At 60.7% G+C, this 57,671-nt stretch carries 47 protein-coding genes, 1 tRNA gene and 1 riboswitch (2 of these 49 running past the window's edge); of the genes, 19 read left to right on the top strand and 29 right to left on the bottom strand.

Annotation, left to right across the window (positions count from 1 at the left end; translation table 11 throughout):
• The 3 genes from BM036_RS06430 to BM036_RS06420 all read left to right on the top strand — a co-directional run.
• A protein-coding gene (locus tag BM036_RS06430; protein ID WP_091849637.1) for an aldehyde dehydrogenase family protein crosses the window boundary here: on the top strand, positions 1–1,251 show its 3' portion. Its footprint begins 216 nt before the window's first position; the window shows 1,251 of its 1,467 coding nt (coding positions 217–1,467); its start codon lies off the left edge, out of view; it ends in the stop codon at positions 1,249–1,251.
• Positions 1,252–1,588: 337 nt separating this feature from the next.
• Positions 1,589–3,427, top strand: coding sequence for a flagellin N-terminal helical domain-containing protein (locus BM036_RS06425; protein WP_091849635.1), 1,839 nt, complete (start codon positions 1,589–1,591; stop codon positions 3,425–3,427).
• Positions 3,428–3,599: 172 nt separating this feature from the next.
• Positions 3,600–5,600, top strand: a complete 2,001-nt coding sequence (locus BM036_RS06420; RefSeq protein WP_091849633.1) for a tetratricopeptide repeat protein — start codon at positions 3,600–3,602, stop codon at positions 5,598–5,600.
• 170 nt (positions 5,601–5,770) lie between these two features.
• On the opposite strand, the gene sbcB is transcribed toward BM036_RS06420, so the two are convergent.
• Positions 5,771–7,216 (bottom strand): exodeoxyribonuclease I, encoded by a 1,446-nt coding sequence (gene sbcB / locus BM036_RS06415; protein ID WP_091849631.1) that lies wholly within the window; start codon positions 7,214–7,216, stop codon positions 5,771–5,773.
• Between the two features lie 156 nt (positions 7,217–7,372).
• Here sbcB and BM036_RS06410 point away from each other — a divergent pair, with 156 nt between their 5' ends.
• Positions 7,373–8,479, top strand: coding sequence for a response regulator (locus tag BM036_RS06410; protein WP_342714393.1), 1,107 nt, complete (start codon positions 7,373–7,375; stop codon positions 8,477–8,479).
• Positions 8,480–8,499: 20 nt separating this feature from the next.
• Complete coding sequence (locus tag BM036_RS06405) at positions 8,500–9,459, top strand: sensor domain-containing diguanylate cyclase (RefSeq protein ID WP_091849627.1); 960 nt, start codon at positions 8,500–8,502, stop codon at positions 9,457–9,459.
• Here the strand turns inward: BM036_RS06405 and BM036_RS06400 are convergent.
• From BM036_RS06400 to BM036_RS06380, 5 genes are all read right to left on the bottom strand, one after another.
• Positions 9,451–10,551, bottom strand: a complete 1,101-nt coding sequence (locus tag BM036_RS06400) for a tRNA-queuosine alpha-mannosyltransferase domain-containing protein (protein ID WP_091849625.1) — start codon at positions 10,549–10,551, stop codon at positions 9,451–9,453. The genes BM036_RS06405 and BM036_RS06400 overlap by 9 nt on opposite strands.
• 113 nt (positions 10,552–10,664) lie before the next feature.
• The gene (locus tag BM036_RS06395; protein WP_091849623.1) at positions 10,665–12,392 is read right to left on the bottom strand and encodes an alpha-amylase family glycosyl hydrolase; all 1,728 of its coding nucleotides are present in this window, start codon (positions 12,390–12,392) and stop codon (positions 10,665–10,667) included.
• The gene (locus BM036_RS06390) at positions 12,389–13,612 is read right to left on the bottom strand and encodes a glycosyltransferase family protein (RefSeq protein WP_091849621.1); all 1,224 of its coding nucleotides are present in this window, start codon (positions 13,610–13,612) and stop codon (positions 12,389–12,391) included. The genes BM036_RS06395 and BM036_RS06390 overlap by 4 nt, the downstream gene beginning before the upstream one ends.
• Positions 13,613–13,667: 55 nt before the next feature.
• The gene (locus BM036_RS06385) at positions 13,668–14,474 is read right to left on the bottom strand and encodes an HAD-IIB family hydrolase (RefSeq protein WP_091849619.1); all 807 of its coding nucleotides are present in this window, start codon (positions 14,472–14,474) and stop codon (positions 13,668–13,670) included.
• Between the two features lie 4 nt (positions 14,475–14,478).
• Positions 14,479–15,405: a hypothetical protein gene (locus BM036_RS06380; RefSeq protein WP_091849617.1), complete on the bottom strand. Its 927-nt coding sequence runs from the start codon at positions 15,403–15,405 to the stop codon at positions 14,479–14,481.
• A 147-nt stretch (positions 15,406–15,552) separates the two neighbouring features.
• Between BM036_RS06380 and BM036_RS06375 the strand changes: the two genes are divergently transcribed.
• Positions 15,553–17,013 (top strand): protein adenylyltransferase SelO, encoded by a 1,461-nt coding sequence (locus BM036_RS06375; RefSeq protein ID WP_091849768.1) that lies wholly within the window; start codon positions 15,553–15,555, stop codon positions 17,011–17,013.
• Positions 17,014–17,210: 197 nt separating this feature from the next.
• On the opposite strand, the gene BM036_RS06370 is transcribed toward BM036_RS06375, so the two are convergent.
• Positions 17,211–18,725, bottom strand: coding sequence for a fumarate hydratase (locus BM036_RS06370; RefSeq protein ID WP_091849615.1), 1,515 nt, complete (start codon positions 18,723–18,725; stop codon positions 17,211–17,213).
• Between the two features lie 222 nt (positions 18,726–18,947).
• Between BM036_RS06370 and BM036_RS06365 the strand changes: the two genes are divergently transcribed.
• The gene (locus BM036_RS06365) at positions 18,948–19,721 is read left to right on the top strand and encodes an enoyl-CoA hydratase (RefSeq protein WP_091849613.1); all 774 of its coding nucleotides are present in this window, start codon (positions 18,948–18,950) and stop codon (positions 19,719–19,721) included.
• A 9-nt stretch (positions 19,722–19,730) separates the two neighbouring features.
• Here BM036_RS06365 and BM036_RS06360 read toward each other — a convergent pair whose 3' ends face one another.
• Together BM036_RS06360 and BM036_RS06355 are read right to left on the bottom strand one after the other, a co-directional pair.
• Entirely contained in the window at positions 19,731–20,588 is an 858-nt protein-coding gene (locus BM036_RS06360; protein ID WP_143066573.1) for a hypothetical protein, read from the bottom strand.
• On the bottom strand, positions 20,572–22,149 hold the full coding sequence (locus BM036_RS06355) for a DNA recombination protein RmuC (protein ID WP_177186016.1): 1,578 nt from the start codon (positions 22,147–22,149) through the stop codon (positions 20,572–20,574). Before BM036_RS06355 ends, BM036_RS06360 begins: the two co-directional genes overlap by 17 nt.
• A 310-nt stretch (positions 22,150–22,459) precedes the next feature.
• Between BM036_RS06355 and BM036_RS06350 the strand changes: the two genes are divergently transcribed.
• From BM036_RS06350 to BM036_RS06340, 3 genes are read left to right on the top strand one after another with little or no spacing between them, the layout of a single operon-like run.
• The gene (locus BM036_RS06350; protein ID WP_245742506.1) at positions 22,460–23,284 is read left to right on the top strand and encodes an ATP-dependent zinc protease family protein; all 825 of its coding nucleotides are present in this window, start codon (positions 22,460–22,462) and stop codon (positions 23,282–23,284) included.
• 10 nt (positions 23,285–23,294) lie between these two features.
• Positions 23,295–24,812 (top strand): inactive transglutaminase family protein, encoded by a 1,518-nt coding sequence (locus tag BM036_RS06345; protein ID WP_091849609.1) that lies wholly within the window; start codon positions 23,295–23,297, stop codon positions 24,810–24,812.
• On the top strand, positions 24,809–25,756 hold the full coding sequence (locus BM036_RS06340) for an alpha-L-glutamate ligase-like protein (protein ID WP_091849607.1): 948 nt from the start codon (positions 24,809–24,811) through the stop codon (positions 25,754–25,756). Before BM036_RS06345 ends, BM036_RS06340 begins: the two co-directional genes overlap by 4 nt.
• A gap of 124 nt (positions 25,757–25,880) precedes the next feature.
• Here BM036_RS06340 and BM036_RS06335 read toward each other — a convergent pair whose 3' ends face one another.
• Complete coding sequence (locus BM036_RS06335) at positions 25,881–27,470, bottom strand: BCCT family transporter (protein WP_091849762.1); 1,590 nt, start codon at positions 27,468–27,470, stop codon at positions 25,881–25,883.
• A gap of 288 nt (positions 27,471–27,758) precedes the next feature.
• A riboswitch (TPP riboswitch) is annotated at positions 27,759–27,853 on the top strand.
• 73 nt (positions 27,854–27,926) lie between these two features.
• On the opposite strand from BM036_RS06335, the gene thiB reads away from it, so the two are divergent.
• Genes thiB through BM036_RS06320 form a run of 3 tightly spaced genes read left to right on the top strand, consistent with a single transcriptional unit; the run spans position 27,927 to position 31,243 of the window.
• Positions 27,927–28,937, top strand: a complete 1,011-nt coding sequence (gene thiB, locus BM036_RS06330; protein ID WP_091849605.1) for a thiamine ABC transporter substrate binding subunit — start codon at positions 27,927–27,929, stop codon at positions 28,935–28,937.
• Between the two features lies 1 nt (position 28,938).
• On the top strand, positions 28,939–30,612 hold the full coding sequence (thiP, locus tag BM036_RS06325) for a thiamine/thiamine pyrophosphate ABC transporter permease (protein ID WP_091849603.1): 1,674 nt from the start codon (positions 28,939–28,941) through the stop codon (positions 30,610–30,612).
• A complete protein-coding gene (locus tag BM036_RS06320) occupies positions 30,605–31,243 on the top strand; it encodes an ATP-binding cassette domain-containing protein (protein ID WP_091849601.1) in 639 nt (212 codons plus the stop codon). The genes thiP and BM036_RS06320 overlap by 8 nt, the downstream gene beginning before the upstream one ends.
• A 36-nt stretch (positions 31,244–31,279) precedes the next feature.
• On the opposite strand, the gene BM036_RS06315 is transcribed toward BM036_RS06320, so the two are convergent.
• Entirely contained in the window at positions 31,280–32,908 is a 1,629-nt protein-coding gene (locus BM036_RS06315) for an FMN-binding glutamate synthase family protein (protein ID WP_091849760.1), read from the bottom strand.
• A 283-nt stretch (positions 32,909–33,191) separates the two neighbouring features.
• On the opposite strand from BM036_RS06315, the gene BM036_RS06310 reads away from it, so the two are divergent.
• Positions 33,192–33,268 (top strand) — tRNA-Pro (locus tag BM036_RS06310).
• A gap of 104 nt (positions 33,269–33,372) precedes the next feature.
• Here the strand turns inward: BM036_RS06310 and BM036_RS06305 are convergent.
• From BM036_RS06305 to BM036_RS06270, 8 genes are all read right to left on the bottom strand, one after another.
• Positions 33,373–34,176, bottom strand: coding sequence for an ABC transporter permease (locus BM036_RS06305; RefSeq protein ID WP_091849599.1), 804 nt, complete (start codon positions 34,174–34,176; stop codon positions 33,373–33,375).
• Positions 34,173–35,051 (bottom strand): ABC transporter ATP-binding protein, encoded by an 879-nt coding sequence (locus BM036_RS06300; protein WP_218144783.1) that lies wholly within the window; start codon positions 35,049–35,051, stop codon positions 34,173–34,175. Before BM036_RS06300 ends, BM036_RS06305 begins: the two co-directional genes overlap by 4 nt.
• Before the next feature lie 50 nt (positions 35,052–35,101).
• Entirely contained in the window at positions 35,102–36,097 is a 996-nt protein-coding gene (locus BM036_RS06295; protein ID WP_091849595.1) for an ABC transporter substrate-binding protein, read from the bottom strand.
• 298 nt (positions 36,098–36,395) lie between these two features.
• Positions 36,396–37,052 (bottom strand): NAD(P)H:quinone oxidoreductase, encoded by a 657-nt coding sequence (wrbA, locus tag BM036_RS06290; protein WP_091849593.1) that lies wholly within the window; start codon positions 37,050–37,052, stop codon positions 36,396–36,398.
• Between the two features lie 13 nt (positions 37,053–37,065).
• On the bottom strand, positions 37,066–37,581 hold the full coding sequence (locus BM036_RS06285) for a nucleoside deaminase (RefSeq protein ID WP_091849591.1): 516 nt from the start codon (positions 37,579–37,581) through the stop codon (positions 37,066–37,068).
• 2 nt (positions 37,582–37,583) lie between these two features.
• Positions 37,584–38,378: an ABC transporter permease gene (locus BM036_RS06280; RefSeq protein WP_091849589.1), complete on the bottom strand. Its 795-nt coding sequence runs from the start codon at positions 38,376–38,378 to the stop codon at positions 37,584–37,586.
• Complete coding sequence (locus BM036_RS06275) at positions 38,359–39,147, bottom strand: ABC transporter ATP-binding protein (RefSeq protein ID WP_091849587.1); 789 nt, start codon at positions 39,145–39,147, stop codon at positions 38,359–38,361. Before BM036_RS06275 ends, BM036_RS06280 begins: the two co-directional genes overlap by 20 nt.
• A 2-nt stretch (positions 39,148–39,149) precedes the next feature.
• On the bottom strand, positions 39,150–40,154 hold the full coding sequence (locus BM036_RS06270; protein ID WP_091849585.1) for an ABC transporter substrate-binding protein: 1,005 nt from the start codon (positions 40,152–40,154) through the stop codon (positions 39,150–39,152).
• Positions 40,155–40,585: 431 nt separating this feature from the next.
• On the opposite strand from BM036_RS06270, the gene BM036_RS06265 reads away from it, so the two are divergent.
• Together BM036_RS06265 and BM036_RS06260 are read left to right on the top strand one after the other, a co-directional pair.
• Positions 40,586–41,554: an isopenicillin N synthase family dioxygenase gene (locus BM036_RS06265; protein ID WP_245742503.1), complete on the top strand. Its 969-nt coding sequence runs from the start codon at positions 40,586–40,588 to the stop codon at positions 41,552–41,554.
• Positions 41,547–42,311, top strand: a complete 765-nt coding sequence (locus BM036_RS06260) for an alpha/beta fold hydrolase (protein ID WP_091849583.1) — start codon at positions 41,547–41,549, stop codon at positions 42,309–42,311. The genes BM036_RS06265 and BM036_RS06260 overlap by 8 nt, the downstream gene beginning before the upstream one ends.
• A gap of 243 nt (positions 42,312–42,554) precedes the next feature.
• Here the strand turns inward: BM036_RS06260 and BM036_RS06255 are convergent, their stop codons facing one another.
• Positions 42,555–43,502: an isopenicillin N synthase family dioxygenase gene (locus BM036_RS06255; RefSeq protein WP_091849581.1), complete on the bottom strand. Its 948-nt coding sequence runs from the start codon at positions 43,500–43,502 to the stop codon at positions 42,555–42,557.
• Positions 43,503–43,744: 242 nt separating this feature from the next.
• Between BM036_RS06255 and BM036_RS06250 the strand changes: the two genes are divergently transcribed.
• Complete coding sequence (locus tag BM036_RS06250) at positions 43,745–45,106, top strand: 8-oxoguanine deaminase (RefSeq protein ID WP_091849579.1); 1,362 nt, start codon at positions 43,745–43,747, stop codon at positions 45,104–45,106.
• Positions 45,107–45,152: 46 nt separating this feature from the next.
• Here BM036_RS06250 and BM036_RS06245 read toward each other — a convergent pair whose 3' ends face one another.
• Positions 45,153–46,499, bottom strand: a complete 1,347-nt coding sequence (locus BM036_RS06245) for an amidohydrolase family protein (protein ID WP_091849577.1) — start codon at positions 46,497–46,499, stop codon at positions 45,153–45,155.
• 374 nt (positions 46,500–46,873) lie between these two features.
• Between BM036_RS06245 and BM036_RS06240 the strand changes: the two genes are divergently transcribed.
• The gene (locus BM036_RS06240; protein ID WP_091849575.1) at positions 46,874–48,079 is read left to right on the top strand and encodes an amidohydrolase family protein; all 1,206 of its coding nucleotides are present in this window, start codon (positions 46,874–46,876) and stop codon (positions 48,077–48,079) included.
• Positions 48,076–48,969 carry a rubredoxin gene (locus tag BM036_RS20475; RefSeq protein ID WP_342714392.1) on the top strand — a complete coding sequence of 298 codons (894 nt, stop codon included), beginning with the start codon at positions 48,076–48,078 and terminating at the stop codon, positions 48,967–48,969. Before BM036_RS06240 ends, BM036_RS20475 begins: the two co-directional genes overlap by 4 nt.
• Positions 48,970–49,030: 61 nt before the next feature.
• Here BM036_RS20475 and BM036_RS06230 read toward each other — a convergent pair whose 3' ends face one another.
• From BM036_RS06230 to puuE, 8 genes are all read right to left on the bottom strand, one after another.
• A complete protein-coding gene (locus BM036_RS06230; RefSeq protein ID WP_091849573.1) occupies positions 49,031–50,419 on the bottom strand; it encodes an amidohydrolase family protein in 1,389 nt (462 codons plus the stop codon).
• On the bottom strand, positions 50,416–50,958 hold the full coding sequence (locus tag BM036_RS06225; protein WP_218144782.1) for a (2Fe-2S)-binding protein: 543 nt from the start codon (positions 50,956–50,958) through the stop codon (positions 50,416–50,418). The genes BM036_RS06230 and BM036_RS06225 overlap by 4 nt, the downstream gene beginning before the upstream one ends.
• Complete coding sequence (locus BM036_RS06220) at positions 50,955–53,228, bottom strand: xanthine dehydrogenase family protein molybdopterin-binding subunit (RefSeq protein WP_177186012.1); 2,274 nt, start codon at positions 53,226–53,228, stop codon at positions 50,955–50,957. Before BM036_RS06220 ends, BM036_RS06225 begins: the two co-directional genes overlap by 4 nt.
• Positions 53,218–54,033, bottom strand: coding sequence for an FAD binding domain-containing protein (locus BM036_RS06215; protein ID WP_091849569.1), 816 nt, complete (start codon positions 54,031–54,033; stop codon positions 53,218–53,220). The genes BM036_RS06220 and BM036_RS06215 overlap by 11 nt, the downstream gene beginning before the upstream one ends.
• Before the next feature lie 8 nt (positions 54,034–54,041).
• Positions 54,042–55,112, bottom strand: a complete 1,071-nt coding sequence (locus tag BM036_RS06210; protein ID WP_091849566.1) for an ABC transporter substrate-binding protein — start codon at positions 55,110–55,112, stop codon at positions 54,042–54,044.
• A 111-nt stretch (positions 55,113–55,223) separates the two neighbouring features.
• Positions 55,224–55,727 carry an ureidoglycolate lyase gene (locus tag BM036_RS06205; protein ID WP_091849564.1) on the bottom strand — a complete coding sequence of 168 codons (504 nt, stop codon included), beginning with the start codon at positions 55,725–55,727 and terminating at the stop codon, positions 55,224–55,226.
• Positions 55,724–56,752 carry an allantoicase gene (alc, locus tag BM036_RS06200; RefSeq protein WP_091849562.1) on the bottom strand — a complete coding sequence of 343 codons (1,029 nt, stop codon included), beginning with the start codon at positions 56,750–56,752 and terminating at the stop codon, positions 55,724–55,726. Before alc ends, BM036_RS06205 begins: the two co-directional genes overlap by 4 nt.
• Before the next feature lie 16 nt (positions 56,753–56,768).
• Positions 56,769–57,671 carry the 3' portion of an allantoinase PuuE gene (gene puuE, locus BM036_RS06195; protein WP_091849560.1) on the bottom strand. Its footprint extends 30 nt past the window's final position, so only the last 903 of its 933 coding nucleotides appear in the window; its start codon lies beyond the right edge, outside the window — the gene reads right to left on this strand; it ends in the stop codon at positions 56,769–56,771.

Below are 57,671 nucleotides of genomic sequence, written 5' to 3'. Positions count from 1 at the left end.
GTGCTGCTTCGGGCCGTGTCGATCTTCGATGAGCGTAAAGAGGAGATCATCGACTGGCTGATTCGCGAATCCGGCAGCACCCGGCTGAAAGCGATGATTGAGTGGGGCAGCGCCAGGGCGATTACCCTGGAAGCGGCAAGTATGCCGGCAAGGGCGCACGGTTACACCATAGCCAGCGACATCCCAGGCAAGGACAATCTGGTTTACCGGCGCCCGTTGGGTGTGGTGGGTGTTATCAGCCCCTGGAATTTTCCGCTGCACCTGTCCCAGCGTTCGGTTGCACCAGCACTGGCCCTTGGTAACGCAGTGGTCATCAAACCTGCCAGTGATACGCCGGTAACCGGCGGGCTGCTACTGGCTCGCGTCTTCGAAGAGGCCGGGCTTCCATCGGGTGTGCTAAGTGTTGTGGTGGGTGCCGGGTCCGAGATTGGTGATGACTTCGTCGCCCACCCGGTGCCTGCGCTGATTTCCTTTACTGGCTCTACGCCCGTTGGCAAGAACATCGGTCGGATCGCCACCGGCGGTGACCATATAAAGAAGGTAGCGCTGGAGCTGGGCGGCAACAGTCCCTTTGTTGTTCTCGATGATGCTGATGTGGAGCAGGCCGCAAAGGCCGCGGTGTTCGGCAAGTTCCTGCATCAGGGCCAGATCTGCATGGCCATCAACCGCATCATTGTGGACCAGGGCCGCTACGACGAGTTCGTGGATGCCTTCGTAGCCCACGTCAAAACACTCAAAGTCGGTGATCCCTCAGACATTGAAACCGCCATCGGCCCGATCATCAATCAATCCCAGCTTGAGGGTCTGCAGCGCAAGATTGCAAGCGCGAAGGCGGAAGGGGCCACGGTGTTGCTGGAAGGCGAGGTCAGCGGGCAGATGCTCTCACCCCACGTATTCGGTGATGTCACACCCGAGATGGAACTGAGCGCCGAAGAGATCTTCGGGCCCATCGCTGGCATCCAGAAGGCCCGGGATGAACAGCATGCCCTGGAGCTTGCCAACGGCACCGAGTTCGGACTGTCCAGTGCGGTGTTCAGCGGCGACCCGGAACGCGGTCTGAACTTTGCCCGCCAGGTGCGGGCCGGGATGACCCATGTGAATGACATGCCGGTGAACGATGAGGCCGCCCTGCCCTTTGGTGGCGAGAAGAACTCGGGACTGGGACGCTTCAATGGCGACTGGGCCATCGAGGAGTTCTCAACGGTGCAGTGGGTCAGCGTGCAGCGAACACCCAGACAGTATCCGTTCTGAGGTAATGCCTGGCCTGCAAGCCCATCCGGAATCCCGGGTGGGTGCCCGGGTCTCGCGTCTCACTATTCGTTGATGCCTGAGGATCCCATCCGGGATTCTTGGCTGAAAAAGCGGCAATTCGTTTCCCTTCCTGGCGCCAGCATTCTGGCGCACCCCTCGATCTCGCTCGCACCCTGACCAAACTTTTTCTCTTATAAACAATATATTAAGCCTCCATCCATAAAACTGGCACACCCTTCGCTAGATACCCGGCAAAACGGCAATTCAACGAATTTGCGCCGGCACGGTTTCCACTCTCGGGATCACAGTCCGGCATCTCTGAGCAGGGAGAAGGGTTATGCCCCAGATCATCAATACCAACATTGCGTCGCTGAACGCACAGCGCAATCTGAATGCGTCACAGGGCGATGCCAACGTCGCGCTGGAACGGCTGTCATCCGGTCTGCGGATCAACTCTGCGAAAGACGATGCCGCCGGCCTGGCGATTTCAACACGCTTCGAATCCCAGATTACCGGTCTGAACATGGCCCAACGAAATGCCAACGACGGTATTTCCCTCGCCCAGACCGCTGAAGGCGCGTTGGACGAAGTCACCGCTAACCTTCAACGCATCCGCGAGCTCGCTGTCCAGTCAGCTAACGCAACGAACAGCCTCTCCGACCGCCAGGCACTCAACCAGGAGGTCCAGCAGCGGATTGCGGAGATTGACCGAATTGCCGCGCAGACTAGCTTTAACGGACTCAAGGTTCTGGATGGGACTTTAGGTACCCAAACTTTCCAGGTTGGCGCAAATTCCGGTGAAACCATCGGGGTGTCAGGCCTGGATGCAAAAGGGAACATGCTAGGCGGGATTCTGGCTTACACATCAGGCTTTAGCGGATACCCCGTAGCGGCCGGCGAAGAATCATCTGATCTTTCGGGCCTTACGTTTACCGGCGCAACGCCAAATGTCGGGTTCCAGGGCTCAGTTAATGGCGTCCCCATTTCGGTAACAGCAAACGACTTCTCTGGAGCTTTACCCGCACCTATCAATGGCCTTGCTGATAGCCTGAATACCCAACTGGCCGCCCAGGCAGAGCTGGAGGGCATCTCTGTTCGTGTCGAAGGGAACTCCATTGTATGGGAGAACAACACTTCTGAACCTTTGGATATTCAGGGATCGTTTTATGACGAAACGGCTCCAGCTCCCGTCAATGCGACCAACAATCCTTCTGGTCTAGTCGGAGGCTCATCTGCAGACCTTGGAATAGATATTAATTCCCTAAGCAACCTTGAAGCGGGTGTTGAGATAACCTTTGACGCAACGGTCAATACTACAACCCAATCTTTAACTGTCACACTGCCAGCGGGAGATAATTCGCCTGAAGACATTGCGGCAGCGGTTCAGCAAGAATTACGGGATAACCTTTTCGCTGATATCGACTTCCAGGTTGCTGATAACGACTTCATACTAACCAACAATACATCTGGCAGCGCGACGATTGGAATTTCCGGGTTTCAGGTAGCGCCTCAGGGTGTGGCGGTAGTCGCGCCGGACTCAGTCGAAGCAGCTACAAGTATTACCGATCGTTTCGAATCGGGAAGCGCTGACGACGCAATGGATTTCACAGCTACAGTAAATGACACTGACATCTCGATCGAAGGAGCCACTTCACTGAATGACATCATCGCCAAGATCAATGCCCAGTCAGGCGAAACTGGTGTTAAAGCCAACCTCAACTCCGATAACGACGAACTGATTTTCTCCTCCCAGTTTGGCGAGCCGTTCGAGGTATCTATAACGTCACCGCAAATACTCGATGACGTGACAGGTGACCCGGCTAATCTTGTCGACATTACGACGACCGAAGACAATGTCGTCACCATGCGACAAATCGATATTTCCAACCGTGATGGCGCTGAAGAAGCCCTGGTAGCCGTCGACTACGCTTTCGACAAGATCAACGGCTTCCGGGCAGAACTGGGTGCGGTGCAAAATCGCTTTGAGTCCACCATCGCCAACCTGAGCACCACCTCGGAGAACCTCTCGGCCTCCAACAGCCGTATCCGCGATGCAGACTTCGCGGCGGAAACAGCCGAACTGGCCCGGACCCAGGTACTGCAATCCGCCGGCCTGTCGGTACTGGCCCAGGCCAATGCCCGACCGCAGCAGGTATTGCAGTTGCTGCAGGGCTAATAGCCAACCTACTGCAGGAAAACGGCCGGCCTATGCCGGCCGTTTTCGTTTCAGACGAATAATCACCAAAACTGGCACACCCTTCGCAACATCTCCCTCAACTACCGCAATAAGCGTCAAATAACTGCAGACTATTGCCGCCCTTGCCGCGGCCGGGTCCATGAGGTGTTCCATGCAAGCACAATACAACGTCCAGCTGTCTGATTCACAAAAGGCCCAGGTGGCGCGGCTGGTGCTGAAGGCCAATGCGGCCTACGGCGAGTCCAATAACGCCCAGCGCCGTTACCTGGAGCGGGTGCAGGCCCGGCATGGTTGCCGGCAGCTTCTGGACCAGGCATTGGCGCTGGAGCCGGACCATGCCGCCGCAGTTGGCCTGCTCGGCCGGGTAGCGATGGACGAAGGTGACCTGGACCGGGCAGCCGAATTGTTCGAACAAAGCCTGGCACTGCAGCCGGAGCAGCCCCAGCAATACTGCAACCTCGGCTACTGGGCCCTGAAGGCTGAACGGCCGGTAAAGGCGGAGAACTACTTCCTGCAGGCCCTGGAGCTCGACCGGCAATCCGCCGCCGCTTTTTGCGGTGTGGCCCATGCCAGGCGGGAGCAGGGTCAGTTTGATGTCGCCTACCTGCATTACCGCAAGCTGATTCAGCTTGGGCTGGACTGGCCCAGCGTCTACAGCGGCATGCTGCAATGTGCAGCGCAGATCGAGGTACACAAGGCGGACACGGAGCTGGCGCTGGACGCCATTGCCCTGTTGCGACGGGACGAGCTGCCCCACCAGGAAATCGGTCGCTTTTGTGCAGCCATTCTGCGGCAACAATACGATCTGGATAACCCCAGTGCCGAGGTGTTCCTGGACGCTGCCGCCGACGACGAACTGCTAATCCTGGCCCTGGACAGAACCCTCATGCCAGACCCGGCCATTGAGGAGCTGGTCACGCTGCTGCGCCGGGCCATCATCGCGGAAGTGGCCCAGACCGTCTCCCTGCGGGACGAGCTGCAACCCCTGACCCTGGCCATCGCACGTTACGTGGACCGCACCGGTTACGCCTTGGTGGCTGTGGATGACGAAGAGAACCTGGTTCAGACCATCAACGACAGCATTGCCGCCCAACTGGCCATGAACGAGACGGTGGAAGCCCTGGTCGGCAGTGTGATGATCAGCGCCATGTACGGAGCCCTGTTCCATCAGCACTTTGCCACCCAGCTCGGGCAATGGTCACTGACGGACTGGCCGGCCGCACTGCAGCCGGTGATGGCCGCCAGCTATTACGACCGCGCCATGGACGAGGCCATCAAGCAGAACTTCGACGAGAAGGCCGAAGAACTCACCCTGGCCCGTACCGACGTACCCCAAGCGTGGCCCAGCTGGCAGCGCCTGGCTTATCACGCCGGTAGCAGCCTGAAGACCATTATGGCCCAGGAACTGAGACTGGACGCCTCTGCACTGCCCGGCACACTGCGCATGATGATCTGCGGCGCGCAGTCTGGCCAGCGGGCCCTGGAGCTGGCCCGTTACCTGGATGACGTGGAAGTGATCGCCGTGGACGAGTCCCTGGCCAATGTCGCCACGGCCGCCCGCCGCGCAGACGAGATGGGCCTGACCAATATCGTCTTCTGGCCCTGGTCCGTGGCCCGTCGATTTGTGGCGGATGGGCACCAGGTTCACTGGGTGGAGGTCGGCCGTCTGCCCTCTCCCGCCATGTCGGAGCTGTCTCTGGCTGCGCTGGTCAGCGATGCCACCACCGGTGGCGCAGTGGTGCATATGCACACAGCGGTGGCGGAACAGACCAAAGGCGACGAGCAGATTCGTCAGCTGATTGCCGCCCACAACCTGCAACCCACCCGGGAGACGCTGCGCCGCCTGCGTCGTATGGCGCTGAATAATGCCAATGATCCCCAGTGGCAGGACCTGTTGAAGGAGGAGGATTTCTACGGCCTCGGCGGTTGCCGCGACCGCTGGTTCCGCCCCCAGGACATCCGCCAGCTGCAAGACCTGATGGGCCTGGTGAGCAACGAGGTGGACTGGAAGCTGGTGAAGGCCCGGGACAGCGACGGCCACAGCCTGGCACTGGCGCCGGTGGCACGGCAGGTGCGCGCCGAGGCGCTGGGCAGCCAGGTGCAGAGCCTGGTGGGGCAGCCGCTGTCGGTTTATTTTCTGCGGCGTCGGTAAACGGTTTTTTGTGCGACGGAATTATTGACCCTTCGACAGGCTCAGGGCGAACGGATCCACTCCAAAGCTCCCCTTGGCTCCCGTTCGCCCTGAGCCTGTCGAAGGGCCGTGGATTGCGTAGCTAAACCTTCTCAAGAGCCCGGTTTCCGGGCCCTATCCCCACCCGGTCCCTAGAAATACGGCACAATCGACTCACCCCAAAGGTGCAATTCTTCCAGGATGTGCATCTGCTCCGGCGTAATATCCGGATTGCCCGCCAATCGCTGCAGCTCACGGCCGTAGGCCTCCATCGACAGCCACCCCTTCTTCGGCTCCATCAGGCGTTTGCGGCGGAAATCCTCCCAGCGTTCCCGCTCACCATCAATCAGGGTGCCCGGGTAATTGCGAGCGCGGTAGCGGAAAAGCAACTCCGGCAGGCGTGGGTCTTCAAAGCGAATATCCAGTTCGCCCAGGGCCTCCGGGGGCTGGCTGATCACCCAGTTGAGCTTCTCCCGGTCGGTGTTGCTGAGAAAGCCGCCGCTGTAAAGTTGCTCATCAGGGTCGGTCAGGTCGCTTTCCGGCTGGTGGCCGAAGGCTTCGGCAATCTTTTGAGACAGGCCGTCAGCGGCCCGCAGGTTGGCCAGATTCTGCCGCAGGGTTTCGCCGTCTAGTTCCAGCTGCTCCAGGCGCTCCGGGCTCAGGCTTTTGAGCATGGTGCCTGGCGCCAGTACCGGGCACTTGTTGACTTGTACCCCTTTCAGCGGAAAGCGGGTGACGCCCTCGCCCATATCCGCCTGGGCGGTGAAGACCCGTTCCCGGATCTGTTCCGCCGTGGCGTTGATCAGCTCGGTGGGGTCTTCCCGCAGGTCGTAGACGATCACCTGGTTCTTGTTGGTAGGGTGCTCTGCCACCGGCGCCACCATGGCGCAGCATCCGCGGGTAGCCGGGTACTTGGCGGAGATGTGGAACACCGGCTTCATGGTTGCCGTGTCCAGCATGGCCCGGGCAGAGTGCTTGTCCTTGTTGTTGACGACAAACTCGAACAGCTTTGGCTGCTTCTCCTTGATCAGTTTCGCCAGCGCGATGGTCGCTTCCACATCCGACATGGCATCGTGGGCAGCCTCGTGGGCGATGCCATTAGCGGCTGTGAGCTCTTCCAGGCGAAAGCTGGGGCTGCCGTCTTCCTTGCGGGGCCACTCAATGCCTTCCGGGCGTAGGGCATAGGTCAGCCGTACCATGTCGATAATGTCCCAGCGGGAGTTGCCGTTCTGCCATTCCCGGGCGTAGGGGTCCCGCAGGTTACGGTAAAGGGTGTGGCGGGTAACTTCATCGTCAAAGCGCAGGCTATTATAGCCCACCGCACAGGTGCCTGGCTGGCTGAAGGCCTCGTTGATCTGCGCGATGAATTCCGCCTCCGGGAAGCCGTTCTCGAGGGCTTTCTGAGGGGTGATACCGGTGATCAGACAGGCAATCGGGTGCGGCAGGTAATCGTCTGTCGGCTTGCAGTAGATCACCAGCGGATCTTCAATAATATTCAGGTCCGCATCGGTGCGCACGCCGGCAAACTGGGAGGGCCGGTCGTGGATGGGGTCTGCGCCGAAGGTTTCGTAGTCATGCCAGTAGAAAGTGGGGGTCACACCTGGGCTCCCGGTAGTTTTCGTCAGATGCGCGAAGTGTACCAGTTTCTCTGAACTGTGCCGTACCGCCGCTTTTGCAAAAAAAGCCAAGCGTCACGCCCAGGTTTTGCAGGCTTTAACGGTTCACCCGTTATGTACATTTTTTATCCGAGTATAATGCTCGCTCTCCCATGGGCGCTGGAGGCGCCTGATCGTCAGGCAGGGAAGGCACCATTCCGTCTTCGGGGCGAGCGTTATCCCATGAAAACCCGCATCCTCATCTGCGACGACTCGGCCATGGCCCGAAAGCAGATGGCCCGCGCCCTGCCCCGGGACTGGAAAACCGAGATCCGGTATGCCGAAAACGGCCAGGAGGCCCTGCACTTCATCCGCCAGGGTGACGCCGACCTCCTGCTGCTGGACCTGAACATGCCGGATATGGACGGCTACCAGGTGCTTGAGACCATTCGGCGTGAAGACCTGCCTGTGATGACCCTGGTGGTATCCGCCGATATCCAGCCGGAGGCCCGCAAACGGGTGACGGACCTTGGAGCCATCGACTTCGTCCGGAAGCCGGTTGAGCGAGCCCTGCTGGCTCGCCTGCTCGAACAGTTCGGTCTCTACCAGCCGGACGCCTCTGCGCCCCAGCCCCATAACCTGCCGGACGACCCCACTGCGCCGTTCAGCGTGGGACTTTCTGACTTTCTGCAGGAAGTCTCCAACGTCGCCATGGGCCAGGCGGCGGACCTGCTCGCCCGGCTGCTGAAGGTGTTCGTGCAGTTGCCTGTGCCGAAGATCACCACCGTTTATCGCAGCGAGCTTAGCATGCTGCTGTCAGCGGCCACCGAGCAGCAAGGAACCTACTCTGCCGTATGTCAGGGATTCACCGGTGCCGGCCTGGCCGGTGAAGCACTACTGCTGTTCTCGGATTCCACCATCGAGGACATGGTGCGGCTGCTGGACTATGGCGATGTGGAGTCTGACGCCCTGGATATCGAAGTACTGATGGACATGTCCAGCATTCTGTTCGGGGCGTTCCTGCGGGGCGTGGGTGAGCAGATGGATATCCACCTGGGCCTGGGCCAGCCCATGGTGCTGGGTCGCCACCGGCGTGTGGATCACCTGGTGGAGTACCACAACCAGCGCCAGGAAAAACTGATGTGCGTGGAAATCCCTTACCGCCTCGAAGGCTACGAGATTGAATGTGACCTGCTGGTGTTCCTGACCGAGGAGTCCATCCGCCAGCTGGAAACCCGGTTGCCCTTCCTGACCGGCGAAGACTGAAATGACTCACGGGAGCATGTATGGCTGAAACAACGGACGCCACCGGTTATCACAGCCTGGTTACCTTGCTGGAGTCCATCGAAGTCGGCCTGGTGGTGATCGACCTGGACTACCGGGTACAGATGTGGAACGGCTTTATGGAAAACCACAGCGGCGTCAACGCCAGCCGCCTGCTCGGACAGTCCCTGTTCGAGCAGTTTCCGGAGCTGCCCAGGGCCTGGCTAATCCGCAAGGTTCAGTCGGTGATTACCCTGAACACCCGCACCTTTACCTCCTGGGAGCAGCGCCCCTACCTGTTCCGGTTCCGTAATACCCGCCCGGTGACCGGCACTGAGGAATACATGTTCCAGAACCTGACCATCAGCCCGCTGACCGGACCGGACGGCCAGGTGGAACAGGTTTGCCTGATGATCTATGACGTTACCGACATAGCCAGCGGCCGCCGCGCCCTGGAACACGCCAACAAGCAGCTCGAGCGGCTAAGCTCCACCGATCGTCTGACCGGTCTGCTCAACCGGGGCACCTGGGAAAACCTGCTGGATGCGGAGTTCGAGCGCTACCGCCGCTATGGCCACAATACGGTGCTGGTGATGTTCGACATCGACCACTTTAAGCCTATCAATGACACCCACGGTCACCTGATCGGCGACGAGGTGATTCGAGAGGTCGCCCTTATCACCCGCGAAGCCCTGCGACAGGCGGACCGCCCGGGTCGGTACGGCGGAGAGGAATTCGCCATCATCCTGCCAGAGACCGACATCGACGGGGCACTGGTGATCTGCGAGCGTATCCGCGAAACCATCGCTGAAACGGCCGTCGAGACGGACCACGGACCGATCCACTGCACGGTAAGCATGGGGCTTGTGAAGCTGACAGATAGCGCGGAAAACTACATGCAGTGGCTGCAGCAGGCCGACGAAGCCCTTTACCGGGCCAAGAAAGCAGGCCGTAACCGCAGTGTGGTGAGCGGATCAGACTGAAGGGCCAATAATCTCCTGGATTTGCCGGCGATAGTCCACCAACAGGCGTGAGGTTCGCCAGTCTTCGGGTCTGACCGGTGCAGGCCTTTGAGCCAGCAGGGTTTGCAGGGTATCCGCCGCCGCCCGCGCCTCCGCGTGGGGGTCGTCCTCGTGGCCCTCATAGCACTGGGATTGCGGTACATACTCCGGATAGGCCAGGCGCCGGGGCGCCAGCGCCAGGCAACCGGAGGCCATGGCTTCCAGCATGGCCAGGCCCTGGAAATCATGCAGTGCGGTGCTCACTACGACATCGGCGCTCGCCAGCAACTGGTCGTAGTCCCCTCGCCGCTCCAGAAAACCCCAGTTATCCAGGTGAGTGCCAAACTCCTCCCGGACCTGGCTGAAGGCTCCGGGCTGCTGCCGGAACTGCTCCCCAACGACACTCAGGCGGAAAGGTTGCTCCCGCCGGCGCAGCTCCCTTAGCAGGTATAATAGCCGCTCCGGACCCTTGTCGTATTCCCAGCGGTGGTTCCAAAGCAGGTGCGGCACTTCCCAGTTTGGAACCGTGCTTCGTGTGACGAACAGGCGGTCATCAATCGGTACCGGTACCACCCGGGACTTCTCTTCGATGGACGCGGTCATATCCGGCGGCAGCCGGTCCGGCATCTGATCGATAAACCGGAAGGCACCGTGCAGAAAGCTGTTGCGGTTCCAGGCACTGTTGAACAGCACCCGGTCAGCGGCCAGCGCACTGTACAGATTCACCATCGCCGGCTCCACACTGGAGTGCTGGCGACCGGAATCCGGGTAGGCAAACTGGTTTTCGTGCATGTACAGGATGGATGGAGTACGAGCCAGTTGGGGGTTCAGTCCCTTAAGGGTGGCCAGGTCCACCATGGAGGTCGCCAGGATCATGTCCCAAGGCTCCTGCAACAGCGGTTCACCCAGCCAGCTCAGGGGATTGCCCCGTATCCGCCAGCGAAAGAACCGGGGCGGCAGCGCCAGCACCTGCCAGTGGTAGTCCGGCAGAGCTGCCAGTAACTGGTCCCGCCAGCGGCGGTGGCTGCCGGCGTCGTAGCCGGATAGCAACAGGATGCGTTTCGGATCTGTCATGGCGATTGCACCGTGGCCAGGATAAACGCCCCAGTGTATTCATCCCGCGACCGGTTGTCGCCCCGCTCTCTTACCCCACTCTTTAGCCCACTCTTTAGCCCCATTTTCGGGGCTCAGCGGTTCGCCAGCCACACTGCCTGGTACGGTTTCAGGGTCAGGCTACCGGAGAGGTCATCAATTTCCAGTCCGCTGATCAGGTCCCGCCAGTGGTCAGTACCGATCAGGTTGATATCCGCCAGCGCCACCTGCTGCACCTCGTCGGTGATGTTGTGGATACAGAAAATGGACTGGTCCCGCCGCATGCTCTGGCGCCAGAAGCCGAAGATTTTCAGCCCCAGGTGAAGGGTGAACTGCGTGGCGTTGGGATGAAAAGCCGGCTGTTTGCGGCGGATGGCGATCAGTCGTTTGAGCTGATGGAATACCTGGTTGTGCCGGCTCATGGGGTTGTCCAGCTCCCGCTCCAGGGTTTCCAGGTCCCACTGGCTGCGGTTGATGGAACGCAGGCGGCCGGTGTGCTCTACCCGGGCGTAGTCGTTGCCGGTTCCCAGCAGGCTGTGAATATAGAACGCGGGGAGTCCTTCCAGGGCCAGCATGATGGCATGGGCACAGAGAAACCGTTGCAGCTGCCACTGGTCCGGCCCGCTCTCCTCGGTGCCCTTCAGGGCATCCCACAGGGCAATGTTAATTTCGTAGGGCTGGTTACCACCGGCGGCCAGGCGCCGGTAGGACACCTTACCTCCGAAGGTTTCCAGGCAGTGTATCAGTGCCTGTTTCTCATCATCCGTCAGCAGGCCATCGGTAGGTCGCAACCCAATGCCATCATGGGAGGCGATAAAGTTCAGGTAGGTGGTGCCCATCTGCGCCGGGGGCATGCTCATCAGCCAGGTTTTCAGGTGGCGGCAGTTGCCGCTGACCAGGGTGTTGATCAGCAACGGGGGCAGCGAGAAGTTATAGATGACATGGGCTTCGTTGGCGTTGCCGAAGTAGGTCAGGTTCTCCCGGTTGGGCACGTTGGTTTCGGTGATCAGGATGGCTTCCGGCGTGTGGTGCTCCACCAGCAGTCGCAGCACCTTGATGATCTCATGGGTCTGCTGCAGGTGAATGCAGGACGTGCCTGGCTCCTTCCAGAGAAAGGCCACCGCATCCAGCCGGAAGATGCGCACCCCCTGCTCCAGGTAGAACCGCATGATCTGGACGAACTCGACCAGTACCTGGGGGTTGGCGAAATTCAGGTCCACCTGGTCCTCACTGAAGGTGCACCACACGTAGCGCTCACCGTCCTCGGTCTGCACCGGCACCAGCAGGGGTGAGGTGCGGGGGCGAACAACCTCACTCAGGTCCCGGGTCGGGTCCGCTTCGAAGAAATAGTCCTTGCCCGGATGCTCGCGGCGGCGGAAATTCTCGAACCAGCGGCTGCGGGCAGACATGTGGTTGATCACCAGGTCGGCCATGAGCTTGTAATCACTGGCAATGGCCCGGATATCCTCCCAGTCCCCCAGGGATTCGTTCACCGCCCGGTAGTCCATCACCGAGAAGCCATCGTCCGAACTGTACGGAAAGAATGGCAGGACATGGACACCGCTGATGGTGTCCGCCAGGCAGTCGTCGAGGAACTGCTTCAGTGTCCGCAGAGGCTTCTCCCCTGGCCGCTGCACACTGTCGCCGTAGGTGATCAGCAGAACATCGGATTCGTCCCAGTTATTCTGGTGCGCTGGCGGCCCCTGGGTATCCTCTGCCAGGCCCATGGCACCCAGAAGCCCATCCGCCAGCCACTGCACATCCAGCGCGGGGTAAATCTGCTGCAGCATGCCCGCAAGCTTGTTGGTCAGGGTATCGGTCATGGCGCGAAATCCCGGTTATCCAGCTCCACCGCTTCGACCAGTTCGTCCATCAGGTTCGGTAACGCGCTGGCCACCCGGCTCCAGCTGGGAATGAAAGGCGCGTCCATGGGGTTTTCCAGGAAGTAGTTGCCCGCATCCATCACGTTGCTGGCGAACATCTCGACAGCCTTCTCCTCCCGATGTCGGTCGATGGTCAGGCCGTTGATGAGGGCATCGTTCTGGTAGGTCTCGATAAAATCCAGGGCAATGCGGTAGTAGGTGGCCTTGATCGTGCGGAACTCCTCGGTGGAGAGCACTTCGCCGTTGGTGGCCAGTTTGCGGAACAGGGCCTTGCAGATGTCCAGGCTCATCTTGGACAGGCCTTTACTGGCGTCATCCGGTGACAGGTCCTGGTGCTTGTGGTCATAGTTATCCGCGATGTCCACCTGACAGATCCGGTTGGTGGCGTAGTTGCGGCGCATCTCCGACAGCACTCCGATTTCCAGGCCCCAGTCACTGGGGATCCTCAGGTCGGTGATCACGTCCCTTCGCAGGGAGAACTCCCCGGCCAGGGGGTAACGGAAGCTGTCCATGTAATCCAGGAAGTCCCGCTGCCCGCACACCTTCTTCAGGGCCCGCAGCAACGGCGTCACCAGCAGGCGACTGACCCGTCCATTCATGCTGCTGTCGGATATCCGGGCGTAGTAACCCTTGCAGAACATATAGTTGAACGACGGATTGGCCACCGGATAGATCAGCCGGGCCAGCAGGTCGCGGGAATAGGTGAGAATATCGCAGTCATGCAGGGCAATGGATTTGACCTGGCCGGAGGCCAGCATATATCCGAAGCAGAACCAGACATTGCGCCCCTTGCCCATCTCGGATGGCGCCAGGCCCTGCTCCCGAAGTTTTTCATCGATGGCCTTCAGCCTGGGCCCGTCGTTCCAGAGTACCTTGACGTTCTGGGGCAGGCCCGAGAAGTACTCCATGGCATGGCGATACTGGCCTTCATCGGCACGGTCCAGCCCGATGACAATCTGGTCCAGGTAGGGCACCGCCTTGAGCTCTTCAACGATATTGGCCAGGGCCGGGCCTTCCAGTTCGGAATAGAGGGAAGGCAATACCAGGCCCATAGGGCGGGTTTTACTGAAGGTGAGCAGCTCCCGCTCCAGGTCCTCCACCGGTCGGCGGGTCAGATTATGCAGTGTGGTGACAATACCATTCTGGTAGAAATCCCCCATGCGGGCTCTCCTTGTTGTGATCGAGGGTGATTGAGGGTCATTGCCGGGCTGTCACTCAGTGGTCGTCGTAGCTCTGAAGGATGTCCAGTACACACTGGTTCCAGCCCAACGGGCCTGGCTGTTGCGACCGGATGACCCGGTGACCTGGCGGCAGCTCGATCCGGTTTGCGCCGGGGCCTGCCATGACCACTGCAAGGTCCGCGCCAGCAAGCATGGCCTGGTCGTTGGGGCTGTCCCCCAGGGCCACGGTTTGCCAGCTCCTGCCTGGCCAGCGGGTACGGTAGCGTTGGGTCAGTTGTGCCATGGCATCCGCCTTGTCGAACTGGCCCATCACGTGGAGAAAACGCCCCCCGGCGAGCAGCTGAAGTCCTGCAGCCTCCAGGGCCAGCCGAAAGGCCGCCAGGTCTGCCTCCGAGCCCTGCCAGAGCAATGGTTCCGTGGCAACCCGGTCCCTGGCCTTACCGGCGCCGTTCAGGTCCAGCCCGGTGTGATTGGCGACGTCTGCATCCGTCATATCCGCAAAGCCGGTAAACCGGAAACCCTGCCCCCTGAGCCGTCGCAGATGGGTGAGGATGTCAACACGGCCGGCCCCCAGGCAGGTGACCTGTTCCGGCCCTGCCTCGAAGTAGTCCTTCGGTATCACCGTGGCGGCGCCGTTCTCCACGATAAAGGGGTGGTGATTACCCATCGCTCGCCGAAGCGCTTCCATTTCCCCCCGGGTCTTGCTGGACGTCAGTACCAGCGGGACTTCCAGTGCCGCCAGCTGCTTCAGTGCAGGCTGTGCCGGCGACCAGTCGTAGGTGTCATGGTCCAGGAGCGTACCGTCCAGGTCGCTGAACAGGATCAGTGCCGGCCCAAACATGGCCTCAGGCCCGGGTCAGGGTGTGGTCTTCGTCCAACTCCAGCAGCACGTCTGCCCGGGCGGGCATCTCGTCCAGGCAGTGCCGGGTGATACGTTCGTAGTGCATGACAAAGCGTTCCAGTTCGGCATCTCCCATAATGCGCACTTGTGGTGCGGGCCGGCCACTTTCTTCGCCCACTTTCGGTGCAGCCCGGTAGCGCTCCGCCAGCTTGTGCTCCTGTTCGGTGCGCCAGCGTTTTACCGCATCGAACGACGGCGCCTTCATCATGATCAGCAGGTCCAGGCGCTCGAAGAAATCCTTGTAAGGACCGTCCAGCTGCTGGTTGACGTAACGCCGCCAGCGGCCGTCGGCATCGTCGTTCCTTTCCAGGTCGTTTAATGGCGTAGCGAGTTTTTCCTCAGACTGGGGCAATGCCCCAAGACACCAGCCTTCCACCAGGATGATCTCCGGATGGCCGATAAACAGGGGCCAGTTCTCCTCCGGCTCCCGGTCGTCCAGGGCCTTGTTGAAAACCGGCATGGGGGTGCGGGATCCGGCGTTGGCGGCCACCAGTTCATCCAATACCCTGTTGCCGAGCGGCAGGTCATGGGTGCCTGGAACGCCGCGGGTAGCCAGCATCGGGTGGACCTCACTGGCCAGCTCACTGCGGGTCTCCCGGGTATGGTAGATGTCATCCAGTGACAGGCTTGCGGTAGGACAGCGGTAGCGATAAGCGAGCAATACCCGCAAGAAATCCGTCAGGGTGGATTTGCCGGTGCCCTGGGCACCGTGGATGCCCACGACCAGGGGTGTGTCCGAGTCCTTGCTGGCCTGATAGAGTGACAGGGCAAGGGGCTCGATTATATCGCTGACGGTACGGCGGTATTCCGGCGGTAACCGGTGCTGGTTCATCAGGGCTTCGAGGGCATCATCGGTATCTGTGTTCGGCATGGCTTCGGCTCCAGGCGTTTACGTCTTCCTGTAGAAAAGCAGGTTCCGTACCAGCGACCCCGTTTGCCCCGGTACTTGCACCAGTAGTACATCCACCAGTATAGGAGGAGAATGGCCTACAGCCAGTCGGCACCGGCCAGTTCCCTTATGACAGCATTCAGCGGCATACAGACAACCCGGCGGTACCTCGAATTACCAGATACCTTCTACAGTCATGTCCAGCCAACACCCCTGCGGGGCAACGTCAGACTGGTGCATTTCAACAAGGACCTGGCCGGGGAAATGGGGCTGTCGGTGGATTCCCCGGAAGACTGGGCCGAGATCGGCGCTGGCCGTGCCTTACTGGAAGGCATGGAGCCGGTGGCCATGAAGTACACCGGCCACCAGTTCGGCATGTACAACCCGGAGCTTGGGGACGGCCGTGGCCTTCTGCTGTGGGAGACACAGGACCCGGACGGCCGCATTCGGGACTGGCACCTGAAGGGCGCTGGCCAGACCCCCTACTCCCGCTTTGGCGATGGGCGGGCGGTGCTGCGCTCGACCATCCGCGAATACCTGTGCAGCGAAGCGATGTATTACCTGGGCATTCCGACGACCCGGGCCCTGTTCCTGGTGTCATCCAACGAGCCGGTACGTCGGGAAACCATCGAGACTGCAGCTGCCCTGGTGCGGGTAGCCGATACCCATATCCGCTTTGGCCACTTCGAATACGCGGCCAACCACCTGGGGCCGGAGGCGGTCAGGACCCTGGCGGATCACACCATTGGCTATCACTTTCCGGATCTGGCCGAGCTGCCGGCAGCCGAGCGATATCCGGCCTTCTTTGGCGAAGTGGTACGCCGTACCGCCCGAACGATTTCACAATGGCAGGTAGTGGGCTTCTGCCACGGGGTGATGAACTCCGACAACATGTCGATCATCGGCGACACCTTCGATTACGGACCCTATGCGTTCCTTGATGACTTCGACGCCCGCTATATCTGCAACCACACCGACCAGGGCGGTCGCTATGCCTATAACCGCCAGCCCGAAATCGGCTTCATCAACTGTCAGTACCTGGCCCATGCGCTGTCGTCGCTGATCGATACGGACGACCTTCGCCGGAGCATGCGGGAATACGAAACCACGTACAACAGCGTGTTCCCGGCCCTGATGCGGGAGAAACTCGGCTTGTCCGGAGAGGCAGAGGACGACCAGGGCCTGATCATGGACACCTTCAGCATGCTCCATGAACACAGCGTGGACTACACCCGGTTCTTCCGCGGCCTGTCCACCCTTCCCTCCCGGGGACCGGGACCGGTGCGGGACCTGTTTGTGGACCGCAGCGTGGCGGATGCCTGGCTGGAACGATATGAACGACGCCTTGAGAGCGAATCACTGACGCCTGAAGAACGGGAGCGGGCCATGTGCCGGGTGAACCCGAAATACATACTGCGGAACTACCTGGCCCAGCAGGTGATTGAAGCGGCGCGGGAGGGTGACTACGCGCCACTGGACGAATTGCTGACGGTACTGAAACAGCCCTTTGACGAACAGCCGGAGTACGTGCGCTATGCCCAGGTGCCACCGGACTGGGGGCGGCGTATGAGTATCAGTTGCTCTTCGTGAACCGAGGTAAACGGATTTATGGACTATTTCGCCACGGCATCACGCCCTTCGACAGGCTCAGGGCGAACGGTCATTCCAATCCGCTCATCCTGAGCCTCCCCCAGCGTTCCGGCAAACTCCGTTCACCCTGAGCTTGTCGAAGGGTCCCGGTAAGTGCCGTTCACCCTGAGCCCGTCGAAGGGTGCATCAGCTAAGATTCAAACCGCCTTGGCAGCAATGATCTTGTCGTGCCACTCCACCGGGCCGGTCTGGTGTACAGACGTACCACGGGAGTCCACCGCGACGGTGACCGGCATATCCTCTACCTCGAACTCGTAGATGGCTTCCATACCCAGTTCCGGGAAGGCAACCACTTCCGCTTTCTTGATGGCCTTGGAGACCAGGTAGGCAGAGCCGCCAACGGCCATCAGGTAGACCGCACCAAATTCACGGATGGCATCGATGGCCACCTGGCCACGCTCTGCCTTGCCGATCATGCCGGTCAGGCCAGTTTTCTCAAGCATGGTGCGGGTGAACTTGTCCATCCGGGTGGCTGTAGTGGGGCCGGCCGGGCCAACCACTTCTTCGCGTACCGGGTCTACCGGACCCACGTAGTAGATAAAGCGGCCCTTAAGGTCCACCGGCAGCTCTTCGCCCTTCTCGATCATGTCGACCATCTTCTTGTGGGCGGCATCACGACCGGTGAGCATCTTGCCGGAGAGCAGCACGGTTTCACCCGGCTGCCAGTCCTTCACGTCTTCCGGAGTCACCGTATCCAGGTTCACGCGGCGCACGTTCTCGCCGACTTCCCAGGTGATTTCCGGCCAGTCGTCCAGGCTCGGGGGTGTCTGCAATGACGGGCCGGAACCATCCAGCACGAAGTGCGCATGGCGGGTGGCGGCACAGTTGGGGATGATAGCGACGGGCTTGTTCGCCGCGTGGGTGGGATAGTCCTTCACCTTCACGTCCAGCACGGTGGTCAGGCCACCCAGGCCCTGGGCGCCAATGCCCAGCTCGTTGACTTTCTCGAATAGCTCCAGGCGCAGCTCCTCAGCCCGGTTGGACGCACCGCGAGCCTGCAGGTCGTGGATATCGATGGGCTCCAGCAGGGATTCCTTGGCCAGCTCCATTGCCTTCTCGGCGGTACCGCCAATACCAATGCCCAGCATGCCCGGCGGACACCAGCCGGCGCCCATCTGCGGAACCATCTTCAGCACCCAGTCCACAACCGAGTCAGACGGGTTCAGCATGGCAAACTTGGACTTGGCCTCGGACCCGCCGCCCTTGGCCGCTACGTGCACCTCTACGGTGTTACCGGGCACCATCTTGTAGTGGATGATGGCCGGCGTATTGTCCTTGGTGTTCTCCCGCTTGCCGTCCGGGTCCGCCAGTACGGAAGCCCGCAGCACGTTGTCCGGATGGGTGTAGGCGCGGCGAACACCTTCGTTGATGACATCATCCAGCGGCTGGTCGCATTCGAACTTTACGTCCATACCGATATTGACGAATACGGTAACGATGCCGGTGTCCTGGCAGATAGGGCGGTGACCCTGGGCGCACATGCGGGAGTTGATGAGGATCTGCGCCATGGCATCCTTGGCCGCCTGGGACTCTTCCTTCTGGTAGGCCTCGTATACGCCCTGGATAAAGTCCTTGGGGTGGTAGTAGGAAATGAACTGCAGCGCGTCCGCTACGCTTTCGATCAGGTCGTCCTGGCGGATTACGGTGGTCATAGGCGTCTCATCAGTTTTTCGGTTGTTCGGTTGGAAGCGCGGCCGGCGAGAGTCAGGAGGGCGCGCCACAAAAACGGCGCACAGTTTACCAGCCGGGTCAGGTTTTATACAGATACCTTGCTACTTTGCATCTGCCCGTGGTTCTGGGGTTTAATCCGGACCGCGACCAAAGTCGCAGGCCGCGAGCCGGTCACCATAAAAAAATGTATGAAGGAGCCCTCCGTGAGCGAACACGTTGTCATTGAAGTCCGCGACCAGGTACAGATCGCCCGACTGAATCGCCCAGACCGCAAGAATGCCCTCAGCCAGGCCATGTACGCCGCGCTGGCGGATGCGATTAGCAATGCAGAGAACGATGCGAACATTCGCTGTACCCTGATTACCGGTACCGAGGAATGCTTTACGGCGGGTAATGACCTGTCTGACTTCGCTGCCGGGCCGGTGGGTGAGTTCGAAACTTCCCCGGTTGGACGTTTCCTGTTCGGTATGGCGAAAGCCGAGAAGCCGGTCGTCGCAGCGGTCAATGGCCCCGCAGTGGGCATTGGTACCACCATGCTGCTGCATTGTGACCTGGTGTTCGCCGGCAACAATACGGCCTTCCAGATGCCGTTCGCCAACCTGGGCTTGTGCCCGGAGGGTGGTTCGAGCTTGTTGCTGCCGGAGTGGCTGGGCCGGGTTCGCGCGGCGGAGTTGCTTCTGCTGGGTGGTACGTTTGATGCCCCCAAGGCCGCTGAACTGGGACTGATTAACCGGGTTTGCGAGCCTTCTGCCACCGAGTCAGAGGCGTTGGCCGCCTGCGCCCAACTGGTTGCCCAGCCGCCAGCGTCTGTTCGTGCCACCAAGCGCCTGCTGAACCGTCGCAATACAGCCGAGCTGCGGGAGGCAATGCTGGCCGAAGGCGAGTTATTCGGAGAGCGGCTGAAGTCGCCGGAAGCGGCGGAGGCGTTCAAGGCCTTTATGGAGAAGCGGAAGCCCGACTTTTCCAGGTTTTCCTGAGCTCAAGGGTCAACGCCCTTCAGAAGGCCGCTGCAACCGCCGGATCAGCTGACCCAGGGTACTGGCCAGCTGATCGGCCTTGTCGCGGTCATTGCCGAGCCGGAGGAATCGCGAATTATCGCGGGGATCGTAGATCCAGCAGGATTCCGTTGCGTTTTCACAGCTCCATTCGATCATGGGGCTGATCCCGTAGACCGGCAGGGTGATGGTACTCAGCTGTCGACGACCGTCTTCCTGGCGGCTTTCGCGGAAGCTCAGTTCACCATTGTTGACCGATACCTGGTAGTGAACATCCGGGCTGCTGCCCTCGCGAATCAGACGGGCGTCCCGGCGCCAGCCAGCCTGGTCAAAGAGCCGGTTGAGGCGTGCTACCAGGGCGCCCGGACTGGCGTCGCCGGTCATCGACCCCTGCCCTTCGGATGCTTCAGCACCGGCCGGGGCAATCTCCGCTACCGGTTCGTCCCCGCCCTGATCAGAGCGGCCTGACTGACTGGAGCGCTCCTGTTCAATGCGGGTAATAAGCTTGAGGGCGTCGGTATAATGCTTACCGTCAGCGCCGGTGCCGGCTACGTAGTTCTCCAGGGCAGAGAGGGCTTCGTTGTAGTGCTCGGAACGGGCCATGACCTCACCCCGGTAGTACAGGTACTCTGCGGGCTTCTCTCCGTCTATGCGCTGCAGGCGATTCAGGTATTCAGCCGCCTGGCCCCAGTTTTCACCCTTTACCGATTCTTCCACCGCCAGCATCAGGCGCTGGATTTCGTGTTCCGGCGGTAAGGCTACGGCTGTTACAGCGGTGACCATCAGACTGCCTGCCAGCAGCAGGCCAGCCATGTGCTTCTTTCCCGGCACCTTAATCCTTGAGTACATCGTCATTCTCCTCATGTTCGCCTGACGGTTCGTCCTGGGAATCTTGCGCGGTAGAGGGGTCATGACCTTCAGCCCCACCCGGCTCTGCGCCGGCCCCTGCTGGCGCTTCGTCCGACTGCCTGTCGAGTGCCGCCGGCGTGTCATCGTCTTCGCCACCGGCATCTGCCTGTTCGGTAATCGTCCGTGGCAATTCCTTTTTCACCCGCACCCCCAGTTCGACAAACTTGCTGGCTTGTGAGATCAGGTTACCGCGGCCACGGGTCAGCGTATTCATGGCGCCGTCATAGGTGGTCTGCACGGTCTGGATCTGGCTGCCCATCCGCTCCATGGCTTCCACGAATACCCGTAGTTTGTCATAGACCGCACCGGCGCGATCGGCAATTTTACGGGCGTTCTGACTCTGGCGCTCGTACCGCCAGATGTTCTCGATGGTCCTCAGCGTGGCGAGGAGTGTAGTTGGTGTCACTACGATAATCTTTTTCTCGAATGCTTCCGCGAACAGGTTCTCGTCATACTGGAATGCCGCCACGAAAGCCGGTTCGATGGGCATGAAAAGAAGGACAAAGTCCGGCGAGTGCAGGCCATTAAGCTGGCTGTAGTCCTTTTCGCTCAGGGTGCGGATATGCTGCCGAACGGCCTCCACATGGGCCTTCAGATGGTTTTCCCGTTCGATCTCGTCTTCCTCGGTGACCCACTGCTGATAGGCCAGCAGCGATACCTTGGAGTCGATAATGAGGTTGCGCTGGTCTGGCAGGTGCACCACCACGTCCGGGCGCAGCAGCTGGCCGTCGCCGTCCCGATAGCTGCCCTGGGTGTCGTATTCCACGCCCTTACGCAGGCCGGATTTTTCCAGCACCCGCTCCAGGATCAGTTCCCCCCAGTTGCCCTGGATTTTCTTGTCACCTTTGAGTGCCCGGGTGAGGTTGGCAGCTTCCTCGGTGATCTGGCGATTCAGGTCCTGGAGCGACTTGATCTCGCTGCGCAGGGCCTGCCGGTCCTTGGTCTCGGTGGTGTAAACGTCCTCCACTCGCTTGCGGAAGTCCTGGATCTGGTCACGGAAGGGGTTAAGCAGGCTGTCCAGGCTGGTACGGGTCTGCTTGCTGAAGTGCTCGCTTTTCTGTTCAAAGATGCGGTTGGCAAGGTTTTCGAACTCGTGTTTGAGGGCGTCCCGGTTGCGCTCCAGCAGCTCCAGCTTCTCGGTCGTGGCCTTGCGTTCCTTGTCGATGGTGACGTCCTGCTCCCGAAGCTTTACCCGGGCCGCTTCCAGGCTGGCGGATAGTTCATCCCGGCGGACCCTGAGTTCTTCGCGTTCCCGAACGAGGCTTTCTGCACGATTGTGCTCCGACTGTTTCTCCGCCTCCAGGGTAGCGCTGCGCTGCTCAAGTGTGCTCGCCTGGTTGCGCCAGTACTCCACTCGCCGCTCAAGCTCCCGCAACTGCTCCGTTAATTCAGCCGCGCGGGACTCTGCCTGTTCCAGCCGCTGGTGTTGAAGCTCCTGGTCGTGCCGACTGCGCGCCAGTTCATGTTCCGATTGCTGGTGCGCCTCCCTTGCCTCCGACATCTGACGCCGGACACGACTCAACTGGATACTCAGGGCAATGGCGACAATAATAAGTACAACAACGATTATCAGCGCCACGGGCTGATCGATAATCTGTTCCCACAACGGCTTCAAGGCGACGTTCTCCTGCGATCTCCGGGCCTGTGCTTTTCATCAACTTACGGTTGCCAGTACTATACGCGAATTCCTCAACGCTGTGGCCGACAGGGCTGTTTGGTCACCGGGTACCGATCAACCCCGCCATGGCGATTATCGAAGGCCTGCCACAGGCCATCGTGAAGTTACCGTAAACCCGAACGAGGGACCGTTCATGTATAATCCGCGCGACCTGGACAGTCAGAGAGATCCCATGTTGTCGACCTCCAAATCGCTCGCAGCCACACTGCTCGCCCTCACCACCCTGCTTTCCGGCTGCGCTGCAGACTCGGTTCTGGTGGACCGCTATGACATGCGGGGGCTCCAGCAATCGGTCGCGGACCAGAACGCCGACCTCGCCTACCTGAAAACCGCCGGTGACCGCCACCACCAGGAGCTTTCCGAGCTTCAGCGTGAGTCGACCCGGCAGATTCTCGACACCATCAACGAAAAGGTAAAGCCGCCGGAATGCCCGCCTGTTCCCAAGGCACCGGTGTGCACCGTTGATCCTTCGACAGACACAGGTACCAGCGACCGGGTGAAGGGCAAGCTGGTCGTCGGTGAAGTGGAAAAGGCCCTCCTGGTCGGTCCCAACTTTATCTATGACGCGCGTATTGACAGCGGTGCGGAGACCTCCTCCATGGATGCCCGCAATGTTCGCCGTTTTGAAAGAGATGGCCAGGAATGGGTAAGGTTTGACATTCCCGTTCCGGGTAAGGACGAGACCTTCGAGACACTGGAGCGCAAAGTCGTTCGCAACGTGCGAATCATCCAGGCGAATGAAGAGGATTACGAGCGACGGGCCGTGGTCGAGCTTCAGTTCCGTCTCGGGGACCACGAGCAGAAGGCCGAATTCACCCTCAGTGACCGGGCCCACCTGACCTACGCCCTGCTGATTGGCCGCAACATCCTGAGAGACGTCATGCTGATCGACGTGGGCAAGGAATACAGCACCGAACTGCCCCGTTCCATTCGCACCAACGCCATCCGGAACAACTGAGGCCCCTGTCTTGAAACAGCGTTCCCGCTATCCCTTCTACCTCGCCATTTTTTTACTGATTGCCGCCGGCATTGCCCTGGCGGTGACCCGCCATGTGCAACTGGGCATACCCTGGCTGGCGGGGGAACAAAAGCCGGTATGGATGGTGGAAGCACGCATTGATTTTGAGGCCAGTGGCGAGGAAGTCCTGGTCAGCCTTAACGTGCCGGATAACCCGCCGGGGTTTCGGGTTCTGTCCCAGCAGGCGGCATCACCGGGCTATGGCTTCTCGCTGATCGAAGATTCCGGTGACTTGCGTGCCGAATGGAGCATCCGCCAGGCGGAGGGTTCGCAGACCCTGTACTTCAATGTCCAGCTGACACCCGATGGTTCCACCGATGGCGAGATCATAACGGTTCCGCCAGAGCCAGAGGAGGTGTTCTGGGAAGAGCCACAGGCTACCGCGGTGGCCGAGGTACTGGAGCGAGCCGCTGCCAAGTCCGCCAGCCCGGAAAGCATGACCCGGGAGCTGATCAAACTGATGCAGTCGTCGGAACCGGACCAGAACATCTCGCTATTGCTGAACAACAACCCCTACGTCACCCTGGTCCAACGCATGCTCAACCAGGCCGGCATACCGGCCCGGGTGGCCGACGGCCTGAAACTGGAAGACGCCCGGCGCCTTCAACCCCTGCGGCCATTCCTGCAAATCCACAACGGCGAACGCTGGCTGACCTTCCATCCGGAAACCGGCCAGCAGGGGCTGCCGGACGATGTCCTGCTATGGCGACAGGATGCCGATTCACTGCTGGATGTGATGGGGGGCGAAGACTCGCAGATCAGTTTCTCCATGCTCCAGCAGACGGTACCCGCCCTGCAACTGGCTACCCGTGAGGGCAGCGGCAACGGCCTCGGCTTTCTGAGCCTCTACGAACTGCCCATCGAGGAACAGGGCATGTTCCGTATGTTGCTGTTACTCCCCCTCGGTGCCCTGGTCGTAGCCTTTATGCGAATCATCATTGGCATCCGCACCTCCGGTACCTTCATGCCGGTGCTCATTGCGGTGGCCTTTGTGCAGACATCGCTGATACCAGGACTGGTTGCGTTCCTCTCGGTGGTTACCGTGGGATTGCTGATGCGTGGTTACCTGTCGAGCCTTAACCTGCTACTGGTGGCCCGGATATCCGCCCTGATTATCCTGGTCATCGCGATCACCACCGGTATCAGCATTATCGGATACCAGATGGGCTTCAATACCGGCATGACGGTCACCTTCTTCCCGATGGTCATTCTGGCCTGGACCATCGAGCGGATGTCCATCCTCTGGGAAGAAGACGGCGCGCGGGAAGTGCTGACCCAGGGCTTTGGCAGCCTGTTTGTCGCCGTGCTGGCGTACCTGCTGATGGACGCCCCGCTGGCCAGCCACCTGACCTTCAACTTCCCCGAGTTGCACCTGGTGACGTTCGGACTGGTACTTTTGATGGGTCAGTACACCGGCTACAAGCTGAGTGAGCTACGGCGGTTCAGCCCGGTGAGGGACTTTTCATGAGTGCATGGATATCGCCCTTCCGCCTGCGCAAGGCCGGTATCCTGGGGATGAACGAACGCAATGTGTCGTACATCGCCCGTTACAACGATCGTCGTTCCTACCCGCTGGTGGATGACAAACTCAAGACCAAGCTGTTGGCCGAAGAGTTTGATATCAAGACCCCCCGCCTGCGGCAGGTCGTCCGTCAGCAGCACGAAATCAGTCACTTCAGTGACATGGCAGTGGACCTGGAAGGGTTTGCCATCAAGCCGTCAAAGGGCTCCGGAGGCAAGGGGATCACCGTGATCCAGCGCCGTGAAGGAGACCAGTACGTCAAGGCGTCTGGCGCCCATCTCACCCTGGGCTACCTGGAGCGGCACCTGAGCAACATCCTCGCCGGACTTTACAGTCTGGGCGGCACACCGGACGTGGCCATCGTCGAGGACCTGGTGCGACCGACCGCCCTGCTCTCAAAATTTTCCTTCCAGGGGGTGCCAGACATCCGGATCGTCGTATTCCAGGGCTATCCGGTGATGGCCATGCTCCGGCTGTCCACCAGGGCATCCGATGGCAAGGCTAACCTGCACCAGGGGGCGGTAGGCGTTGGCCTGGACATTGGTTCCGGCCATGCGCTCAATGCGGTGCAGTTCAATCGCCAGATCCTGCTTCACCCGGACACCGGCCTGCCCGTGAGTGACATCCGCATTGATGACTGGGACACCATGCTGGTAATGGCCGCCCGCTGCTATGAAGCAACCGGCCTCGGCTACATCGGGGTGGACCTGGTACTGGATGAAGTGGAAGGCCCATTGCTGCTGGAGCTTAACGCCCGTCCGGGCCTTGCTATCCAGATGGCCAACGGCAAGGGCTTGTTGCCACGCCTGAGAAATATCGAGTCCCTCAAACGCCCGCATTTCACGCCGGAAAAGCGTGCAGCCTATTCCATGACCACTTTCGGGGCCTGAAATTCCCCACCAACCACACCGCTTACCAGATTACGGGGTGCCCACCACACCCGGCAGCGGGTCAGTTGTCAGATATAAAAAAACCGGAGCCGCAGCCCCGGTTTTCGTCACCAGCCTGGAGAGACTAGAGCTTTCCTTCAGCCAGCAACAGCTTGCGCTCGTGGCTGAGCCCCTTGAACAGACCCCAGCACATGACCAGCAGGATTGCCGTAAACGGCAGGCCCGCACTGATAGCGGACGCCTGGATTGCACCAAGCGCATCGGAGCCACCACCAAAGATCAGCGCAGCCGCGATGGCACCTTCCATAACTACCCAGAACACACGCTGGGCTGTGGGTGCATCGGTCTTGCCACCGGCGGTGATGCTATCGATAACCAGCGAGCCGGAATCGGACGAGGTCACGAAGAACACCAGCACCAGGACGATGCCGACAAAGGAAATAATCCCGGTGAACGGCAGATTCTCAAACATCTGGAACATGGCCAGGGAAACGTCTGTCAAACCCTCAGAAGCCAGTTCACCAACACCTGCCTGGATCTGCTCAAGCGCTGTACCACCGAAGCCACTCATCCAGACCACGGTAATCAGGGTCGGGATAATCAGCACCGCCGTAATAAATTCACGAACGGTACGGCCGCTGGAAACCCGCGCGATAAACATACCAACGAAGGGTGACCAGGAGATCCACCAGGCCCAGTAGAACACGGTCCAGCCATGGAACCAGGTCTCATCTTCGCGACCAAACGGGTTACTCAGGGGAACCACGTTGGCCACATAGGTTGACGATGTCACCCAGACATATTCAAGAATTGCCATGGTCGGGCCGGCGAACAGGATGAACAGCAACAGCACTGCCGCCAGGATCATGTTGATATTACTGAGCACCTTCACGCCACCATCAAGGCCGCGGAGCACTGAAAGCAGTGCCAGGAAGGTAACACCGGTAATGATAGCCATCTGGACGTTGATGCCGGCAGATGTGCCGAACAGGTAGTCAAGGCCGGATGCGGCCTGCTGAGCGCCGAAACCCAGTGAAGTAGCCAGACCAAAAATGGTGGCGACTACGGCAAGCACATCAATGATGTGCCCCGGCCAGCCCCAGACACGGTCCTTCAGAAGCGGGAAGAAGGCGGAACGGATCGTCAGCGGCATACCCTTGTTAAAGGAAAAGAAGGCCAGCGACAAGGCAACCACTGCGTAGACAGCCCACGGATGAAGACCCCAGTGGTACATGGTGCCACCCATGGCCATGCGGGCACCCTCAGCGGTGTTCGGCTCCGCATTCAGCGGCGTGCCGTACCAGTCTGTGTAGTAGGCCACCGGTTCCGCCACGGCCCAGAACATCAGACCAATGCCCATACCGGCAGCAAACAGCATGGCGAACCATGACAAAGTGGAGAACTCCGGCTTTGCGTCCGGGCCACCCAGGCGGATCTTGCCCACCGGCATGAAGATCAGCGCGATACAGAACACCACGAAGATATTGGCGCTCAGTACGAAGAACCAATCAAAGTTGTTGATGATTGCGTTCTTGGTCCCGTCCAGAAGCTCTTTCGCCCCTTCCGGAAACATCAGAGTGCCCACTACGAATACGACCACCAGAATCGCCGTAATGGGGAACACGGGTGCATGCAGGTCCAGACCGAACGGATTGATGTTGTCCTGGCCTGCCACGTAGTCTGTCTGGTATTCGTCTTTGACAACCTCGCCCACTGTGGAGCCTCCCATAGACTATGGCTTGCTACATTTCACGGGGGGTAGATTCCTCCCGCAACGTTACACCGGCGCAATTTTATTGTTTTGAGCTCTAAGAATCAAAAAAGCTTCGGATGCCCATCGAGTTTCCAGGCACTGCAGCAAAATAGCGTTCTCCTGCGAACTGCAAGGGCCGGTAATATGAAGAATAGTACAGGTTAAGAAAGTCATCCTTTCAGAACTGACAAAACCCTGTCACAACCCGTCACGGATCTGGCACCGACGACCATGATCGGGTTATCCTGCCAGGACTCAACGGGGTGCCCTGAAGCAGGGCTGAGACCATACCCGCGGAACCTGATCCGGACCATACCGGCGAAGGGATTGAGCCTGCGATGAGACACCATCAGCGCCTGCCCTCTACTGCACCCTGGTCACCCCGGCAACGCTTACGACCACACCAGGATGCCAGCGATGAACCTCCACCAGCTACTGCGCGCTGCGCTGACTACCTTTATCTTTCTAAACGCGACTCAGGTTTACGGCCAACCGGTGCTGACGGTTTACACCCACCCGTCCTTTGCAGCGGAGTGGGGCCCCGGGCCCGCCATCAAGGAGGCTTTCGAAGAGCACTGCAACTGCCAACTACAGTTCACCGTACTGGACAGTGGCGGAGCCATTCTCCAACGCCTGAGACTGGAAGGCGCCGGAACCAGCGCTGACCTGGTACTGGGCCTGGACACATCCACTATGGAAACGGCCAGGAAAACCGGCCTGCTGACACAACACCAGTTGTCACTCCCGGAATTGTCGCTGCCGGTGGACTGGCAGGACCCGGTTTTCGTGCCCTATGACTGGGGTTACCTTGCGTTTGTCTACGATACCCAACAGATCGATAATCCCCCCGAAAGCCTTGCGGCCCTGGTCGACGCTCCGGACGACCTGAAAATCATCATCCAGGACCCGCGCACCAGCACCCCCGGGCTGGGGTTGCTGCTGTGGATGAAACACGTCTTCGGTGACCAGGCCGACGAGCGGTGGCAGCAATTACAGGGCAAGATCCTCACCACCACACAGAGCTGGAGCGATGGCTACTTCTCTCTGTTCATGAACGGGGAAGCGCCCATGATCCTGTCCTACTCCACTTCACCGGCTTACCACATGGCGGTAGATAAGACCGACCGCTACCAGGCAGTAGCGTTCGAGGAAGGTCATTACCTGCAGGTCGAGGTCGCGGCTGTGACCGAAAGCTCGGACCAGAAGGCGCTTGCGCGCTCGTTCCTGGAGTTCATGCTGACGCCGGATTTCCAGCGCCACATGCCCCTCAAGAACGTGATGTACCCAGCCATTAACCTGGGCGATGAGCTGCCTGAGGTCTTCGACCGGCTGATCCAGCCAACACGGGCGTTGATGTTTTCGCCGGAAACCCTGAGGAACAATCGTCAGGCCTGGATCAACGAATGGCTGGATGCCATGACCCGCTGATATGCCTGCGATTATCCGGCCCGCGCCGCCGTTTTCCCACCGCAATTGGCAGCTGGCTCCCGGGTTGGTTTTTTCCGGGCTCATCCTGCTGCTGATGGGAAGTGGGTTACTGGCCCTGATCCTGCGCACTGAGAGCGGACCCGCGGAACTCTGGCAAAGCCCTTACCTTCAGGGGGTTATCCGGTTCACTGCCTGGCAGGCAACGCTCTCCGTTCTCGGCAGCCTGCTCATTGCCGTCCCGGTTGCCCGGGCACTGGTTCGAAACCCCGGGTTTCCGGGGCGTAGCGCGTTGCTTCGGCTGATGGAACTCAGCCTGGTGATGCCCACGATCGTGGCCGTATCGGGGCTGGTTGCTGTCTACGGGCGCAATGGCTGGCTGGCCGACGCCGCAGAATGGGCAGGTGGCTCACTGCCCTGGAACCTCTATGGCATCACCGGCATCCTCCTGGCCCACATTTTTTTCAACGCGCCGCTGGCGGCCCGGGTAATGGTGCAAACCCTGGAGCGTATCCCTGTAAACCAACGCCGTGCTGCCAGCCAACTGGGGCTTGGCAGCTGGCAGCTATGGCGGGTGCTGGACTGGCCTGCCCTTCGCCCTGTATTGCCGGGCCTGGCGGCACTGGTGTTTTCCCTGTGTTTTACCAGCTTCGCCATCGTGGTCACGCTCGGTGGCGGGCCCGGAGCCACCACCATTGAGGTGGCCATCTACCAGGCGTTGCGATTCGAGTTCGACTTCAACCGGGCCGCGCTACTGGCCTGTGTTCAACTGCTGATCTGCGGCGGGCTCTGGTGGCTGGTCTTCCGCGGAAATCGGCACCAGACGGTGCTGCCCGATCAGTCGTCGTCCGCTGACACGGCTTCTCCCAGGGCCGACAGCGCTGGTTGGCGGCGGATAACAGACCGTGTCCTTATTGGCCTTTTTACCCTGTTCCTGGCCCTGCCGGTGCTGGCCATTGCATTACGGGGAATCCCCTGGCTGGCCGGCGAGCTTGCCAACCCAAGGCTGGCACTCTGGGGCGCCACCTTGCGGAGCCTCGCGATTGCCCTGCCCGCTGGCTTTCTGGCTGTGGCCATCACACTAACCTTGCTCGCCGCAACCAATGTCCTGAAACCCGGACTACCGCGCAGCCTCGCCAGCGTGTCCGGCTACCTGCCGTTGATCGTGCCGCCCATTGTCCTGGGAACCGGTCTGTTCCTGCTGATCCAGCCCCGGCTCGGCATCCAGGGGTACGGGCTGCTGGTGGTATCCCTGATCAACAGCCTGATGGCACTGCCGTTTACATTGCAGGTGCTGCGGGGGCCGTTTCAGGCGAGTGGCACATCCACACTCCGGGTTGCCGACCAGCTGGATATCCGTGGCTGGTACCGGTGGCGCTGGCTGCAGTGGCCCCGGCTGAAACGCCCCACGGCACTGGCACTGGGATACGGTATCACCCTGTCTATGGGCGACTTCGGCGTGATCGCCCTGTTTGGCTCCCCGGCCCAGCCGACCCTGCCGATGCTGCTGCACCAGCAGTTGGGTAGCTACCAGGTAGCAGCGGCAACCGGCACCGCTTGCTGGCTGCTGGTGATTATTGCAGCCATTTTCATCTTGCTGTCCCGACCTGGCCGGTTGCCACACCGAACCCCAGCAACTCATACCGGAGTGACCCAGACCGGAGTACCCCATGCTTGAAATCGACGACCTGCTGTTCCGTTACCCTGGCCAGCCTGCGGAGACCACCGGATGGCGCTTCAAGGTCAGTATCCAGGAAGGGGAATGCGTGGCGCTGACAGGCCCCAGTGGCTGCGGTAAAAGTACGTTGCTGAACCTGGTCGCCGGCTTTCTGACGCCCGCGGGGGGCGATATCCGCTGGCAAGGTCAGAGCCTGGGGCCATTGCCCCCCTGGGAACGCCCGGTAACCACCGTATTCCAGGAACAGAACCTGTTTGATCACCTCACTGTGGCAGAAAACATCGGGCTTGGGCTGCACCCCGGGTTAGGTTTGTCGAAAACACAGTGGTCGCAAATCAAAGCCGCGCTTGAAGGCGTGAATCTTGGCGGATTCGGCAACCGTAAGGCCGAAAACCTGTCCGGGGGTCAGCGCCAGAGAGTGGCGGTGGTCCGGGCCCTGTTACGGCCCCAGCCCATTCTGCTGCTTGACGAGCCCATGACCGGCCTGGACGACGAAAACCGGGCCATTCTGCAGGGCCAGCTTCAGCAGGCCCGGCACCAGGGCAAAACCCTGGTTCTTGTCAGCCACGACTCCCGTGACCGCCAGGCCCTGGCTGACCGGGAAGTAACAGACTTCTATCACGCCTGGTAGGCAACCCCGGCTTCCCTGGCCTGGCCGCCTGCCCCGTCAGCGCAACTTGGTTTCCCGCAGTTTCAGGATGAACTCGGGGGGATCAAAGCTGTCGGCCCTCGCGCACGACCAATACTTGCGGAACACCCCATGCTCGGGCTCATGGCCGTTGAGCAACTCACCGGGTTCCAGGAACGGATACAGGTCCATATAGGAATGCACCGTGGTCTTGCTGACCCGGCGAACAATATGCTCCGGTCCCAGCTCCCTGGGATGATTCAGGCCGGCTGCACCGAGCAGGTTCGCCAGGGCCTGGACCGTATTGCGATGAAAATTGGCCACACGCACGCTTTTATCCGCCACATCCAGCTTGCCGCCCCGTACTGGGTCCTGGGTGGCCACCCCGCTGGGGCAGCGGCCGGTGTGACAATTCAGCGCCTGGATGCAGCCGAGGGCGAACATGTAACCCCGCGCTGCATTACACCAGTCTGCCCCCAGGGCCAGGATGCGGGCAATGTTGAACGCGGACGTAATTTTGCCGGCTGCCCCGATAGCAATGTGCTCGCGCAGGTTGGTCCCCACCAGCGAGTTGTGGACCAGCAACAGGGCTTCGATCAGCGGCATGCCCAGGCGGTTGATGAACTCCAGCGGTGCAGCGCCGGTGCCGCCCTCGCCCCCGTCCACCACGATAAAGTCCGGGTGTCTGCCCGTCTCAAGCATGGCCTTGACGATGGCGAACCACTCCCAGGGGTGACCAATGGCCAGTTTGAAGCCCACCGGCTTGCCACCGGACAGCTCCCGTAACCGGTCCACGAACTCCAGCAACTCTACCGGCGTGGAGAAAGCGGAATGCTGGGCCGGGGAGACCACGTCCTCCCCCACCGGCACACCCCTGGCTTCGGCGATCTCCGGCGTCACCTTGGCGCCCGGCAGTATCCCGCCATGTCCAGGCTTGGCACCCTGGGAGAGTTTTATCTCGATCATCTTCACCTGGTCGAGGGTGGCGTTCTCCACGAACTTCTCTTCGCTGAACGTGCCGTCTTCATGACGGCAACCGAAATAACCAGAACCGATTTCCCAGACCAGGTCGCCCCCCGGCTCCCGGTGATACCGGGAAATGGAGCCTTCGCCAGTATCATGGTAGAAGCCCCCGATCTTCGCTCCCTCATTAAGGGAGCGGATGGCGTTGGCCGACAATGACCCGAAGCTCATGGCAGAAATGTTGAACACGCTGGCACTGTAGGGCTTGGCGCAGCGGGATCCGATGGTGATGCGAAAATCCGGGTCCTGAATCTCCACCGGCTTTATGGAGTGGTCCATCCACTCAAACCCTTCACTGGACATCTCCAGCTGGGAACCGAAGGGGCGCTTGTCCAGAATGTTCTTGGCCCGCTGATAGACGATGGTGCGTTGCTCCCGGGAAAACGGACGCTCCTCGGTATCCGACTGGATAAAATACTGGCGGATTTCGGGGCCAATGGATTCCAGGAAATAGCGGAAATGAGCGAGTATCGGATAGTTCCGGCTCACCGTTCGCTGACGCTGCACCATGTCCCACACACCAAGCACCACAAGCCCCAGGAACACCAGTGCGAGCAGGGCAAAGCCCGGAGACCAGAAAACGAGCGGCACAGTGAGCACCAGACCGATAACACTCGCCGTCAGCGCGCTGTAACGCAACGGCATGGACCAGCGGGAAATCTTCAAAGCAGACTCCGGATTTTTGAGGGTTTGTCAGAGGGCGAATCTAAAAGGATTCTACAGACGATTACGCAAAAGTCATGGCCGCGGATGGCGCCGCAAAAATTTCCGCAACACCCTGTCATGGAGTGTTTATTTTTCCAAATGGCTAGTGTAGACTTCGCTCCCGCTAAGCCAGTGAGGGAAACCAACCTGGCACGGAGTACAGAGCAGCCAGTCACTATTCCGATATGACACCGCTGCCTGGCCATATACTCCGAACGCAATTCGGGGCGTAGCGCAGTCTGGTAGCGCACCTGTATGGGGTGCAGGTGGTCGCAGGTTCAAATCCTGCCGTCCCGACCAATTAGATCAACGAAAAAGGCCAATCCTTCGGGGTTGGCCTTTTTCGTTTCAGTGTCCCTCCCCTGGTCACTGTTGCCCCCATGAGTGCACAAATCGCATCACACTCAATGTTCGACCTTCAGGGCACTCTCATGCCAGTTGCGCAGGGCCCGATCAGACATCCACACCATCAGGGCGAATAGCAGGATACCGGTGACTGTAATCAGTATGAGGGCAGCGAACATCCTGGGAATCTGCAGGTTGTAGCCAGACTGCAGGATCATATAGGCAAGGCCTGCCTGGGCTCCCCCCGTACCCGCCACGAACTCCGCAACGACGGCGCCAATCAGTGCCAGCCCTGAACTGATCCTCAGTCCTCCAAAGAAGTACGGAAGTGCGCTGGGAATCCGCAGTCTCACCAGTTCCTGCCAGCGGCTGGTGCGGTACATCCGGAACATGCTCAGCAGGTTCGGATCCACACTGCGCAGGCCCAGTGTGGTGTTGGAGATGATCGGGAAGATGGCCACGATCACCGCGCAGATGGTGAGCGCCCAGGTGGTGTCGTCGACCCAGATGATAATCAGCGGAGCAATGGCAACCACCGGTGTCACCTGCATCAGCACCGCATAGGGAAACAGGCTTATTTCGATCCACTTGCTCTGCACAAACAGCAGTGACGCGGAAACGCCGGCCATCACGGCGATGGCAAAGGCCAGGAACGTCACCTTCAGGGTCATCAGCAGGGCATTGAACAGAGAAGGGAAATCTGACACCAGAGACTGTCCGATATCGACAGGGCTCGGCACCAGGTATTTCGGCACATCGAACGCCATCACCGTCAGTTGCCACATCAGCAGAACCAGCACGCCCACCAGCAGGGGTGCACCGATCTGCACAAAGCGCTCATTTCGTATCAGGGGTGCCTTCATGGCTGACGCTCCTCATCCCGATCCTCGCCCATGGCACTGGCGCGCTCCAGGGCCTGGGAGACCTGGCGACAATAACCCGCAAATTCTGTGGAGACCCGGAAATTCGGGGAGCGCGGATAGGACTCTTCAATAGCGATATCGTCGACGATCCGGCCGGGCCGTGCCGCCATCACCACCACGCGACTGGAGAGATACACTGCCTCGTAGACACTGTGCGTGACGAATACGATGGTCCAGCCCTTTTCTTTCCAGAGCTTGAGCACGTCGTCATTGAGTTTGTTGCGGGTCATCTCGTCAAGCGCCCCGAAGGGCTCGTCCATCAGCAACAGGTTGGGCTCGGTGACCATGGCTCTGGCGATGGAGGCGCGCATCTGCATGCCACCGGACAGCTCCCGCGGAAAACTATTATCGAAGCCCTTCAGGCCGACCATGCCCAGGGCATCATCGATTTTCTGTTCCACGTCCTCCGACTTGCCGGCATGCTCCAGGTCCAGGGGCAGCCGCACGTTCTTGCGCACCCGGGCCCAGGGCATCAGGGTGGCGTTCTGGAACACAAAGGCCAGTTTGCGGCCCCTGCTGCCCACCACGCCGTAATCCTGCTCCCACCACCTCACGTTACCAGTGGTGACCTGACCCAGGCCCGCCATGATGCGCAGCAGGGTGCTCTTGCCGCAGCCGGACGGACCCAGCAGGCTCACAAATTCGCCCTGCTTCACCGTCAGGTCGGCGCCTTTCAGGGCAACCGTTCCGTTGCCGTAAATCTTGTCGACACTGCTCACCTGCAGCACCGGGCGTGGTGCGACGGTACCGGGCTCGCTGGTGTCCGGCCCGGTGTCCGGCACCGGGTTCAGGGGCATTACCTTGGTAGCTGTCATAATGGTCTCTCCAGGGCTGGCCAGCATCAGGATGGGTATCGCGGCAATACTCAGGGCAGCACCGGCTCTTCCGGAAGGAATTCCAGGGTGTAGACCCTGCTCAGATCCAGGTCCTCGGAGGCCAGGCCGGCTTCTACCATGAAGTCCCTGATTTTTTGCCAGCGCTCCTCGGTCATCACGCCGATCCCCATGGTCCCGGCATCGCCGCCGGTTACCAGTTCATACTCCTTCATCTTCTCGATGCCGTAGGCGATCTGCTCCGGGGTCATCTCCGGGTTCTCTTTCATGATCAGCTCGTTGCCGGGCTCCGGGTTTTCCAGGTAGCTCTTCCAGCCCTCCATGCTGGCCTGGACAAACCGTTTCACCACATCGGGGCGCTCCTCAATCATGTCAGTAGTGGTTTCAATAGTGGTGGCATAAGGCGGGTAGCCATGATCAGACAACAGGAAGACGTTGGGTTCGACACCGCCCTTTCGCATGGCGAAGGGCTCGGAGGACAGGTAACCCTGCTGCACAATGTCCTTGTTGTTGAGGAAAGGCGCCACGCTGAAGGTATAGGCGTGCACCACATCATCCTCGAAGCCGTATTCCGCCTTCAGCCACGGCCAGAAGGTGGAATGGGCGAAGGTAGCGATATAGACGGGCAGGCCCTCTTCCCTGATCTGCTCAATAGACTCCACATGGGGATGAGCAATCAGCGCCTGCGGATCCCCCTGCATGGAGGCCGCCACGGTCATCACAGGGAGTCCTTTTTCAACGGCATTAACGTTGCCAATGGGATAGCCCATCAACAGATCATAGCGACCGGAGACCAGCAACTGGGTGCCGTTGATCTGAGGGCCGCCCATCCTGATTTCCACGTCCAGGCCATAGTCTTCATACAGGCCCGTGGCCAAGGCCTGGTAAAAACCACCATGTTCGGCCTGGGCGTACCAGTTGGTACCGAACACCAGTTTGTCCAGTTCTTCGGCGGATGCCGGAGACAAGCTGAGCAACCCGGCTATCATGATCGAGCCACTAATGACTGCGTGTTTATTCACTGCCATGACATCTCTCCTGTAACTGCAAGCGGCTGCCGCCGCTCTTTAACTGACCAATTGTTCAGGTTTTTAAAAGCAACCGTCATGCCATTCGAAGAAAAACCAATTATTCCTTTAATTTCATGTTTCTAAAGCTTTCGCTGAGGCTCTTGGCGTGCACTACACTGAACCGGTCAGCGCTGGCCTGCACCGGTTTTGCCCAGCGTAGACAGGCACCCGGCGGTGGCGGGACAAAAAAACCGCCCGAAGGCGGCAAAAGGAAGACAACGCTTACATCGGGCACCCCTCAAAGAGGGTTTCCGGATCAGCGCCCCGAACTGGCAGCCAGTTCTACGGACGCAGGTTCTGGCTCGACCCAGCGGGCCAGTCTGGCGACCCGGGCACCCAAAGCCCGGGCAATGGCCAGCTCATTACCGTCCACACCCCGTGTTCCGTCGAAACCGGTGACCGCCGAGGCACCATAAGGCGAGCCACCCTTGGAGGTGTGCACCAGCTCTGGCACGCTGTGGGGCACCCCGGCCAGCACCATGCCGTGCTGCATGAAGGGAAGCAGCAGGGATAACAGTGTCATTTCGTTGCCGGAATGCATGCCCCCGGTGGAGGTAAAGGCGGCCCCCACCTTTCCGATCAGCGCACCTTGCCGCCATAGCGGTGCCACTTCGTCGATAAAGGCGCGCAGGGGCGTACTCATCAGGCCATAGCGGGTTGGCGATCCCCACAGGATGCCATTGGCCCACTCCAGATCAGCTGCGCAAGCCCGTGGCAGGTCCCGGTATTCGGCCTGGGCCGTCATAAAATCCTGTCGCCGGGTATCCACACTGAATTCCGGCTCGACGATCTCCACCCGGCATAGCCGGACCTCGGCACCTTCCGAGCGGGCACCATCGGCAATCGCATTCGCCAGAGCCAGCGTGGTGCCATAACGGGAGTCCACAACGACAGTGACACGACTTGCGTTCATGGCTATGTCCTCACTATCGCTGGTTGCGCCAAAAGGCTTCATGGATTTCCGCCGCCTCATCCTCCAGCACCGGGCCAATGACCTCCACTTCCCGCTGGCCGGAAGCGAATACCTGGCGGCAGGGCAGGTCCAGTGTGGGATTCTCAGGGTGGTTGCCGGTCATCTGTTTCAGGCGGTGTTCACTGACCCCGTATACCAGCCGCCCCAGACCCGCCCAATAGGCGGCTCCGGCACACATGCAGCAGGGCTCTGCCGACACATACATTGTGAACTTCGCCATCTCATGGGGGCGCCAGGCCTGACTGGCCCGGGTCATCAGCACCCGCTCGGCATGGCCGGTCATATCCTGGTGCGGCAGGTAGGCATTCACCTGGGACATCAGCTCTTCGCCCTGCTCGTCCACCAGAACGGCGGCAAACGGGTGGATGCCCTGGGCTGCAGCGCTATTGGCCAGGTCGAGGGTCTTACGGATAAACCTCAGATCATTGTCCGTCGGTTGCTCTGTCAGCGCCAAAGGGAAACTCCTCATGGTCAATGGCCGCTCTTGCGAGGCAGGCTCCAGGGAAAGAACCACTGCTGTATCCACTGCACGGACTTGAACAGCAACAGGCTCACGACGGCCAGGAAGAACAGACCGGCAAAGGCCTGGGGTATCCGGAAGAAAGACGTGGAAAACTGGATGAAATAGCCCAACCCTTCCTCGGCCGCGACGAACTCGGCGACCACGGCACCAATGATCGCCAGGGTGATGGCGACCCGCAGGCCGCTGAAGATATGAGGGATGGCGTAGGGAATGCGGATCTGCCAGGTTTCCCGGCGCAACGGTGCGTCCAGTGAGCGGCTCAGTTCAACCAACTCCCCGGGCGTCTCATTAATACCGGTGGCGGTCGACACGACCAGCGGAAAGAACGTCAGCAGGCAGGTGATCAACACCCGCGAGGGGTCGTCCGAGCCCATCAGCACGATAATCAGTGGTGCAACGGCCACCACCGGCGTGGACTGTATGACCACCAGCAACGGATAGAGCGTGCGGGTCAGCAGTTCCGAACGCATCATGGCAATGGCGATCGGTATCGCCACCAGTATGGACACTGCAAAACCCATCAGCGCTACCCGCAGCGTCGCCCACAGGTGGGTCAGCCAGCGGCTAAACTCCACATTGAAAAACGCCTCCACGATGGCGATTGGTGCCGGCAGCACGTATTCAGGCAGCGAGAACACCTGACACACCAGCTCCCAGAGCAGAATCAGCGCCAGGAAAAACAGCCAGGGAGCCGCCGCCAGCAGCGCGCGGCTGGTCCTGCCTTCAGGCAGCTTCAGGCTCATAGATATGCTTCCTCAGACGCTCGGTGAGTTGTCCGAACCGCGGCTCGGAAATGGTATGGGTGGTGCGTGGTCGTGGCAGGTCCACATCCAGCACATCCAGCACAGTGCCGGGGCGCTTGCTCATCACCAGCACCCGATCCGCCAGCAGCACGGCCTCGGCGATGGAGTGGGTGATAAACAGCACGGTCTTGGGGTTCTCCTCCCAGATCTTCAGGAGGTCAAAGCCAATCTGCTCCCGGGTCATGGCGTCCAGCGCCGAAAACGGTTCGTCCATGAGCAGGATGTCCGGGTTCAGCAACAGTGCCCGGACGATGCCCACACGCTGCTGCATGCCACCGGACAGCTCATCCGGCATCTTGTCGGCAAAACTCTCCAGGCCCGCCATGGCCAACAGTTCGTCGGCTCGCTTCTCATCCGCGCGACTGTAGCGACCATATTTGTGCCTGAGCGGAAACAGTACGTTCTTGCGTACCGACAGCCATGGCAGCAGGGTCGGTTTCTGGAACACGATACCGACGTCGTCGCGGGGGCCATCGACCTGCTTGCCGAACACCGAGACCTCACCGTCCGTGGGTGTCAGCAGTCCCGCGATCATCCGCAGCAGGGTGGATTTCCCGCAGCCGGACGGCCCCACCACCGCCACGAATTCGTGACGGCGGATGTCCAGGTCGATACCCGTGACCGCTGACGGAATCGCGGGATTCGGGTCATAGCGGTGACCGACCCCGGCCAGCGTTACAAACGAACGGTTGGTGGCGGGCGTAGTCATGCTTACAGGGCCTCAAGCAGGGTCCGGTCGATGACCAATTCCGGGTCGAGGGCATCCTTCTCAAGCTTTTCCGCCTGGCTGACCCAGTCCCAGGTCAGGGCCACACGCTCTTCGGTGAGGGCTCCCAGGCCGTCCCGTTCGCTGACGTCGTTCATGACCAGTTCCATGGTGTCCCCAATCTGGGCCGTGGCTACATCCACGTCCACTTCCGGCACCATGCTGTTGAGGGCTTCCGCGGCCTGGCGGGGATTGTCGCCGGTAAATTTCAGCGACTTGTCGAAAGCCCGCATAAAGCGCTTGGCCACGTCCGGACGCTCGCTGAGGAATCGTTCACTGGCCACCACCGAGGAGGAATACAGCTCCAGACCGGCGTCGGACCAGGGCAGCACTACCAGTTCGTTGCCGGTGGCTTCGGCCTGATCGGCAAACAGGGCAATGTTGGTGACCCAGGCGATGATGGCGTCTGTGCCACCGTTCATCAGCATCGGTCCGAGCGCCCCGGGATCAGCCTTGGTCAGGCTGACCGCGTCTTCCGCCATGCCATTCTCCTTCAGTACCAGCGGCAGGAACGCGTTGGATGAGGTGAACGGCGAGGTAGCCACCTTCTTGCCATCCATATCGGTCATCTCGGTGATGCCGTTTTTCTCCAGGGTGAAGAAGGCGTGGGGCGCCTGGTTGAAGATGCTGTAGACCGCCCTGACCGGCAGGCTGTCATCCTGGGCCTTGGCCGCCATCAGCGCGCCAATATCGGCGCTGCCGATATCGGCCTGGCCGGTGGCAATCTTGGTGATGGCATCGGTGGAACCGCGACCACTGGCGATGCTGACGTCCAGACCCTCTTCTTCAAAGAAGCCTTCCTGGACACCCACGTACACCGGGGATTTATCGCCACCGGGCAGCCAGTCCAGCTGGTAGGTGACCTTATCGGCGGCGAGCACCGACTGGCTGATCAGCCCGCCGGCCAGTAAGGCCACGAGCAGGAATGAACGTGTAAGACCCTTGTGCATATGCTTTCCCCTTGATGGTTTATCGCCTGCCTACTTTATTGAACATTCGGTCAGGTTTTATCAGGACAAAGCAAATGGCAGGCCAACTCCAAGCTGTCCGCTGCATATTTCCCGCCAGCGTCGCCTGGCCCCCTGAAAAGAGACCCCCTTCGGCCCGTTTATTTGCCTTTCACCCCCGGATCATCGCTGCGCGCTGAGACTTGAACACTCACCAAAGACCTCTGATCAAGGGGGTCATACGCTCAAAACCAGTGCATAAAAACACGACACGCCCTCCCATGAGGCAATCGCCAGGCGGGCACCCTGCCCCGGCTCACGTCCGGGACAACGGGTTCCGGGGAGATGGTCGTTCCATGAGTTTCCGGCATCTCTGGCACGCTTTATGAATTACTGACCATCTGGACAATATTGAATCTACTCCTGGGAAAAAGATGATGCACTCCACCTCCCTGACGGGCGCCCCACTGCCCGTTATCGACCTGTCACTACTTAACGGAGCCGATGAACAACGCCTGGCGCTCGCTCACCTGCTGGACCATGCCTGCCTGCAAACCGGCTTTTTCTACGTCAGCAACCATGGCATTGCCGGAGAACTGATCGACCGGGTATTCCGGGACGCCAGAGCCCTGTTCGCCTTGCCAGAAAACCAGAAGGTGGCCCTCCACAAGGGGCGGTCCCGGGCAAACCGGGGGTACGAACCCCTGAAAGGCCAGACCCTGGAGCCGGGAAGCCCGCCGGACCTGAAGGAAGGCTTCTACATCGGGGAGGAACTCGATGAATCAGACCCACGGGTGAAGGCTGGCCGGTTCAATCAGGGGGCCAACCAGTGGCCGCAGTCCCCGCCTGCATTCCGGGACACCATGACGGAATACTTTCACGCCATGAATGCCCTGAGTGCCCAAATCATGGAGGCACTGGCGATGGCCCTGGGGTTGTCGCCCGATTTCTTCGAGGACTTCTGCCGCGCTCCGCTGTCGACACTGCGATTACTCCACTACCCCCCGCAACCACCCAGTCCGCAACCCGGGGAGAAAGGCTGTGGCGCGCATACGGATTTTGGCGGCGTGACCATCCTGCTACTGGACGACAACCCCGGCCTTCAGGTCTGGGACGCCCGGAATAACCGCTGGATCGATGCCGACCCCATTCCCGGCACCTTTGTGGTGAACCTGGGAGACATGATTGCCCGTTGGACCAATGACCGCTATCGCTCCACCCTGCACCGGGTAATCAATACCTCAGGTGCAGAGCGCTATTCGGTACCCTTTTTCTACAGTGGTAACCCGGACCACGAGGTGTCCTGCCTCCCTGCATGCCTCGCGGAGGGCGACCAGCCCCACTACCCGCCCACCACCGTGGAAGCCCATTTGATGGAGATGTACCGGAGGACCTATGCCTGACTCACCGGTGACCGCATTACTGATCCATGGTGCCTGGGCCGGCGGCTGGGTGTGGGACGCCGTTACCCCTTGCCTGGAAGGACGCGGATTCACCGTGCTCGCACCTGACCTGCCCGGTTGCGGCGAGCGTCTGGGTAACCCGGCAGAGGCGTCCCTGGACCAGTGCGTAGAAAACCTGAAACGCGTCCTGGAAAAGGTTGGCGGGCCGCTGCTGCTGGTTGGCCATTCAGGCGGCGGCGCGGTGGTCACGCAACTAGCCGAAGCGATCAATGATCGGGTTGTTGGCGTGGCTTACCTCGCGGGAATGATGCTGCCCACAAAGACCGGCTTTGGTGAGTTGGTTGCCACAATGCTGGCCGACCACCCGGAAGCCTCCGGCATCGGTCCGTTCCTGCAGTGGGACGCTGACGGACGAGTCTCCCGGGTACCCGACATGGCCATTCGCGACATCTTCCTGCAGGACGTCAGTAAGACAGTGGCGGAGCAGGCCATTCCCCGCTTCGGCCCTCAGGCTGAGGGCAGCCGGGCCCTCGTACCTCAATGGACGCCGGAGCGGTTCGGTAAGTTGCCGCGTCTCTACATTGAGGCGCTCCGGGACCGCTCGGTGGTGTTACCGGTACAACGTCGCATGCAGGCGTTGGTGCCCGGAGCCCAGGTGGTATCCCTGGATACCGGCCATGTACCTCAGGTCGCCGCGCCGCAAGCGACAGCTGATGCCCTAGCCGGGTTTGTTGCAGGAATCGTCGGTCCGCCCTGACACGGACGAAAAAGGGCAGCAGAGACCCCCCTCGTCGGGTGCTTTCTGATGCTCAGTCCGCGTAAACCACTTCCACGAAGCTCAGGTTAAAGGCCTTTTCCCAGCCCAGGTCCTCCGGCAGGGTGTCCGCTGCGACCATGTCCTCGAACAAGGTCTGCCAGCGTTCACGGGTAGGGACAGGGTAATCCCGGCGGCCAGTGTCTTCAGTGTTTTCATGGTGACATCCTCACTCAGGATCAAGCCTTAAGGGCCATAGGTGTTAGTGAGCTGTTCGTGGAGGTGCTGCCCGGCGGTGATCGGGCCATAGATAGGCGGGTTGTCCTCCGTCGCACAGGTGTCGATACAGGTGATCACCGCATCCTTGTTGGGATGGCAGAAGAACGCGATGGAATAGCGGTCGCGATGGCGATGCTCCGGCGCCACATTCACCCGGTGGGGCGTGGAACAAAACACATGGTTGGTCCAACGGTGCATAAGGTCACCGGTATTTACCACCACGGTGCCTGGTATCGGGGTAGCCCGGATCCAATCGCCGGCACGGGTGCGCACCTCAAGACCACCCACATCGTCCTGAAACAACAGGGTAATGCTGCCGTAATCGGTATGGGCACCAGCACGGCTTTCACCGTCGTGGGGCTCGAAGCCTTCCGGCAGTGGCGGATAATGGAGCAACCGCAGGGTGTGATGGTGCAGGTTATGGGCGTCCACAAAGAAGTCCGCAGGCTGCCCCAGGGCAAGGGCGAATGCCTGCAACACCCGGTCCGCTGTATGAATGCACTCGTCCAGGAACCGGGTCATGGTCTCCTCGAACTGCGGATGCCCTTTTGGCCAGAGGTTCTTGTGGGCATCCGGGTCTGGTTGTTCCGGTGCCAGGTTAAAGGCCTCCTTGAGGTCCCCAGGTCGTGAAGGATCGAGTCGCTCCCGCTTGATACCCACGTAACCACGGTTGCTTTCGGCGCTCTGCCAGGCGACCCGGTTTTTCTCGTCCGTTGGCAGGTCGAAGAAGGCCTTCGACGCAGCAAAGGTTTCGGCCAACTGCTCTGCCGGCATTCCGCAATTCTCCAGGTAGAAGAACCCCCATTCCCGGCTGGCCTGCCGCATCTGTTCGGCAACCGTCCGCTGTGCTGTCGTATCCCCCTCCAGGAAAGGCCCGAAATCAATCACGGGTATTCCCCCGACCTTGTCCGCCATACTGCCTCCGCTTGCTTATCCGAATTTGTTAGCCAATTGGTCAGATTATTTGCAACGGGCATGCCATCTCGAGAAAGGCACAGATACGGCCTTTTAAAGGGACTGAACAACTATTACCTGCTTCAAACAGGTGCGGAATGTCACTTTTATGACCGTAAAGTCAGGCTTTTACTTGGCGTATTAAGGCACCACTCTTGCATACAGAAAACGCTCCAGACTCTTGTAACGGGAACATTCCAGCCATGACGCAAACGCTGCTACTGAAGAACGCCAGGGTCATCGCTACCATGGACGATGATCAGCGCGAGATTACCAACGGCTACATACTCATAAGGGCCAACCGCATTGACTCTGTAGGCCCCATGGCCGAATGCCCGGAAGGCGCGGACCGCACCATCGATCTGAACGCTCATGTGGTCATACCTGGCCTGATTAACACTCACCACCATATGTTCCAGTCCCTGACCCGGGCGTTGCCCGCCGCCCAGAACGGTGAGCTTTTTGACTGGCTCAGTGCACTGTTTCCGGTATGGCGCAATATCAACCCGGAGATGCAGCGGGCGGCCAGCCGGACCGCCATGGCGGAGCTGATGCTGTCCGGCTGTACCACGGCAGCCGACCATGCCTACTTGCACGTAAATGGCATCACCCTGGATGACAGTGTTCAGGCGGCCACCGAAATGGGCATGCGCTTCCACGGCGCCCGGGGCGCCATGAGCCTGGGCCAAAGCCGGGGCGGCCTGCCCCCGGATGCCCTTGTGGAAGCTGACGAAGACGCCATTCTCAAAGACATGCAGCGGGTGGTGGAAACTCACCACGACCATAGCGCTGACGCCATGGTGCGGGTGGCGCTGGCGCCCTGCTCTCCGTTTACCGTAACCACCGACCTGATGCGCGAGGCGGCGACCATGGCACGCTCCCTTAAGGTAGGCCTGCATACCCACACCGCCGAGAACTGGAAAGACGTGGCCTTCAGCCAGGAACGCTACGGCATGACACCGACAGAATTCACCGAGCACGTAGGCTGGGTGGGTGAAGACGTATGGCACGCCCATTGTGTACACCTGGATGAGCCCGGTATTGCCCTGTTTGCCCGCACCGGCACCGGCGTCGCCCACTGCCCCTGCTCAAACATGCGTCTGGCCTCCGGAATCGCGCCGGTACGCAGGATGCTCAATGCCGGGGTCAAGGTAGGCTTGGGCGTGGACGGCAGCGCCTCCAACGATAGTGGCAACCTGCTGGACGAGGCCCGCCTGGCCATGCTGTCGGCAAGGGTGCGTGAGCAGAATCCCGGTGATATGACCGCCCGGGAAGCCCTGCGTCTGGCTACCAGGGGCGGCGCGGAAGTGTTGGGCCGGGGCGGTGCCCTGGGGCGCATCCAGCCCGGCTATTGCGCCGATATCGTTGCCTTCCGCACCGATGACATCGCCATGGCCGGGGGCCAGGGCGACCCTCTGGCCTCACTGGTGTTCTGCACCCCGCCCCGGGTGAACTGGAGCATCATTAACGGCCGCGTGGTCATTGAGGAAGGCGAACTGCTCACCCGGTCACTGCCCCATATCATCGAGGAGCAGAACCGGATGGCGAGTGAGCTGACCCGATAAATCAACAGGATGTTGTTGCACGTACCCCAAAAAAGATGGTTCGTCCTCAAACCATCGAGGTTCGGGTATGGGAAAGTTGTCGGCAGGCTTCGTGCAGGGCCAGGCCCTGCTGCTGGGCCTCTGCGATAACAAGTTGCTGGGGAACGGTCGTCGCATAGCCATTGTCGATCAGTCGCCGGCCGTCCACCCATACGACCGCAACATTGGCACTGGTAGCGGCAAACACCAGATTCCACAGCAGGTTGCCGCCGTGTTCATTGACACTCACCGGCGTCAGGTTGGCCTTCGCCAGGTCCAGCAACAGCAGGTCTGCCTTCTTGCCCACCTCCAGGGAACCGATTTCGTGGTCCAGCCCCAGGGCTTTCGCGCCGTTGATGGTGGCCATACGCAGGATCTGGTCGGCGGGCAATGCGGTAGCATCCAACCGGGTCGCCTTCTGGATCAGGGAGGCGAATTTCATTTCTTCAAACAGGGTAAGGCTGTTATTACAGACCGGGCCGTCGGTGCCCAGCCCCACGGTGACCCCGGCGGCAAGCATTTCCGGCACCGGCGCCACACCACTGGCCAGCTTGGCGTTGCTGACCGGGCAATGGGCAATGCTGGTACCTGTGTCCGCCACCCTGGCGATTTCGTCGCTGTTCAGCCAGACACAGTGGGCCAGCAGCGTCCGTTCCCCGAGAATGCCGTAATGGTCCAGCATGGCCAGCGACCTTCGTCCCAGCTCGGCAGTAACCGCCCACTCTTCTTCCTTCTGTTCACTGCAGTGAGTATGGATGCCCACACCATATTCCCGGCTCAGGGCCGCAGCTTCGCGGTAGGCGTCTTCCGTGCAGTAGAACAGGTGCTCCAGCCCCAACCAGACCCGTATCCGGCCACTCCGGGTTTCATGATGGGAGCGAATCAGCCGGCGGTTTTCCTCCCGGGTAGAGAAGAAGTCCTTACCGGGACGGTCCGCCACATAGGGGGCAAGCTGTACCCTAAGACCAAGCTCGCCAGCGGCATCAGCGCAGCGGTCCATATAGCGGAACATGTCCATCACGCAGGTGGTACCGGATTGCAGTGCTTCCAGGTAGCAGAGCCGGGCCGAATGGTAAGCGAACTCTTCCGTCATCGCCCGGTGTTCCAGCTGGTACCAGGGCAGCCACTCCATCAACGGCATGTTCTCGGTAACACCCCGCATCAGGCTGGAGTGGGAGTGACAGTCGATCAGCCCCGGCAACAGTGCACACCCCTTCCCGTCAATCACCTCACAATCACCCGGAACGGTGATTTCCCGGCTATCCCCCACCCTGACGATCGTGCCGTCCTCTACGACCAGGGTGCCGTCGGGAATAACCCGGTTGCGTGGGTCAACCGTGAAAATCGCGGCATTACAAATCGCAAAACTGGACATACAGACTCCCGGCATATCCTGACTGAATGATCAGGTTTAATGCGATTTACATGCCACAGACGGCCTGTCTATCTCATACCGCAGGAGCAACAGGCGATTGGATCTTCAAATACCAACGATGTGCACTGAAGGACGGCAACCACCCGTCCACTGCCCCACAAGGATGCACAGCTGGCTGCCGCGAAAGAAGCGTCTGCGCTGGCATTGGCCGTATACAGGCGCCGAACCGCCTTTGGCACATATTCTGCTTTTCCTGACTCAGGGAATTTCCGGGCTGAGAGAACCTCCTGGATCAGACTCCTGAGTCAAGATGACATTCCTCTGTCATAACGCTGCGGTGGCGTACGGTTCTCGTGAAATACCGGAGGAATGCTATGCCTTCCGATCAAGATCCGATTCTTGTATTGAAGGGGGGGCGCGTCATCGACCCCGCCAACGGGCTCGACGAGGTTGCCGATGTGGTCACCTGTGGAGCGTCCATCCTTGAGGTAGGTCCTGACGCAGGCGCCCTCTACCCCAATGCCCGGGTCAAGAACGTCGCGGGCAAGCTGGTCACGCCCGGCCTGATCGACATCCACACCCACTGCTTCACCGGTTTGGGGGATTTCTGCCTGCCCACGGACCTGATGGGCGTGGATTCCGGCGTTCCCATCATTGTGGACGCCGGCACGACCAGCACGACCATCTTTGGGCTCGCCCGCAAAGGCATCATTGATCACCCCGATACCAGGACCAAGATCTTCGCCCTGATGGATCCGTCGCAGATCTACCTGGCCAACAAGACCTTTATCTGTCACTACCTGCGCATCGCCGATGACGAACGTAACATTGACATTGAGGCGGCAAAGGAAGTGGTGGATGCTAACCGGGATGTCATCGTCGGCTTCAAGGTGAGGCCCACCATTACCGACGACCCGGACCGATCACCGTTCCTGGAGGCCGCCCATCAGATCGCCCCGGACCTGCCGATCATGATTCACCTGGGCTCCTTCCCTCATACGCCGGTGCTCGAGACCGAAAAACTGCTCTACCAGCTGCGCAAGGGTGACATTATCACCCATGCCTGCCGGGGCGGGGGTGGTCAGCTTGATGCGTTTGGCGAACCCACCCGGGCCTTTACAGATGCCTATAACCGAGGGGTGCTGATGGACATCGGCCACTCAGCCGGTGATTTTCACTTCCGCACTGCCCGGCGCCTTATTGAGCGGGGTTACATGCCCAATACTATCTCCACCGATCTCAACGTATTCAACGTGGATGGGCCGGTGTATTCATTATCCACAACCATGTCCAAGCTCTGGGCGCTGGATGTACCCCTGCACCAGGTCATTGCCATGAACACGATCAATGCAGCAAAGGCCATCAACCGCGAAGATCAGTACGGAACCCTCACACCGGGCCGGGCTGCTGAAGTCAGTGTGCTGGATATTGAAGAACAACCCTGCGTTCTCTCCGACGGCCATGAGCAAATCACTGCACACCGGCGTTTGCGTGCCGTTGGCTGCCTGCGCAACGGGCAGTGGTATGACGCGGTACATGACCAGAAGTCTGTCCAGGCCGATATAAGGGAGGCGGTATGAGTATCGCAGCAGCAGAACAACGGTCAGCGGAGGATCCAAAGGCGTTCTACCAGGACCTGGTCAAAACCCTCGAAAAACGTCGTGATGTGCTCTCTGAGGCTGAGCAGAGTTTTGGTGGCTACCAGCCCCTGGAGCGTGCAGAACTGGTCGAATGGCTGAAGTTCCAGTGCTGGTACGAGCAGGAAGCGGCCGGGTTTATCGGCTCGTGGCTGCGGGACACGCCGGAATCCGAAGTCTTCGTCGGACTCTGCCGGCAAGTGGCCGATGAAGGCAAGCATTACCAGCTGATCCTGTCCCACCTGGAATCCCTGGGTACCAGCATGGAGGGCTGGACACCGGAACCGGAATGGGTCGAATGGGTCAGCGAGTTCTATGCCGCCGGAGACGACACCCTGGAACGGGTCGCGGCCCATAATATCACCGGTGAACTGGGCGCCATGAACGCCTTTGACGGCCTGCTGCCCCGGGTGCCTGAAAAGACCCGGGCCATGCTGGAAAAGATCATTCCAGACGAGAAATTCCATGTGTCGCTGGGGCGGATGGCGGTGCATCGTTACGCCACCACGACTGACCGGCAGGCACGTGTGAGGGACCGGGTGATGAAGGCGTTTGAGCTGGAACAGAAGGGCCGCCTGGCCTTTGATCGCCGGCTCCAGCAGGTGCGGGCCTCAGCTGCCGCCAACGACACCGGCCCGGCGACAGGAGCCGGAGAGAACTCGGTTAAATCCCTCCAGTGGGTCTGCCAGGTCTGTGGCTGGATCTACGATGAGACCGTAGGTGACCCGGACTCCGGTATCGAACCAGGCACACCGTTCGAGGACATCCCGGATGACTGGATGTGCCCGGAGTGCCTGGTCACCAAGGACGACTTTGTACTGCTGTCGGTGTAAGCCAGACTAGCTGTGGGGGGCTGTAACGCCCTCCGCAGCTCTCTTTCTCCTCTACCGTCCTTCACACCGGTGAAGACTCTCCCTGCGCCTGGGTAGCCAGCCAGTGATCACGACGCGCGAGCAACCGCACGGCTGCTGCATTTGCGGCATTGATGAACGCTGGCAGGTCGCCACTGAGCAACACCTGGTTCTCCGCCACAACCCGCCCTGCCACCATGGTCATCGCTACATCACCACCCAGGGTGGAATGCACCAGGTTGTAATGCAGATTCTGCAGCGGTCCGGAAGTCATGAACGGAGTCATCCTCGGCGTGTCCGCCTTCACAGCGATGATATCCGCCTGTTTGCCCGGCTCCAGGGAACCGATCTGATGATCCATACCCAGAGCCCTGGCACCTTCGATGGTCGCCGCTCGCAGCACGTCCCAGGACCGCCAGGCCGATGCGTCCATGTTGCGCAACTTGGCCAGCAGCGAGGCAAACTTCATTTCCTCGAACATATCGAGGTTGTTGTTCTCCTTCTCACCGTCTGTACCGATACCCACGGCAATTCCGGCTCGTATCATTGCCTCGACCGGTGCCGAGCCACTGGCCAGCTTCATGTTGCTGCAGGGGTTGTGGGCCACGCCCACGTTGTAGTCCGCCAACGTGCGAATCTCATCATCGTCGAGCCACACACAGTGCGCCAGCAACACCCGTTCCGGCGACAGCAGGCCCAGCTTTTCCAGGGCACGCACCGGTCTCAGGCCGTAGAGGCGCTGTGTTTCCGGAATCTCGACCTGGCTCTCGTTGGAGTGGGTGTGCAGCCCGGTCTGGAAGTAATTGCTGAGCTCCACCGCTCGGCGACAGGCCGCCGGGGTCGCATAAGACTGGTGCTCAAGCCCGACCCAGACCTGCACCCGGCCACCGGCGCCGCCGTGCCACTGCTCCAGCAGGCGGGCGTTGTCATCCAGCGTGTCGAAATAGTCATGGCCCTCAGCCTCGCCCACATAGGGCACCATGACCACCCGGTTGCCCAGTTGTTCGGCGGCCCTGGCGGAACCTTCCATGTAACGCCACATATCTACCGAGGTGGTGGTTCCCGCCAGAAGACTCTCCGCATAGCACAACCAGGAGGCCGTCTCCGCCTCATCCGGCCTCAGTACCCGGTGCATGGGGTCAATGTATTTCTGCAGCCACTCCCACACCGGCAGCTCTTCCGCTGTGCCCCGCAACAGGCCGGAATGGCTGTGGGTATTGACCAGGCCCGGCATCAGTACCGACCGACCATAATCCCTTCGCTCCGCATCCCGCGCCTGTTGCGCCAACTGTGAGAGGGGGCCCACCGCCTCAATGGTGTCACCACGGATCAGCACCGCGCCGTCGGTGATTACCGGATTGCCGGCGGTCATGGGCAGCACGGCGTCAGCACTCAGCAGGGTCCGGCGATCGCCGGCCGGTGTTGCGGTCATTCTGGTTCTCCTGATATGAGATTCCTGTTGCCAGCCCCATCGGCGGTATTCCGCGAGGAGACCGGGTTCAAATGGTTGTCCAGGACCCGCTTCAGGCCCCCGTAACCAGTACAACGGCAGAGGTTGCCGGCAACCGCCTCCGCCAGATCCACCCGGGTCCCATTGCGTCGCTCCCGCAAGCCGGATACCAGGGACAGGGCAACGCCCGGGGTGCAGTAACCACACTGCAGCGCACTTTCTTCGGCCAGCACCTGGCGCACCTTCAGGAAGTCCGGGTCGCCGCCCAGCCCTTCCACGGTTTCTACCCGCCGGCCCGGCAATTGCCAGGCCATAATCAGGCAAGCCGGCATGGCTTGCCCGTCTATCAGCACATTACAGGCACCGCAGCGACCGACCCGACAGCCGGCACGCACGGAGGTGATTGCACCGGCTTCCCTCAGCAGATCCAGTAGCGATGTCATTGCCGGCACCGAACAGGTGGCTGTTCGTCCATTCAGGTCAAATGTGACCGGATTAGAAGCAATATTCAGATCATTCACGCCAGGTTCTCCTGCCTGTGGATACCCTTCAGCAGAACCCCGGGGTCAACCGGGAGCTTATGGACGCGGACACCGGTAGCAGCTTCGATAGCCGAGGTGATTGCCGGCGCGACTGCCTCGATACCCAGTTCGCCAACGCCCCTCACCGGGAAAGGATCGTTCCCGGGGGTATCATCCAGCACATCGACCCGTTGCGCAGGGGCATCCTGAAAGGTAGGAATCAGGTACTGATCCAGGTTGTTCCGCTGCATCCGGGCTTCGTGCATTGGCATGTCCTCGGTGAGCGTCATGCCCAGCCCCATGACCGCAGCCCCTTCGATCTGACCGAGATAGCCGGGCGGATAGATCACGCGACCGGCGGCGGTGATGTGGTGAAGGTCCGTGACCCGTACCCGGCCAGTCAGTCGGTCGACGGCCACCCTGGCCACGGTGGCGATCTGCAATTGGAGGTAACGGCCGACCGGCTTTTCCTGTCCGGGAGCCACCGGGAAGTCCTGGGCGGCGTCCGCCACCAGTTCCTCCAGTCGCCCGTTCTCTGCCAGTTCGCGATAGCTGAGCACTCGTTGCCCCAGGTGGAAGATCCCGCCGGGACCATGGGCAAGGTGGTCCAGGCTGTATCCGGTCAGCACTGCAGCCTGCTGCCGCACCGCAGCCTTCCATAAGGGCAGCATCCGGCGGAGCACACCATGAACCAGTACCGAACTGCGGGAAGCACTCGTCGGGCCCGAATCCGGTCCCCGGGAATGGCCCAGCACCACGTCAATCTCGCCACAGCCACACCCCAGCCCCTTGCTGACTGCCCGGGTGATGGCCTCGCCAACGTTCTGGCCATAATCAGCGAACCCGAATTCCACCCGGATTCGCCCTCCAGGGGTCAAGGCAATGCGTCCGCCACCACTGTCTGGCAAGCCATCACCAAGGCCGTTGCCCTGGGCGCCGAGAGCCATGCCGGTGCCGGTCAGCCAGCGACCCGAGGTTTCTTTCTGCAAGGTCCAGAGCGGGGACTGCTGCGCTTGTCGCAGCAGGTCGACCGGAGCCACCGTCCAGCGCACAGGCTGGTGGCGGCTGCCGGGCTCATCGACGGTACGCAGGTTGATGCGACGCAGCTCCCGGGGGCACCGACCAAGTGCCCGGGCCAGGGCGTCGAGCTGGGATTCGATGGCGAAGGTGGCCTGGTTGCCTCCAAATCCCCGGAAGGCGCCGCTTACGCCATTATTGGTGTAGACCAGCCGGCCCGACACGGAGTAGGCATGGATTCGATACAGTGGGGCCGTGGCGTGGTCCAGGTAGTTTTCCAGTACCGCCGGGCCCAGGCTGGCATAGGCGCCGGTGTCCAGCACCGCGTCCACCTTGTGTGCCAGCAACCGGCCGTTGGCATCGCAACCGGTCTTCATCTTCGCGACCACCGGGTGGCGTTTCATACCCGCCCGACAGGACTCAAAACGGCCAAGCTGAATCATCACCGGGCGGCCGGCTTTGAGGGCCAGTATGCCCGCCGCCGGCTGAATGGTGAGTTCGTCCTTGCCACCAAAGGCACCACCGGTGGCCATGGCTTCAACCGTCACCCGGGATGGCGCAAGGTCAAGGATGTCCGCCAGCTGCCCCACATCACGGTGTCCGGACTGACAGCCCACTCGGAAGACGATACCGCCGGTGCCATCAGGAATCGCCACGCCGCCCTCCGTTTCCATAAAGGCATGCATCTGCCGGGGCGTGCGGTACTCCTGCTCAATAACTACGTGGCAGGCGGCAAAGGCTTTGTCCACATCACCACAATCGAAGCGTTCCTGTGCCAGCAGGTTGCTGCTCTCATGGAGGGGTGGCTGCTGCTCCGCCGTCATCGCGTCCGACACCAGCGGCAAGGGTTCGTATTCCACCTCGATGGCAGCGAGCGCTGCCTGTGCCTGGGCCCGGGTATCCGCCGCCACGGCGGCGATGGCATCACCCTCATACCGTACGCGGTCGACACAGAAAACGGGCTGATCCCGCACCACAATGCCAAACCGGTTAACACCGGGCACATCATCAGCGGTCACCACCGCGTGAACTCCGGGCATGCGCCTGGCACGGGTAGTGTCCACTCGCAGCAGGCGGGCATGGGCGTGCTCACTTCGCAGGATCGCACCCTGCAACAGACCCGGAATATCCAGAAGATCCGTGGGATAGGCCAGCCGCCCCTCTATGCGGCGATAAAGCTCCGTGGTCAGGCTTCCACTGTCGTCAGAACCGGCATCAAGGGTGACCACACTCGCCCGGAATTCAGTCGTCATGGCCCACCTCCGCCAACAGGTAATCCACCATCCGTTGAATGGCCAGGCGCAGTGTCGGATCCTGCCAGCCACAGGATTCCAGCTCGGAAGCCAGTAACCGGGCCCTGTCCACGTCGGACCGGGAATGGCCATCGTTTAACGCCGCCTCGGTGATGGGCAACCGTCGCGGCCCGCCTTCACCGCACACCGCCAGGCGCAGGCGATCGCCACCATGGACGCAGGCAACCGTCGCCCGGGTCGGACTGAAGCGTTCCCGATGACCCAGTTTGTCAACGGCGATACGCCACAGCCGGCTATCGGGTAACGTAATCGACTGAATCAGATCAACACCCTGACTGGCGATGTACCCTGCGGCCAGACTCTTACTCTCCGGGCCATCACAACCAACCAGGTCCAGGCGGGCATCCAGGGAAAGGAACAACGCCGACAGATCGCCACCGGCACACAGGTTTCCGGCCACCGTTCCCAGACGACGTACGCCCGGCCCCGCCACCAGCTTCAGCAATTCTGGCAGGGCCGGCAGGTAGTCATGGATCAGCGGGTGCCGGCTCAGCTCATCCAGAGTCGTCAGCGCGCCGATGACAAGCCCTCGCTCCGCACGCTCAATACCCCGGAAACCCGGCCACCGGGGGTCAAGCGCCACCAGGCAGCGCGGCCAGCACTGGTCCCGCTCCCAGACAGGCTGCAGCCAGCTGGCCCCGGCAATGTAGGTGCCACCCCACCGCCGGGCCATGGTGACGGCCTCGCGGGCGGAGCCCGGGCGCAGAACCCGGACCTCACCCCGTGCATTGACCTCAGATTGCATGGTGACGGTCAGTGCGCTTTGACACCGGATACATCCGGATAACGTGCCATGATGTCCTGGATCGCCCCGGTACCGACGAACTCGGTGGTGTAACCCTGTCCGGGATCCACGGAGCCTTCGATCAACTCCAGGCCAACCAGTTGCTTGTGGATCTCCTGCCACCGCTCATCGGTCATGATGCCAATGCCATCGGTGAGTGCATCACCGGACAGCAGAATGCCGCGCTCGTCCATTTCCCGCAGGGAGTGGGCCAACTGGGCCGGCCCCTGGTTCTCATTGAGCTGGTGAATGTACTCGTTGGTGGCTTTCGGATCCTGCAGGTACTGGTACCAGCCCTCGATGGTCGCTTCGACAAACTTGCGGGCTACCTCCGGACGTTCCTCCAGGGTCTGGCGTGTCGTCACGATCATCGTGGAGTAGGACTTCCAGCCATGGTCCGACAACAGAAAGACGTTGGGATCAATGCCCGCGTCCTTCACCACAAAGGTCTCGGAGGTGACATAGGCCTGCTGGATCACGTCAGGATCGGCGATAAACGGCCCCATCTGGAAGGTGTAGGGCCGCACCTGGTCATCCGAGTAGCCGTACTTCTGTTTCAGCCATGGCCAGAAGGACTGGTGGGCATCCTGGGACAACAGTATCGGCTTGCCCTTCAGATCGTCCAGGCTGTCATGACCGACGCCGGGATGGGTCATAATAATCTGCGGGTCCTTCTGGTAGAACGCGGCCAGCGCCACCAGCGGGAGGCCCTCTTCCAGGGCGGTCAGGATCTGGCCACTGGAATGGAGCATCACGAAATCGGCACGCCCGCCCAGCAGCAGCTGGATGTTATTCACCTGCGGACCACCCGGCTCCATGTCCACGTCCAGGCCGTAATCCTCATAGGTGCCCTGGGAGACGGCGTGGTACCAGCCGCCATGTTCTGCCTGCGGGAACCAGTTGGTACGGAAGGTTACCTTCTCAAGGTCCGCCGACCAGGCTGGCGCCGATGACAGTGTCAAACCTGCCGCCAGGACCAGACCCGCTATCCAGCCCGGCCGACTACCGCGGGCTACATCTGAAGCTGTCTTGCTAGTCATACACTCTCTCCTTGCACACAGTCACAAGGGCTAACCGGCCGTTTGGCAGGTGCCCACTTTTGAGTTCCCTGTTTTTGTTGTTGGAGGGAGGCTATAGGGCATTGGCAGAAATCAGGACGTTGGCAGTATCGGGCGCACCGGTATCGTCAACAGGGTTTCATCACAATTGTCACCCTGCCCCTGGCGGTCCACCACCAGGTAGTCCGAGTCAGGGAACAGGGGCAGCAAGGGCGCGTGCCAGGTACCGGCCCGGTAGTTCAGGCCCTGGCTACCACGGACGAGGAATACGCGAATGGCGGATTCATCAAAATCGCCAGGGGGCGCCACCACCGCCAGGAAGGGTTGGTTGTTGATGGGCACGAACGCCTGGCTACCCAGTGGGTGGCGCTCCATCAGGGTGATTTGCAGGGGCTCGAGGGGTTGGCCCCGGAAGATGGACAAAATGGCCCGGCAATCATCACCCAGGAGTTCCACGCCGGCCAGGGCGTGGAACCGTTCAGTGCGGCCCTGGTTTATGGGGAATGCATCAGCGCCCCGGGTATCAATGACCTCACCAAAGCGAGTGAAAGCTTCCCGCGTCAGGGGTTCGGCGATGATTTCCCGGGGTGTGCTCATGACACGGGCTTCCCGAACAGGCGCACCCGGCTGACGCCACCGTCCGGAATCATGTTGAACCGGATATGGGTGATCGGCCCCAGGTCATTCAGCTCGCTGAATTCATGGATGCTGTCAGCAGTCAGCGGCTGCGCGTCCAGCAGGGTGTGCCAGAACATGCTTTGGGTAATCAGGGAGCGGCCGATACCCTCGTTTGATCCGACACAAGCTGCCTGGATCGAGCAGGCCGCCGGAAAGTTGCCCTTGAAGTGGGCGGTATCCACCTCGATGCGCTCGGCAATGCCCTTGTGGCCGAGGGCCAGGATGCACCAGTCATTGCCGGGTTCCCGGCGCCGGCGGGTTTCCCAGCCGTCGCCCATGTTGATCCCCCGGCCCGGGCGCAGCAGCTTGCGGGGCTCGCCGTAGTGGGCGTCGCTCCAGGCCTGGTCCACCTGGTCGGCGCCATATTCCAGGGCCAGCAGGTTCAGGGACTGACCTGCTGCCAGGGTCGACCAGTCGCAGAACGGCTTGCCGTACACTCGCAGCCTGGCCAGGCCGCCATCCGGAAAGATCTGCACCCGCACATGGGTAAAGGGCTGCTCGCAGTCTATGGCGCAGAAGCGATGCTCATTGCCCTTGAGCTCGGTGGCCGGCACCAGGGGCTGCCAGTCACCGTGTTCGTCCGGCTCGCCACCGGGACTGAAACAGGCTTCCAGGGAAGCCGCCGGAGGAAAGTTCCCTGTAAAGAAGCTGGTGTCAAAATCCACCCCCATCAGCACGCCGGGCATGGCCAGGCGCACGATGCACCAGTCATGTCCGGTGGTTCGGCGGCGGCGGGTTTCCCATCCGTCCATCCACTTGCCATGCTCGTCGTAGCGGTCCGGGTAGAATACCGGTTGCTCCGGGTTGAGCATGCGCTCCCGGGAAGCGAAGAATTCATCCGTCACCCGGATCACTTCCGCGCCCAGGCTGCCATCCGTCAGGTTCAGGCCCTGGCGGGTAAAATCAGGCCCCTCGACGAGGGGGGCCACAACGGCATTGGTCATTGATGTTGCTCCGGTATCAAACGGGTTGGTAGGGGTGCACCTGTTTCCAGTGGCGGGCGATATCAATGCGCCGGCACACCCAGACCCGGTCATGTTGCTGGATGTAATCAAGGAAGCGCTGCAGCGCCCGGAAACGGCCGGGGCGGCCGACAATGCGGCAGTGAAGCCCCACGGACATCATTTTCGGGACCTGGTCCCCTTCCTCGTAGAGCACATCGAAACTGTCCTTCAGGTACTGAAAGAACTGCTCACCGGCATTGAAGCCCTGGGGCGAGGTGAAGCGCATGTCATTGGCTTCCAGGGTGTAGGGCACGACCAGATGGGGCTCCTGTGCGCCGTCACGCATGGTGACCGTGGTCCAGAACGGCAGGTCGTCCCCATAATAGTCACTGTCGTATTCGAAGCCGCCCTGCTCTAGCAGCAGACGGCGGGTGTTGGGACTGTCGCGCCCGGTATACCAGCCCAGCGGCGGCTTGCCGGTCAACCGGGTGTGCTGTTCGATTGCCAACTCCATATAGCGGAGCTCTTCGGACTCGCTCATGTCCTGGTAGTGGATCCAGCGCATGCCATGACAGGCAATCTCGTGCCCGTCGTCGATAAAGGCCTTTACCGCCTCCGGATTACGGGCCATGGCCATGGTGACGCCAAAGATCGTCAACGGCAGTTGCCGCTTGCGGAACTCTCCCAGGATGCGCCAGACCCCGGCGCGGGAGCCATATTCATACAGTGACTCCATGCTCATATGCCGGTCGCGATAGGCCTCGGCGCCAATGATGTCGGACAGGAAGGTTTCGGAATACTCATCGCCGTGGAGCACGCAGTTCTCGCCACCTTCCTCGTAGTTGAGGACAAACTGGACCGCCACCCGGGCGTTGCCCGGCCATTGGGCATGGGGGGGATTCCTGCCATAACCCCGCAT

It is taken from the genome of Marinobacter segnicrescens, from assembly GCF_900111555.1.
Lineage (GTDB): Bacteria > Pseudomonadota > Gammaproteobacteria > Pseudomonadales > Oleiphilaceae > Marinobacter > Marinobacter segnicrescens.
The sequence above is the reverse complement of the archived record's forward strand: the minus strand, read 5'-3'. Positions and strand labels throughout refer to the sequence as shown.

Coding starts and splice junctions, on each gene's coding strand:
- BM036_RS06285 (WP_091849591.1), bottom strand. CDS start 37,581: ATGAGGAGTTTCCCTTTGGCGCTGACAGAGCAACCGACGGACAATGAT.
- BM036_RS06280 (WP_091849589.1), bottom strand. CDS start 38,378: ATGAGCCTGAAGCTGCCTGAAGGCAGGACCAGCCGCGCGCTGCTGGCG.
- BM036_RS06245 (WP_091849577.1), bottom strand. CDS start 46,499: ATGTCCAGTTTTGCGATTTGTAATGCCGCGATTTTCACGGTTGACCCA.
- wrbA (WP_091849593.1), bottom strand. CDS start 37,052: ATGAACGCAAGTCGTGTCACTGTCGTTGTGGACTCCCGTTATGGCACC.
- BM036_RS06230 (WP_091849573.1), bottom strand. CDS start 50,419: ATGACCGCAACACCGGCCGGCGATCGCCGGACCCTGCTGAGTGCTGAC.
- BM036_RS06390 (WP_091849621.1), bottom strand. CDS start 13,612: ATGGGGGATTTCTACCAGAATGGTATTGTCACCACACTGCATAATCTG.
- BM036_RS06340 (WP_091849607.1), top strand. CDS start 24,809: ATGAGTGCATGGATATCGCCCTTCCGCCTGCGCAAGGCCGGTATCCTG.
- BM036_RS06295 (WP_091849595.1), bottom strand. CDS start 36,097: ATGGCAGTGAATAAACACGCAGTCATTAGTGGCTCGATCATGATAGCC.
- BM036_RS06375 (WP_091849768.1), top strand. CDS start 15,553: ATGACAGCATTCAGCGGCATACAGACAACCCGGCGGTACCTCGAATTA.
- BM036_RS06410 (WP_342714393.1), top strand. CDS start 7,373: ATGCTCGCTCTCCCATGGGCGCTGGAGGCGCCTGATCGTCAGGCAGGG.
- BM036_RS06315 (WP_091849760.1), bottom strand. CDS start 32,908: ATGCCGTTGCGTTACAGCGCGCTGACGGCGAGTGTTATCGGTCTGGTG.
- BM036_RS06405 (WP_091849627.1), top strand. CDS start 8,500: ATGGCTGAAACAACGGACGCCACCGGTTATCACAGCCTGGTTACCTTG.
- BM036_RS06370 (WP_091849615.1), bottom strand. CDS start 18,725: ATGACCACCGTAATCCGCCAGGACGACCTGATCGAAAGCGTAGCGGAC.
- BM036_RS06210 (WP_091849566.1), bottom strand. CDS start 55,112: ATGACTAGCAAGACAGCTTCAGATGTAGCCCGCGGTAGTCGGCCGGGC.
- BM036_RS06385 (WP_091849619.1), bottom strand. CDS start 14,474: ATGTTTGGGCCGGCACTGATCCTGTTCAGCGACCTGGACGGTACGCTC.
- BM036_RS06250 (WP_091849579.1), top strand. CDS start 43,745: ATGACGCAAACGCTGCTACTGAAGAACGCCAGGGTCATCGCTACCATG.
- BM036_RS06360 (WP_143066573.1), bottom strand. CDS start 20,588: ATGTACTCAAGGATTAAGGTGCCGGGAAAGAAGCACATGGCTGGCCTG.
- BM036_RS06240 (WP_091849575.1), top strand. CDS start 46,874: ATGCCTTCCGATCAAGATCCGATTCTTGTATTGAAGGGGGGGCGCGTC.
- BM036_RS06270 (WP_091849585.1), bottom strand. CDS start 40,154: ATGCACAAGGGTCTTACACGTTCATTCCTGCTCGTGGCCTTACTGGCC.
- BM036_RS06220 (WP_177186012.1), bottom strand. CDS start 53,228: ATGACGACTGAATTCCGGGCGAGTGTGGTCACCCTTGATGCCGGTTCT.
- BM036_RS06265 (WP_245742503.1), top strand. CDS start 40,586: ATGATGCACTCCACCTCCCTGACGGGCGCCCCACTGCCCGTTATCGAC.
- thiB (WP_091849605.1), top strand. CDS start 27,927: ATGAACCTCCACCAGCTACTGCGCGCTGCGCTGACTACCTTTATCTTT.
- BM036_RS06380 (WP_091849617.1), bottom strand. CDS start 15,405: ATGCCGAACACAGATACCGATGATGCCCTCGAAGCCCTGATGAACCAG.
- BM036_RS06260 (WP_091849583.1), top strand. CDS start 41,547: ATGCCTGACTCACCGGTGACCGCATTACTGATCCATGGTGCCTGGGCC.
- BM036_RS06205 (WP_091849564.1), bottom strand. CDS start 55,727: ATGAGCACACCCCGGGAAATCATCGCCGAACCCCTGACGCGGGAAGCT.
- BM036_RS06355 (WP_177186016.1), bottom strand. CDS start 22,149: ATGTCGGAGGCAAGGGAGGCGCACCAGCAATCGGAACATGAACTGGCG.
- BM036_RS06255 (WP_091849581.1), bottom strand. CDS start 43,502: ATGGCGGACAAGGTCGGGGGAATACCCGTGATTGATTTCGGGCCTTTC.
- BM036_RS06305 (WP_091849599.1), bottom strand. CDS start 34,176: ATGAAGGCACCCCTGATACGAAATGAGCGCTTTGTGCAGATCGGTGCA.
- BM036_RS06275 (WP_091849587.1), bottom strand. CDS start 39,147: ATGACTACGCCCGCCACCAACCGTTCGTTTGTAACGCTGGCCGGGGTC.
- BM036_RS06420 (WP_091849633.1), top strand. CDS start 3,600: ATGCAAGCACAATACAACGTCCAGCTGTCTGATTCACAAAAGGCCCAG.
- BM036_RS20475 (WP_342714392.1), top strand. CDS start 48,076: ATGAGTATCGCAGCAGCAGAACAACGGTCAGCGGAGGATCCAAAGGCG.
- BM036_RS06395 (WP_091849623.1), bottom strand. CDS start 12,392: ATGACCGATACCCTGACCAACAAGCTTGCGGGCATGCTGCAGCAGATT.
- BM036_RS06215 (WP_091849569.1), bottom strand. CDS start 54,033: ATGCAATCTGAGGTCAATGCACGGGGTGAGGTCCGGGTTCTGCGCCCG.
- BM036_RS06425 (WP_091849635.1), top strand. CDS start 1,589: ATGCCCCAGATCATCAATACCAACATTGCGTCGCTGAACGCACAGCGC.
- BM036_RS06350 (WP_245742506.1), top strand. CDS start 22,460: ATGTATAATCCGCGCGACCTGGACAGTCAGAGAGATCCCATGTTGTCG.
- BM036_RS06320 (WP_091849601.1), top strand. CDS start 30,605: ATGCTTGAAATCGACGACCTGCTGTTCCGTTACCCTGGCCAGCCTGCG.
- BM036_RS06300 (WP_218144783.1), bottom strand. CDS start 35,051: ATGACAGCTACCAAGGTAATGCCCCTGAACCCGGTGCCGGACACCGGG.
- alc (WP_091849562.1), bottom strand. CDS start 56,752: ATGACCAATGCCGTTGTGGCCCCCCTCGTCGAGGGGCCTGATTTTACC.
- thiP (WP_091849603.1), top strand. CDS start 28,939: ATGCCTGCGATTATCCGGCCCGCGCCGCCGTTTTCCCACCGCAATTGG.
- BM036_RS06400 (WP_091849625.1), bottom strand. CDS start 10,551: ATGACAGATCCGAAACGCATCCTGTTGCTATCCGGCTACGACGCCGGC.